General features: G+C 66.9%; 50 protein-coding genes and 2 tRNA genes (2 of these 52 only partly in view). 21 read left to right on the top strand and 31 right to left on the bottom strand.

Annotation, left to right across the window (positions count from 1 at the left end; translation table 11 throughout):
• Positions 1–88, top strand: partial view of a mycofactocin-coupled SDR family oxidoreductase gene (locus A5744_RS10025; protein ID WP_076060531.1) — the end only. Its footprint begins 725 nt before the window's first position; only the last 88 of its 813 coding nucleotides appear in the window; its start codon lies off the left edge, out of view; the stop codon is at positions 86–88.
• Between the two features lie 45 nt (positions 89–133).
• On the opposite strand, the gene A5744_RS10020 is transcribed toward A5744_RS10025, so the two are convergent.
• The 3 genes from A5744_RS10020 to A5744_RS10010 are packed head-to-tail and all read right to left on the bottom strand — an operon-like array spanning position 134 to position 3,523.
• Complete coding sequence (locus A5744_RS10020) at positions 134–1,198, bottom strand: spirocyclase AveC family protein (protein WP_076060529.1); 1,065 nt, start codon at positions 1,196–1,198, stop codon at positions 134–136.
• An 8-nt stretch (positions 1,199–1,206) separates the two neighbouring features.
• The gene (locus A5744_RS10015) at positions 1,207–2,271 is read right to left on the bottom strand and encodes a dihydrodipicolinate reductase (RefSeq protein ID WP_076060528.1); all 1,065 of its coding nucleotides are present in this window, start codon (positions 2,269–2,271) and stop codon (positions 1,207–1,209) included.
• 13 nt (positions 2,272–2,284) lie between these two features.
• Complete coding sequence (locus A5744_RS10010; RefSeq protein ID WP_076060526.1) at positions 2,285–3,523, bottom strand: cytochrome P450; 1,239 nt, start codon at positions 3,521–3,523, stop codon at positions 2,285–2,287.
• A 116-nt stretch (positions 3,524–3,639) separates the two neighbouring features.
• Here A5744_RS10010 and A5744_RS10005 point away from each other — a divergent pair, with 116 nt between their 5' ends.
• Positions 3,640–4,713, top strand: a complete 1,074-nt coding sequence (locus tag A5744_RS10005) for a dihydrodipicolinate synthase (RefSeq protein WP_076060524.1) — start codon at positions 3,640–3,642, stop codon at positions 4,711–4,713.
• On the opposite strand, the gene A5744_RS10000 is transcribed toward A5744_RS10005, so the two are convergent.
• Positions 4,705–5,850, bottom strand: coding sequence for an ABC transporter substrate-binding protein (locus tag A5744_RS10000; RefSeq protein WP_076060523.1), 1,146 nt, complete (start codon positions 5,848–5,850; stop codon positions 4,705–4,707). The genes A5744_RS10005 and A5744_RS10000 overlap by 9 nt on opposite strands.
• Before the next feature lie 117 nt (positions 5,851–5,967).
• On the opposite strand from A5744_RS10000, the gene A5744_RS09995 reads away from it, so the two are divergent.
• The 3 genes from A5744_RS09995 to A5744_RS09985 all read left to right on the top strand — a co-directional run bounded on the left by A5744_RS09995 (position 5,968) and on the right by A5744_RS09985 (position 8,948).
• Positions 5,968–6,600, top strand: coding sequence for a TetR/AcrR family transcriptional regulator (locus A5744_RS09995; RefSeq protein ID WP_076060521.1), 633 nt, complete (start codon positions 5,968–5,970; stop codon positions 6,598–6,600).
• Positions 6,601–6,821: 221 nt separating this feature from the next.
• Complete coding sequence (locus tag A5744_RS09990) at positions 6,822–7,616, top strand: SDR family oxidoreductase (protein ID WP_076060519.1); 795 nt, start codon at positions 6,822–6,824, stop codon at positions 7,614–7,616.
• Positions 7,617–7,784: 168 nt separating this feature from the next.
• Positions 7,785–8,948 carry an NDMA-dependent alcohol dehydrogenase gene (locus A5744_RS09985; protein WP_076060518.1) on the top strand — a complete coding sequence of 388 codons (1,164 nt, stop codon included), beginning with the start codon at positions 7,785–7,787 and terminating at the stop codon, positions 8,946–8,948.
• Positions 8,949–9,005: 57 nt separating this feature from the next.
• Here A5744_RS09985 and A5744_RS09980 read toward each other — a convergent pair whose 3' ends face one another.
• The 8 genes from A5744_RS09980 to A5744_RS09945 all read right to left on the bottom strand — a co-directional run bounded on the left by A5744_RS09980 (position 9,006) and on the right by A5744_RS09945 (position 18,156).
• On the bottom strand, positions 9,006–9,821 hold the full coding sequence (locus A5744_RS09980; protein WP_076060516.1) for a CoA ester lyase: 816 nt from the start codon (positions 9,819–9,821) through the stop codon (positions 9,006–9,008).
• Positions 9,818–10,309, bottom strand: coding sequence for a MaoC family dehydratase (locus A5744_RS09975; protein WP_076060514.1), 492 nt, complete (start codon positions 10,307–10,309; stop codon positions 9,818–9,820). The genes A5744_RS09980 and A5744_RS09975 overlap by 4 nt, the downstream gene beginning before the upstream one ends.
• The gene (locus tag A5744_RS09970; RefSeq protein ID WP_076060512.1) at positions 10,306–11,469 is read right to left on the bottom strand and encodes an acyl-CoA dehydrogenase family protein; all 1,164 of its coding nucleotides are present in this window, start codon (positions 11,467–11,469) and stop codon (positions 10,306–10,308) included. The genes A5744_RS09975 and A5744_RS09970 overlap by 4 nt, the downstream gene beginning before the upstream one ends.
• A complete protein-coding gene (locus A5744_RS09965) occupies positions 11,466–13,454 on the bottom strand; it encodes an acetyl/propionyl/methylcrotonyl-CoA carboxylase subunit alpha (RefSeq protein ID WP_076060511.1) in 1,989 nt (662 codons plus the stop codon). Before A5744_RS09965 ends, A5744_RS09970 begins: the two co-directional genes overlap by 4 nt.
• A 2-nt stretch (positions 13,455–13,456) precedes the next feature.
• Complete coding sequence (locus tag A5744_RS09960; RefSeq protein WP_076060509.1) at positions 13,457–15,040, bottom strand: carboxyl transferase domain-containing protein; 1,584 nt, start codon at positions 15,038–15,040, stop codon at positions 13,457–13,459.
• On the bottom strand, positions 15,037–15,681 hold the full coding sequence (locus A5744_RS09955) for a CoA transferase subunit B (protein WP_076060507.1): 645 nt from the start codon (positions 15,679–15,681) through the stop codon (positions 15,037–15,039). Before A5744_RS09955 ends, A5744_RS09960 begins: the two co-directional genes overlap by 4 nt.
• Complete coding sequence (locus A5744_RS09950) at positions 15,678–16,424, bottom strand: CoA transferase subunit A (RefSeq protein WP_076060505.1); 747 nt, start codon at positions 16,422–16,424, stop codon at positions 15,678–15,680. The genes A5744_RS09955 and A5744_RS09950 overlap by 4 nt, the downstream gene beginning before the upstream one ends.
• Before the next feature lie 94 nt (positions 16,425–16,518).
• Positions 16,519–18,156 carry an AMP-binding protein gene (locus A5744_RS09945; RefSeq protein ID WP_076060503.1) on the bottom strand — a complete coding sequence of 546 codons (1,638 nt, stop codon included), beginning with the start codon at positions 18,154–18,156 and terminating at the stop codon, positions 16,519–16,521.
• 130 nt (positions 18,157–18,286) lie between these two features.
• Here A5744_RS09945 and A5744_RS09940 point away from each other — a divergent pair, with 130 nt between their 5' ends.
• The 4 genes from A5744_RS09940 to A5744_RS09930 all read left to right on the top strand — a co-directional run bounded on the left by A5744_RS09940 (position 18,287) and on the right by A5744_RS09930 (position 20,666).
• Positions 18,287–18,943 (top strand): TetR/AcrR family transcriptional regulator, encoded by a 657-nt coding sequence (locus tag A5744_RS09940; protein WP_076060501.1) that lies wholly within the window; start codon positions 18,287–18,289, stop codon positions 18,941–18,943.
• 36 nt (positions 18,944–18,979) lie between these two features.
• Positions 18,980–19,771, top strand: a complete 792-nt coding sequence (locus A5744_RS09935; RefSeq protein ID WP_076060499.1) for an MmpS family transport accessory protein — start codon at positions 18,980–18,982, stop codon at positions 19,769–19,771.
• A gap of 213 nt (positions 19,772–19,984) precedes the next feature.
• Complete coding sequence (locus tag A5744_RS24635; RefSeq protein ID WP_170874457.1) at positions 19,985–20,143, top strand: hypothetical protein; 159 nt, start codon at positions 19,985–19,987, stop codon at positions 20,141–20,143.
• Between the two features lie 22 nt (positions 20,144–20,165).
• Entirely contained in the window at positions 20,166–20,666 is a 501-nt protein-coding gene (locus A5744_RS09930; RefSeq protein ID WP_076060497.1) for a universal stress protein, read from the top strand.
• Between the two features lie 3 nt (positions 20,667–20,669).
• On the opposite strand, the gene A5744_RS09925 is transcribed toward A5744_RS09930, so the two are convergent.
• Positions 20,670–22,013 carry an MFS transporter gene (locus tag A5744_RS09925; RefSeq protein WP_076060496.1) on the bottom strand — a complete coding sequence of 448 codons (1,344 nt, stop codon included), beginning with the start codon at positions 22,011–22,013 and terminating at the stop codon, positions 20,670–20,672.
• A 42-nt stretch (positions 22,014–22,055) separates the two neighbouring features.
• On the opposite strand from A5744_RS09925, the gene cmrA reads away from it, so the two are divergent.
• Positions 22,056–22,862 carry a mycolate reductase gene (gene cmrA / locus A5744_RS09920; protein ID WP_076060494.1) on the top strand — a complete coding sequence of 269 codons (807 nt, stop codon included), beginning with the start codon at positions 22,056–22,058 and terminating at the stop codon, positions 22,860–22,862.
• A gap of 3 nt (positions 22,863–22,865) precedes the next feature.
• Here cmrA and A5744_RS09915 read toward each other — a convergent pair whose 3' ends face one another.
• Positions 22,866–24,425 carry a helicase HerA-like domain-containing protein gene (locus A5744_RS09915; protein WP_076060492.1) on the bottom strand — a complete coding sequence of 520 codons (1,560 nt, stop codon included), beginning with the start codon at positions 24,423–24,425 and terminating at the stop codon, positions 22,866–22,868.
• A 105-nt stretch (positions 24,426–24,530) separates the two neighbouring features.
• Here A5744_RS09915 and orn point away from each other — a divergent pair, with 105 nt between their 5' ends.
• Together orn and A5744_RS09905 are read left to right on the top strand one after the other, a co-directional pair.
• Positions 24,531–25,178 (top strand): oligoribonuclease, encoded by a 648-nt coding sequence (gene orn / locus A5744_RS09910; RefSeq protein ID WP_076060490.1) that lies wholly within the window; start codon positions 24,531–24,533, stop codon positions 25,176–25,178.
• A 35-nt stretch (positions 25,179–25,213) separates the two neighbouring features.
• Positions 25,214–25,289: transfer RNA gene (locus tag A5744_RS09905), tRNA-His, on the top strand.
• A gap of 28 nt (positions 25,290–25,317) precedes the next feature.
• Here the strand turns inward: A5744_RS09905 and A5744_RS09900 are convergent.
• Both A5744_RS09900 and A5744_RS09895 read right to left on the bottom strand, forming a co-directional pair.
• Positions 25,318–26,517 (bottom strand): Ig-like domain-containing protein, encoded by a 1,200-nt coding sequence (locus A5744_RS09900; protein ID WP_076060677.1) that lies wholly within the window; start codon positions 26,515–26,517, stop codon positions 25,318–25,320.
• A 113-nt stretch (positions 26,518–26,630) separates the two neighbouring features.
• Positions 26,631–27,521: a DMT family transporter gene (locus tag A5744_RS09895; RefSeq protein WP_076060675.1), complete on the bottom strand. Its 891-nt coding sequence runs from the start codon at positions 27,519–27,521 to the stop codon at positions 26,631–26,633.
• Between the two features lie 126 nt (positions 27,522–27,647).
• Here A5744_RS09895 and A5744_RS09890 point away from each other — a divergent pair, with 126 nt between their 5' ends.
• Both A5744_RS09890 and A5744_RS09885 read left to right on the top strand, forming a co-directional pair.
• The gene (locus tag A5744_RS09890) at positions 27,648–28,886 is read left to right on the top strand and encodes a GNAT family N-acetyltransferase (protein ID WP_076060489.1); all 1,239 of its coding nucleotides are present in this window, start codon (positions 27,648–27,650) and stop codon (positions 28,884–28,886) included.
• A gap of 90 nt (positions 28,887–28,976) precedes the next feature.
• Positions 28,977–29,049 (top strand) — tRNA-Lys (locus tag A5744_RS09885).
• Between the two features lie 35 nt (positions 29,050–29,084).
• Here A5744_RS09885 and A5744_RS09880 read toward each other — a convergent pair.
• The gene (locus A5744_RS09880) at positions 29,085–29,312 is read right to left on the bottom strand and encodes a DUF3618 domain-containing protein (RefSeq protein WP_076060487.1); all 228 of its coding nucleotides are present in this window, start codon (positions 29,310–29,312) and stop codon (positions 29,085–29,087) included.
• A 93-nt stretch (positions 29,313–29,405) separates the two neighbouring features.
• Between A5744_RS09880 and bcp the strand changes: the two genes are divergently transcribed.
• On the top strand, positions 29,406–29,879 hold the full coding sequence (bcp, locus tag A5744_RS09875; RefSeq protein WP_076060485.1) for a thioredoxin-dependent thiol peroxidase: 474 nt from the start codon (positions 29,406–29,408) through the stop codon (positions 29,877–29,879).
• Between the two features lie 124 nt (positions 29,880–30,003).
• Positions 30,004–30,525: a DUF3060 domain-containing protein gene (locus tag A5744_RS09870; protein ID WP_083679252.1), complete on the top strand. Its 522-nt coding sequence runs from the start codon at positions 30,004–30,006 to the stop codon at positions 30,523–30,525.
• Between the two features lie 18 nt (positions 30,526–30,543).
• Here A5744_RS09870 and A5744_RS09865 read toward each other — a convergent pair whose 3' ends face one another.
• The 5 genes from A5744_RS09865 to A5744_RS09845 form a co-directional block, all read right to left on the bottom strand.
• On the bottom strand, positions 30,544–31,869 hold the full coding sequence (locus tag A5744_RS09865; RefSeq protein ID WP_076060482.1) for a dipeptidase: 1,326 nt from the start codon (positions 31,867–31,869) through the stop codon (positions 30,544–30,546).
• An 18-nt stretch (positions 31,870–31,887) separates the two neighbouring features.
• The gene (locus tag A5744_RS09860) at positions 31,888–32,280 is read right to left on the bottom strand and encodes a holo-ACP synthase (RefSeq protein ID WP_076060480.1); all 393 of its coding nucleotides are present in this window, start codon (positions 32,278–32,280) and stop codon (positions 31,888–31,890) included.
• Between the two features lie 28 nt (positions 32,281–32,308).
• Positions 32,309–41,554, bottom strand: a complete 9,246-nt coding sequence (locus A5744_RS09855) for a type I polyketide synthase (RefSeq protein ID WP_076060478.1) — start codon at positions 41,552–41,554, stop codon at positions 32,309–32,311.
• Between the two features lie 571 nt (positions 41,555–42,125).
• Positions 42,126–42,857 carry a glycoside hydrolase domain-containing protein gene (locus tag A5744_RS09850; RefSeq protein WP_076060476.1) on the bottom strand — a complete coding sequence of 244 codons (732 nt, stop codon included), beginning with the start codon at positions 42,855–42,857 and terminating at the stop codon, positions 42,126–42,128.
• A 60-nt stretch (positions 42,858–42,917) separates the two neighbouring features.
• On the bottom strand, positions 42,918–43,817 hold the full coding sequence (locus A5744_RS09845) for a MerR family transcriptional regulator (RefSeq protein WP_076060474.1): 900 nt from the start codon (positions 43,815–43,817) through the stop codon (positions 42,918–42,920).
• Between the two features lie 40 nt (positions 43,818–43,857).
• On the opposite strand from A5744_RS09845, the gene A5744_RS09840 reads away from it, so the two are divergent.
• Positions 43,858–45,012, top strand: coding sequence for an SRPBCC family protein (locus A5744_RS09840; RefSeq protein WP_076060472.1), 1,155 nt, complete (start codon positions 43,858–43,860; stop codon positions 45,010–45,012).
• A gap of 55 nt (positions 45,013–45,067) precedes the next feature.
• On the opposite strand, the gene A5744_RS09835 is transcribed toward A5744_RS09840, so the two are convergent.
• Positions 45,068–46,408, bottom strand: coding sequence for a lipocalin-like domain-containing protein (locus A5744_RS09835; RefSeq protein WP_076060673.1), 1,341 nt, complete (start codon positions 46,406–46,408; stop codon positions 45,068–45,070).
• Between the two features lie 100 nt (positions 46,409–46,508).
• Here A5744_RS09835 and A5744_RS09830 point away from each other — a divergent pair, with 100 nt between their 5' ends.
• On the top strand, positions 46,509–47,975 hold the full coding sequence (locus tag A5744_RS09830; RefSeq protein WP_076060470.1) for an aldehyde dehydrogenase: 1,467 nt from the start codon (positions 46,509–46,511) through the stop codon (positions 47,973–47,975).
• Here A5744_RS09830 and A5744_RS09825 read toward each other — a convergent pair.
• From A5744_RS09825 to A5744_RS09800, 6 genes are all read right to left on the bottom strand, one after another.
• Positions 47,970–48,497, bottom strand: coding sequence for a maleylpyruvate isomerase family mycothiol-dependent enzyme (locus tag A5744_RS09825; RefSeq protein ID WP_076060468.1), 528 nt, complete (start codon positions 48,495–48,497; stop codon positions 47,970–47,972). The two genes, A5744_RS09830 and A5744_RS09825, sit on opposite strands and share 6 nt — an antisense overlap.
• The gene (locus A5744_RS09820) at positions 48,490–48,927 is read right to left on the bottom strand and encodes a MaoC family dehydratase (protein WP_083679251.1); all 438 of its coding nucleotides are present in this window, start codon (positions 48,925–48,927) and stop codon (positions 48,490–48,492) included. Before A5744_RS09820 ends, A5744_RS09825 begins: the two co-directional genes overlap by 8 nt.
• Positions 48,924–49,397 (bottom strand): MaoC family dehydratase N-terminal domain-containing protein, encoded by a 474-nt coding sequence (locus A5744_RS09815; protein ID WP_139331304.1) that lies wholly within the window; start codon positions 49,395–49,397, stop codon positions 48,924–48,926. The genes A5744_RS09820 and A5744_RS09815 overlap by 4 nt, the downstream gene beginning before the upstream one ends.
• 70 nt (positions 49,398–49,467) lie before the next feature.
• Positions 49,468–49,893 carry a nuclear transport factor 2 family protein gene (locus A5744_RS09810; RefSeq protein WP_076060464.1) on the bottom strand — a complete coding sequence of 142 codons (426 nt, stop codon included), beginning with the start codon at positions 49,891–49,893 and terminating at the stop codon, positions 49,468–49,470.
• A gap of 64 nt (positions 49,894–49,957) precedes the next feature.
• A complete protein-coding gene (locus tag A5744_RS09805; protein ID WP_076060462.1) occupies positions 49,958–51,532 on the bottom strand; it encodes an AMP-binding protein in 1,575 nt (524 codons plus the stop codon).
• A 3-nt stretch (positions 51,533–51,535) separates the two neighbouring features.
• The gene (locus A5744_RS09800; RefSeq protein ID WP_076060461.1) at positions 51,536–52,654 is read right to left on the bottom strand and encodes a Rieske 2Fe-2S domain-containing protein; all 1,119 of its coding nucleotides are present in this window, start codon (positions 52,652–52,654) and stop codon (positions 51,536–51,538) included.
• Between the two features lie 141 nt (positions 52,655–52,795).
• On the opposite strand from A5744_RS09800, the gene A5744_RS09795 reads away from it, so the two are divergent.
• Positions 52,796–54,031, top strand: coding sequence for a cytochrome P450 (locus A5744_RS09795; RefSeq protein WP_076060459.1), 1,236 nt, complete (start codon positions 52,796–52,798; stop codon positions 54,029–54,031).
• 1 nt (position 54,032) lies between these two features.
• Here the strand turns inward: A5744_RS09795 and A5744_RS09790 are convergent, their stop codons facing one another.
• Together A5744_RS09790 and A5744_RS09785 are read right to left on the bottom strand one after the other, a co-directional pair.
• Positions 54,033–54,224: a ferredoxin gene (locus A5744_RS09790; protein ID WP_076060457.1), complete on the bottom strand. Its 192-nt coding sequence runs from the start codon at positions 54,222–54,224 to the stop codon at positions 54,033–54,035.
• A gap of 17 nt (positions 54,225–54,241) precedes the next feature.
• On the bottom strand, positions 54,242–56,647 hold the full coding sequence (locus tag A5744_RS09785; RefSeq protein ID WP_139331298.1) for a CoA transferase: 2,406 nt from the start codon (positions 56,645–56,647) through the stop codon (positions 54,242–54,244).
• A 52-nt stretch (positions 56,648–56,699) separates the two neighbouring features.
• On the opposite strand from A5744_RS09785, the gene A5744_RS09780 reads away from it, so the two are divergent.
• Complete coding sequence (locus A5744_RS09780; protein ID WP_076060454.1) at positions 56,700–57,521, top strand: FCD domain-containing protein; 822 nt, start codon at positions 56,700–56,702, stop codon at positions 57,519–57,521.
• Positions 57,522–57,551: 30 nt separating this feature from the next.
• On the top strand, positions 57,552–57,671 hold the start of the coding sequence (locus tag A5744_RS09775) for an SDR family oxidoreductase (protein ID WP_076060452.1). It continues 600 nt past the right edge of the window; only the first 120 of its 720 coding nucleotides appear in the window; its start codon is at positions 57,552–57,554; its stop codon lies beyond the right edge, outside the window.

Raw genomic sequence — 57,671 nt, 5'->3', positions numbered from 1 at the left:
GAACGCGGTCGCGTGGCTGGCCTCGGATGAATCAAAATTCGTTACGGCGGCGGCTATTTCCGTTGACGTCGGGGTCACCCAGGCATAGCGAGTCGAGCCACGATTCCAGGACCGGCCAGCGGCAATTCGTGGCTCACTTGTAGAAGGGGCCCGGCTTGCCCGATTCCCGAAGATGCCCGTACGGGTCGTACACCTTGATATTCGGATACGGGTTCTGCTCGTAAGCGGGTTCGGACAGTCCCGCGGCCCGCAGCCCGGACAGCACCGCCAGCGGCGTCGCGAACGACACGAGACCTATTGCGACCGAGACGAGGAGCTGTCGCGTCAGCGTGACCCTGCTGCGGTCCCGACGCGCCGGAAGCCAGCGAGCGATCCGATTGATCAGCACCAGCTCGCCGCCTTCCCCGCGCACGCACATGACGGCGACCATGCCGAAGATCAGTGAGTCGTACACCGCCATGATTAGCGGGAAATGGATGTGTCCGATCTGCAGCGTCGGCCCGACCGCCTCCGTGTAATAGAAGATGCCGAACCTCATCCAGGCGAACTGGACAACACCGTTGATCGGTATGGCGATGACGAACGTTCCGAGGAAGACGGCGGCGAGCCGATGGCGCGCAAGCCAATTGGTGCGCCGAGTTACCGGATCCAAGAATCGGTCGTACAGTTGCAGCATCCCCAGCCCGGTAAGCAAGTAATACGCCGCATAACCGCCAAGGAACGACAGCGCGGGCTCCAGGTTCGGCGCAATGTTCACGTAGGGCCACGACAGCGGGAAGTGCAGCATGCGCGGGTCGAAGACCGCGAACGTCGCCCAGTTCGCCAGCGGATCCAGTGCACCCGTGATCAAGCCCGCGAACGCGACCACGACCGCCCAGTGCACCTTGCGCTGTCGCACCGAGAGCCACACGAGCATTCCGGTCAGGCCGATCGCCATCGGAATGGAGCTGAAGGAGACCGCCAACGGCCAGTTATCGAAGCCGAGAAACGGCGGATACGGCGCCGGGCTCGGGTTCGGGTTGGTGGTACGAGGATCCCCGTGCGTGCCGGATTGGACGGTCGCGACGGTCACGACAGCAAAGGCCAGGTAGGCCACGATGGCGAACCCCCAACCCAGCTTGGACGGCGACAGCGAACGGCCCGCGCTGATCGGCTCGAGGGCGCCCGAACCAGCCTCGGGATCAACAGTATTCGTCATGCGGACAGCTACCTCGTGGGCACGGCGCCGCGTTCGGTCCAGTGCGCGACGAACGGGGCGATCGTCGAGAGGTCGTAAAGCCCTGGCTCAGCCGCAATCACGGCCGGGATGGCGTTGATGGCATGCATGGCGGTTGCCAGGCAACCCTGCTCAGCGTGATCCTCGTCGTGGGAGCCGATCACGAGATGGAAACTCATGTTGGGCCTGCCCTCGAAGGTCACCGCATAACCGATGTCCGTCGGCCAGTCGGGGGCCAGGTCGTCGGCCAACCTGGTGAGATGCTCGACGGCGAGTGTCGTCTCGCCGCAGTCAACCTCCACACCAAACCGCATGGCCGCCACGGTTCCCGCGGGAATCTCCCCGGCTGCCACCGTCAGCGCCCTCGGCGTCGTCGCGACCTCGCGGAACCCCTCGACCGACCGAATCTCGAGCCCGAGCGCTTGCGCCAGGACCGTCGCGCTGCCGATCCAGGCGCTCGCGGCGTAGTCGGTGTTGGTCAGTAAGGGCGTGGTGTCCTCCGGCGCATGACCAAAACCCATCGCGTTGAAAATCAGGTCGTGGCTGGCGTAGGTCGAGTAGTTCAGCACCTCCCGGACACTAATGCGGCTGGTGCGCTCGGTGAGCCGCGACAGAATCGGCGCCAGTGACTCACCGACGAAGCCCGGGTATAGGCCGAGCCCGAGGAACGAGGAACGGCCTGCGCGGCAAGCCTTTTCGATGCCGTCGGCCAGCGATTCGTGCAGCGACCGGGGATGGATGAACCGGCTGCCGGTGGCCACCACGTTCTTGCCCGTAGCCAGCAAGTCGCAGACATCAGCAAAGCAGCCGGGCGTGTCGGTTTCCACCTTTCCCATGTACAGCACGACGTCGGCGTCGGCGGCGATCACGGCGTCGCGGTCGGCGGAGGTCAGCACGCCGGCATCGGGAGCCCCGCACAGGGTGCCCGCGTCAAGCCCGGCTTTCGCCGGGTCGTACACCCGCACGGCGACCAATTCCAGGTCCGGACGGCCCAACACGTGGCGCAACGACATCATGCCGGTCACCCCGGTCGCCCATTGGATCACGCGAGTCATGTTCAGGCGAACCTCAATCCCATACCACGTCCAGCCGCGGCGGCGAACGGAACATCGTGCCGCTCACATAGGGCGGCGGGGCGTCGGGATCGAGCCGCAGGCCCGGAAGTTGGTCGAGGAGAGCGTTGAAGAACTTGGTGCTCTCCAACCGTGCCAAGTGCATTCCCAGGCATAGGTGCGCTCCGTGACCGAACCCGATGTGCGGCTTGCGTTCCCGGAAGATATTGAAGGACTCGGCGTCCGCCCAGCGCGTCTCGTCATGGTTGGCACTGCCGAGGTTCACCATCATGGTCGATCCTTTGGGGATGTCCAGCCCGAAGAATTCGGTGTCGGTGCTGACCTCCCGGATGAAGTTCAGCAGCGGCGTCTCCCACCGGATGCCCTCCTCGATCGCCTGCGGCAACAGACCGCGGTCGGCGCGCACCGCGTCGAGTTGGTCGGTGTGGGTCAACAGGGCCAGCGCCAGGCTCGCTGTCGATCGCGACGTGGTCTCCGCTCCCGCGGGCAGAAGATTGCGCATGAATCCGTAGATTTGCTCGTCGGACATTTTGACGCCGTCGATCTCGGCCTGCGACAGGATGGTCACCATGTCGTCCTTCGGCGACTTGCGTCGGTCGGCGAGCACACCGACGAAGTACTCCTTCATCTCCGCCGACGCTTTCATGGCGGTCTCCATGTCGGCACGAAAGCCGAGCAGGTCGATCGCCAGCCGGTGAAACTCTCCGATATCTGATTCCGGCAGTCCGAGAAGCGCCGCGATGACCCGCACCGGGATCGGCATGAACACCGCGTCGACCAAGTCGGCACGCTTGTCGTCACGGAACTTCGCGATCGTGCGATCCACCAGTGGTCCCACCAGTTCGGAGTCCCAACGTTTCATCGAGGACTTGGCGAAGGCGAACTCGTGCAACCGGCGATAAGTGGCGTGCTCCGGCTCCTGCATCTCCAGGATGGTCGGTCCCTGTAGCGGGCGCACCATGTCTTCGTATATTCGCGTGCTGAAGGTGAGATTGTCGGTGAAGACGGCTTTGACGGCGTCGAACGAGTACGCCGTGAAGGTCTTCTTGCCCCCGGGCCCGTCCTCAGGGACGCCCATTTCCGGCCAGCCTGGGTGGACGGGCGCCTTGCTGCGCAGTTCGCGCAGCAGCGGATAGGGCGTCGCGTCGCCGTCGGCACCCATTCCGGCGTTGAACTTCTCCTGCGCCTCGCGGATGCGCTGCTCGACGTCCTCAGTAACCACCGGCTCGACCAACTGCCACCTCGCGTACGCTCGATCAACCTACATGCTGTCGGTTGCAAACGTACATCATGTAGGTTGAATGAACCAGAAGACCTGTAAACCGCGAAAGCACAACCTGGAGAATTCGATTGGCTATTCGAGTCGCTCAATGGGCGACGGGCGCGGTTGGTCGCGCGGCGCTGCAGGAGCTCATCGAGAATCCTCATTATCAACTGGTCGGCGTGCTGGTCTACGACCCGGAGAAGGCTGGCCTCGACGCCGGTGCTCTGTGCGGGCTGCCGCCGACGACCGGGGTGATCGCCACGTCGGACAAGGACGAGATCATCGGCCTGGGCGCCGATGTCGTCGTGCACGCGGCCAGCAAGGCCCACGCGATCGAAACGAACGCCGAGGACATCTGCCGCCTGCTCGAGGCGGGCAGCACCGTCATCACCACGACGTCGTACAACCATTTGCCCACCTACGGCGCGGAAACCGAGTCGGCGTTCCTCGCCGCCTGCCGACGGGGCGGGTCACGGTTTCACGCCGCGGGCGAGAACCCCGGTTTCATGTTCGAGCGCCTGGTCGCCACAGTCACGGGGCTGAGCAAGACCATCGACCGGATCGACCTCTATGAAGCCACCGACGTTTCTGCCGTCGACAGCCGGCCGATGCTCGTCGACCTCATGGGCATGGGCAGGCCACCCGAAGACGTCACCGTCGATTCCCCGATCATCAAGAAGCTCGACATGGCCTACCGCCAGGCGCTCAACGCCACAGCCGACGTCCTGGGGATCACCCTGTCGCACATCGACGTGACGGTCGACGCGACCACGCTGCCCCACGACATCGAGGTCCTCGCGGGCACGATCGAGGCGGGAACGGTTGTCGGGCAGCGATTCTCGTGGACCGGCCACTGGTCGGGGCGCCCGCTGCTGGCCATCCACGAGGAGTGGGTGCTCACCCGCGACCTTCCCCAGTGGAATATGGCACCGCTGGCGCCCGGCGAGAAGGCGCCGCTCATCCGCGCGGTCATCAAAGGCCAGCCGAACTTCGAATTGCAGCTCGACGTCGGATCCGATGCTTCGGCGCCGGCGGGCCAGCACGCCATCCCGGGTCACCTGATGATCGCGATGAGCGCGGTTCGCGCCATCCCCTACGTGCTTGCCCAACCGCCCGGCATCGTGACCGCGCCGGTGTTCGGTGCGATCCAACTAGCGTGAGCCGAGTGCGACCGCGCGTGCGATATGGTCGCTGGGCGCCGCATGGAACACGTGTGCAGTGCCGTCAGCCAGCACCCGTCGGGCCACGAGATAGTCCGAACCCATCCAGCCCTGCCGGATGAACCGGCCGAACCGCAAGAACGTCCCCGGGGCGCCGCTGGCCGACGGGACGAGCTTCACCTGCTCCATCCCGTTCTTCACACCCTCTCCGGTGAGCGGGCGCGCCGCGGCGATAGCGCGCACGATCACGGTGGCCGCGTCGTGCGACAAGCCCGGCATCGAATGTCGGGGCCGGCGTCCATATCGGGCCTCGAACCGGTCGAGGAACGCCTGCCCGACGGTATTGCGCTCGTCGTAGCTGTCCAGACCGATCCAGCCGGACAGGTGCCGCATCCACTCCGCGTTGATGTGGGCCATTTCGAAGGCCGTCGTCGTGTACCGCGGCGGATCCCAGCCCCTAGCCAGAAGCGCATCCGTAAAGCCCCACAGACCGTGCCCGAACCCGACGTGCACCAGCGCGTCGGGATCCGACGCGCGCAGCGCTGCCACCGCTTCAGTCTTGTCGGCCTCCACCTGCGGAATCGCCACGGTCGCAACGACATTCAAACCGGCTGCGTCGTAGGCTTTCTGAGCGAAGGCGAGGTACTCCTTGCCGATCAGCGATGACTCGTAGGCAATCGCGATCCGCGACCGGCCGTCGCCGATCATCACCGCGGCCAGCATCACCGGCTCCTCGGCCATCGACCCGTTGTTCAGCGCGAAGCACCACTCGCCGAGCGCACCCTCCGAACCTGAGAGGGTGAGGATCGGAACCCGCGCGGTGGCCTCGACGTGCGAACGCAGGGGCACCACGTTGTCCGACACCCACGGCCCGTAGATCGCGAGACACCCCTCCGCCACGAGCTCGTCGAAGGCCCGCTCGACCGCGAGGTAGGTTCCGTTGGGCAGGCCGACCACGTTGCGGGTGACGAGTTCGATCGGCCGGTCGATGAGCCCGGAGGATACGGCTTCATCCATCACCAGCCGTAGCGCATCGATGCTGTCGTTGTCGGTGTCGCCAGTGGTCGGATAATCGTTGAGCAAGCCAACTTTCAACGGAGCGACCGAACCGTATGCGCGAACCTCGTCGTCTGCCATAGCGGCAACATACCGGATGAAGGTTGTCCCACCGACCACGGATCTCGCCGTGCTCTGAGGAAAAGAACCAGCCTGGCCCACTCAACATTCAATCTGAATGTTGATACGATCGCCGGCATGGCGAAGCGCGGTGGGGCGGACGACGAGCGGAGGGCCCGAGGGGAGCGGACTCGTCTGGACCTCATCGACGCGGGTCGCGAACTCTTCGTGGAATACGGATTCTTCAACACGAGCATCAGCGACATCGTGACCAAGTCGGGCGTCGGGACTCGGGGCGCGTTCTACCACCACTTCAAGGACAAGGCCGAGCTGTTCAGGGCCGTGTTCGAAGACGTCGAGAACGACCTCACGCTTCGGTCCATCGCTGCTCCCCCGCCGGGGGCAGACCCCTGGGAGCGGCTCACGAGGGGTCTGCACGGATTCCTCGAAGCGGCACAGGAGCCCGCAGTGCAGCGGGTGATACTAATCGACGGACCGGTGGTACTGGGCTGGCAAACCCTGCGCAAAATCCAGGAGGGCAACAGCATCGCCCTCATCAACGACGTGGTCCGCGAGGCGATTGCTGAAGGAATCATCGACGACCAGCCCGTCGGGGAGCTCACGCATATGATCGTCGCCGCGCTCGAGGAGGCCTCGCTTCTGGTGGCGCATGCCGCAAACCCCAGCAGGGCGCGCCGGCGGGCCGCCAAAATCCTCGACCGTCTCCTGCTCTCATTTGCCGTCGAGCCCCAAAAAGTCCTGCGGCGGTGATCCTGGTGCAGTGCTTAACGACCATCATCACCGTTTCTGGAAATAATGATTTCCGTACAGCGGAATAGGTGCTCTAACTTTCTGATAACCTCACTCTCAACTCAGTGCGAGGAGACCCATGCAGCCTGAAGACATGATCCTGGTGAGCGTCGACGACCAGTTGGTGGATCCTCCCAAACGCACCGCCGGCGCGACCCTCGGCTCCGTCGGCGCCAAACTCGATGTCTGACAAGGTAGAAAGGCAATTGCGCGTCGCGGTCGTCGGCGCCTCGTCTGGCCTCGGCCGATGCCTCGGCGCCGGGCTTGCCCAGCGGGGTGCGCACGTCGCCCTGCTGGCGCGTCGATACGACAGGTTGGTCGACGCCGCCAAGGAAGCCGGCAACGGTGCGGTGGCCGTCGCCTGCGACGTCACCGTAACCGGCAATTGCCAGCAGGCGATCTCCGAGGTGGTTGGCGCGCTCGGTGGCCTCGACGCCCTGGTGTACACGACCGGCATGGGCGTGCTCGCACCATTGCGTGAAGTGACCCCAGAACAATGGGCGCAGTTGTTCGCCACCAACGTCACCGGCGCGTCGCTCATCACCGCTGCCGCCGCGCCACACCTGGCCGCGGCGGCCGGCTCGGCCGTGTACCTCTCGTCGCTGAGCGCGTCCTACACGACTCCGTGGCCGCTGCTCGGAGCATACGCGGTTACCAAGGGCGCGCTGGACAAACTCGTCGAGGCCTGGCGTATCGAACATCCGGAGATCGGCTTCACCCGTCTGGCCGTGGGCGACAGCCTCGGCGGCACCGGCGACGCGCAGACCGAGTTCAACAAGAGCTGGGATCCCGACGTTCTCGAGTCAGCCATCAAGTTCTGGATGGAGAACAAATACATGCAGGGCGGTCTAGTTGACGCCGAGCATCTGACCGAAGTCGTCAACGCCGTCATCCGGTGCGGCAATAGCAGTTTCATTCCCTCCCTGACCCTGGCCCCGCGTGCCTCCGACGCGGTGAAGGAACTCCGGCAATGGTGAATGACGAATCGCGAATCCGTCATCGGGTCCCCAAGCATCTTTCCGGGGGCCATGAGAAGCGGTCCGGTGGCGGCCGGTAGTGCGGCATGACGGGCCTCGAAATCTTCACCGACACACAGACCGTCGGCCGGCAGGCCTCCTGACCCGGCCCCGAGCGAAAGGGACACGATGAAGTCCAAAGCAGCGGTGTTGCACGGTGTCGGTATGGACTGGGAAGTCACCGAAGTGGAACTCGATCCCCCGCACGCAGGCGAAGTTCTGGTCAAGATGGCCTACGCAGGAATCTGTCATTCCGACGAGCACTTCTACACCGGCGACAGCGTGCCGACCGCAGAGATGGAAGAGATGATGCGCGCGGCCGGTCGTCCGGTGCCCGAATGGTTCCCCATGCTTGGCGGCCACGAGGGTTCCGGCGTCGTCGAAGCGGTCGGACCCGATGTGAAGACGCTCAAACCCGGCGACCACGTGGCCGTCTCGTTCCTGCCCGCGTGCGGCAACTGCAGATGGTGCGCTACTGGCCATAGCTACTTGTGCGATGTGGGCGCCGACATCTACAGCAAGGCGATGACCACCGACGGCACAACGCGTCGCCACCTCGGAGACGAGGACCTCATGGCGATGATGCAGGTCGGCACTTTCTCCGAGTACGTGGTGGCGTCCGAGCGCTCATTGGTCAAAGTCCATGACTGGATCCCCCTGGAGGCCGCCTCCCTAGTGTCATGCGGTGTGACAACGGGATTCGGTTCCGGCTCGGTCGCAGCAGGCACCGAACCGGGCGACACCGTCGTGGTCGTCGGTGTCGGCGGAATCGGTATGAATGCCGTGCAGGGTGCGAAGGTCGCAGGTGCAAAGCACATTATCGCGGTGGACCCAAGCGAATTCAAACGTGACGCCGCACCGACGTTCGGCGCCACGCACACCGCGGTTGACACCGCCGCCGCACTGGAACTGGTCAAGGAGATCACGTGGGGTGTCATGGCCGACCGGGTCGTTCTCACTCCCGGCGTCGTACCCGTGGACATGGTGTTGATGGCGATGATGTTGTTGCGCAAGGGCGGAACCTGTGTGCTGACCGGAATGGCGAAAGTCACCGACATGATGGTGCCGATGATCCTCGGCGATATGGTCAATTCCTGCAAGACCTTCAAAGGCGTGCTCTACGGCGAGATGAATCCGCGGGAGGCCGTGCCGAAGCTGCTGTCTATGTACGAGGCAGGGCTTATCAAACTCGATGAGCTGGTCACTCAGAAGTACAAGCTCGACGACATCAACGAAGCCATGAAAGACCTTCGCGCGGGCAAAAACATCCGCGGTGTCATCGCATTCGAGTGATCGGATGGGCTGCGCTGCGGCTAGGGCGAATCGGCGAAGTTAGGTGCGTGTGAATTCTCAGGCGAGCTCGCCGGCTCGCCGCAGCATCATTTCCGCGTGCTTGAGCACCGGCGAGTCGACCATCTGGCCTTCGAACGCGAACACCCCGCGCTCGGTTCGCGCGGCCGCCAAAACCCTTCGCGCCCAGTCCAGCTTCTCCTCGCTGGGGCGATACGCCTCCCGCACCACCGGGATCTGGGTCGGATGGATGCAGACGGTTCCTCCGAAGCCCACCGCGACGGCATCGTCCGCCTCGGCCCGCAGGCCTTCGATGTCGCCGATGTCCAAATGCACGGCGTCGAGCGCGATCCGGCCGAACGCGGACGCCGCGAGCAGGATCGTCGACCGAACCTGGCGGGCGACGTCCCGATAGGTGCCGTCGGGCCGACGGCTGGAGCTGCCGCCCAGCGTGGCGACGAGGTCCTCGGCCCCCCACATCATCGCCACGGTGCCCTCGGCCGCGGCGATTTCGGCGGCGAACACCGCGCCTCGCGGAGTTTCCACGAGAGCGACGACCTCACGCGGCGCGAGCGCGGTCACCTGCGCGGCCGATTCGGTCTTGGACAGCATCACGGCCGTGTAAGCGGTCCCGGCCAGGGCATCGAGATCGCGGGCATGCTCGTCGGTGCCCGCGGCGTTGATGCGCACCACGGTGCGCTCGGGGTCCAGCGGGGTCTCGCGCAGGGCCTTGCGGGCCGCGGGCTTGTCGCCCTCGGCGACGCCGTCCTCGAGGTCGAGGATCACCACGTCGGCGGCGGCCGCGGCCTTCGCGAAACGCTCGGGCCGGTCGGCCGGGCAGAACAGCCACGCCGGGCCGGCGGCGCGCAGGTTCATTGCATCTCCTCGGCGGGCCGTTTCTGTACGAGCGTGGTGCGCACCGCTCGCGCGACGACATCGCCGTCCTGGTTGCGCCCGGTGTGCTCGAGGGTGACGATGCCTTCGCGGGGCCGGCTCTTCGATTCGCGCTTGCCGGTGCACACGGTCTCGGCGTAGAGGGTGTCGCCGTGGAAGACGGGCTTAGGGAACGACACCTCGGAGAAGCCGAGGTTGGCCACGATGGTGCCCAGCGTCAGCTGCGCAACCGACAGCCCGACCAGCGTCGAGAGGGTGAACATCGAGTTCACCAGGCGCTCACCGCGAAAGCCGGGCTGCTCGGCCGCCCAGGCCGCGTCGAGATGCAGGGATTGGGTGTTCATGGTCAGCGTGGTGAACAACACGTTGTCGGCCTCGGTGACGGTGCGGCCGGGCCGATGCAGGTATGTCGTGCCGATCTCGAATTCCTCGAACCACAAGCCCCGCTGGACAATCGACTTTTCCGTCATGAAAGCCCCAGGGATCGCGCGATGAGCATCAGCTGCACCTCGGTGGTGCCCTCCCCGATTTCGAGCACCTTGCTGTCGCGGTAGTGACGCGCCACCGGATACTCGTTCATGAAACCGTAGCCGCCGTGAATCTGGGTGGCGTCGCGCGCGTTGTCCATGGCCGCCTCCGAGGAGATCATCTTCGCGATCGCGGCCTCCTTCTTGAATGGCTTGCCCGCCAACATCTTTGCAGCCGCCTCGTAGTATGCTGTGCGCGCGACATGTGCCCGGGCTTCCATCCGCGCAATCTTGAAGCTGATCGCCTGGTAGGAGCCGATCGGTTGGCCGAACGACTGGCGTTCCTTGGCGTACTTGACGCTCTCGTCCACGCAGCCCTGCGCGGCCCCGGTGGCCAGCGCGGCGATCGCGATCCGCCCCTCGTCCAGGATGGACAGGAAGTTGGCGTAGCCGGTCCCGCGGGCGCCCAGCAGGTTCTCCTCCGGGACGCGCGCGTCGGCGAACGTCAGCCCATGGGTGTCCGACGCGTTCCAGCCGACCTTGTTGTAGACCGGCTCGACGGTGAATCCCGGTGTGCCGTTGGGCACGATGATCGTCGAAATTTCTTTTTTGTTCTCGGCGATGGTTCCGGTGACGGCGGTGACGGTGACCAGCGAGGTGATGTCGGTGCCCGAGTTGGTGATGAATTGCTTGCTGCCGTTGATCACCCACTCCCCGTTCTCGAGCCGGGCTGTGGTGCGCGTGCCGCCGGCGTCGCTCCCCGCGCCCGGCTCGGTGAGCCCGAAAGCGGCTAGCGCCCGCCCGGCCGTCAGGTCCGGCAGCCATTTTTGCTTCTGCTCCTCGGTGCCGAACCGGTAGATCGGCATCGCGCCGAGACCTACCCCGGCTTCCAGCGTGATCGCCACGGATTGGTCGACCTTGCCGAGCTCCTCGAGGGCCAGTGCCAGGGCGAAGTAGTCGCCGCCCATGCCGCCGTATTCCTCCGGGAACGGCAGCCCGAACAACCCCATTTCGCCCATCTTCGCGACGACCTCGTACGGGAAGCTGTGTTCCTCATCGTGTTTGGCCGACACCGGCGCAACGACGGTGCGCGCGAAGTCGGCAACGGTGTCGCGGAGATCCTCGTATTCCTTGGGCAAAGTCCCCGCGGTGATTGTGGTCATGCCTCGTCCTTACTCTCTTCGTCCGGAATCAGCCGGGCCAAAATCTGGTCCACTGACACCTGGTCGCCCACCGAAACCAGCACCTCGGCTCGTCCCGAAACCGGCGCGCTCAGCGAATGCTCCATCTTCATCGCCTCGACGACCACGACGACGTCGCCTTCGGAGACCTCGGCACCGGAATCCACCTGAACGGCGATCACATTGCCCGGCATCGGGCTGACAATCTCCGCCTGTAGCGCGCCGGCCGCACGATGGATCTTTTGCTCCTCGGCCTCCCGCAGGTGCCACGTTCCGCGCTCGTCGGCGATCCACAGGTGCCGGTCGGCCTCGGCCCACCGGTAATCGCGGCGCAGGCCATCCAGCGTCACGCTCAGCCGCGATCGCTCGACTTGCACACTCGCGGACGACTTCTCACCGTCACCGACCTGGACCGTCGCGGCCTCGGGCGGCCCCCAAACCGATACCGTCTCGGTGCGCAGCGGGGTGCGCATCGCGGTGCGCACCGGCGCGGCATTGCCGCCGACGCGCCATCCCGTCGGCGCCGCCCACAGGTCGCCGTTGGCGCGACGGGCCAACGCCCACTGCCGGAACAGGCCGCCCGCGGCGAGCACGTCGTCGGGGGCGGGCAGCGGCGCGAAGTCGACGAGCCGCTCGTCTAGCAGCGCGGTGTCCAGGTCGCCGGCGCGCACCCGCTCGCCGGCGAGCAGAAAGCGAAGGAACTCGACGTTGGTTTGCACGCCCAGGACGGCGGTCTGCGCCAGCGCCCGGTCGAGCCGTGCCAGGGCCTCGTCGCGGTCGGCGCCGAAGGCGATCACCTTGCTCAGCATCGGGTCGTAATCGCTGCCCACCATCGTCCCCGCCAACAACGACGAGTCCACCCGCACCCCCGCGCCCGCGGGTTCGAAGACCTGCAACACCCGCCCGCCGGTGGGCAGAAATCCGCGTCCCGGATCTTCCGCGTACACCCGGGCCTCGATCGCGTGTCCGCGCAGCTCGATGTCGTCCTGCGCGAACGCCAGCTTCTCGCCGGCCGCGACCCGCAACTGCCATTCGACCAGATCCAGCCCGGTGACCTCCTCGGTGACCGGATGTTCAACCTGCAGACGGGTATTCATCTCCATGAAGAAGAATTCGTCCGGCCGGTCCGCGGACACGATGAACTCCACCGTGCCCGCGCCGACGTAATCCACGCTGCGCGCGGTGTTGCAGGCCGCCGCGCCGATCCGCGCCCGGGTCTCGGGATCAAGCAAGGGCGAGGGCGCTTCCTCGATGACCTTCTGGTGACGCCGCTGCAGGCTGCACTCGCGCTCGCCGAGGTGGATCACGTTGCCGTGCGCATCGGCGAGCACCTGCACCTCGATGTGCCTGGGCCGCAACACGAATCGTTCCAGGAACAACGTGTCGTCGCCGAACGAGGAGGCGGCCTCCCGGCGCGCGCTCTGCAGCGCCTCGCGCAGCCGGGCCGGGTCGTCGACCAATCTCATGCCCTTGCCGCCGCCGCCGGCCGACGGCTTGATCAACACCGGATAGCCGACCTCGTCGGCCGCCGCGATGAGTTCGTCGTCGGTCAGGCCCGGCCGGGCCACCCCGGGCACCACGGGAACGTCGAAGGCCGCGACCGCATTCTTGGCGGTGATCTTGTCGCCCATCACCTGGATCGCACGCGCCGGCGGACCCAGGAACACCACCCCGGCGCGTTCGCACGCCGCCGCGAAATCGGCGTTCTCGGAAAGGAACCCGTAGCCCGGGTGGATCGCCTGCGATCCGGTGCGCGCCGCCGCGTCCAGCACACGGGAGATGTCGAGGTAGCTCTCGCGCGCGGCGGCGGGCCCCAGCCGCACCGCCTCGTCGGCCTCCAGCACGTGCCGTGCGGCGGCGTCGGGATCGCTGTAGACGGCGACCGACCGGATGCCGAGCCGGCGCAGGGTGCGGATCACCCGCACCGCGATCTCGCCACGGTTGGCCACCAACACGGTCTCGAACATCGTCACATCCGGAAGACGCCGTAGGAGACCGGTTCCAGCGGCGCATGCGCGCACACCGAAAGGGCAAGCCCGACAAATGTTCTGGTGTCGGCCGGATCGATGATCCCGTCGTCCCAGAGGCGAGCGGTGGAGTAGTACGGGTTGCCCTGGTCCTCGTACTGCTCGCGGATCGGTGCCTTGAATCCTTCCTCGTCGTCGGGTGACCACGGTTTGCCCGCCGCGGCGAGTTGTTCGCCGCGCACGGTGGCCAGCACGGACGCGGCCTGCTCGCCGCCCATCACCGAGATCCGCGCGTTGGGCCACATCCACAGGAAGCGCGGTGAGTAGGCGCGGCCGCACATCGAATAGTTGCCCGCGCCATAGGATCCGCCGATCACAACGGTCAGCTTGGGCACCCGTGCGCACGCCACAGCGGTGACCATTTTGGCGCCGTGCTTGGCGATGCCCCCGGCCTCGTAGTCGCGGCCGACCATGAACCCGGCGATGTTCTGCAGGAACAGCAGCGGAATCTTGCGCTTGTCGCACAGTTCGATGAAATGCGCGCCCTTCAAAGCGGATTCGCTGAATAGCACGCCGTTGTTGGCGACGATGCCGACGGGATGGCCGTGGATGCGCGCGAAGGCGGTCACCAGGGTCTTGCCGTAGTTGGCCTTGAATTCGCTGAATTCGCTGCCGTCGACCAGCCGCACGATGACCTCGTGCACGTCGTAGGGCACCCGCGGATCCGGCGGCACGACGTCGTAGAGCTCGGACTGGGGATGCGTGGGCTCGACGGAGGGTTGCACCTCCCATTGGCTGGGCTGACGCGGCGCGAAGGTGGCCGCGATCGCGCGGACGATCCGCAGCGCGTGTTCGTCGTCGTCCGCGAGGTGGTCGGTGACCCCGGATACCCGTGAATGCAGGTCACCGCCGCCGAGCTCTTCGGCCGAGACGATCTCGCCGGTGGCCGCCTTGACCAGGGGTGGGCCGCCGAGAAAGATCGTGCCCTGTTCGCGGACGATGACGGCCTCGTCGCTCATCGCCGGCACGTAGGCGCCGCCCGCCGTGCACGAGCCGAGTACCGCGGCCACCTGCGGAATCTCCTTGGCGCTCATGGTGGCCTGGTTGTAGAAGATCCTTCCGAAATGCTCCCGGTCGGGAAACACCTCGTCCTGGCGCGGCAGGAAGGCGCCGCCGGAGTCGACCAGATACATGCAGGGTAGCCGGTTCTGCAGCGCGACTTCCTGTGCGCGCAGGTGCTTTTTGACCGTGATCGGGTAATAGGTGCCGCCCTTGACCGTGGCGTCGTTGGCCACGATCACGCACTCGCGACCCGACACCCGGCCGATCCCGGTGATGATCCCGGCGCCGGGCGACTCGTCGTCGTACATGCCGCCCGCCGCCAGCGGGGACAACTCCAAAAACGGGCTGCCCGGGTCGAGCAGTCGGTCCACCCGTTCGCGGGGCAGCAGCTTGCCGCGGCTGACGTGACGCTCCCGCGCACGTTCGTTGCCCCCGAGGGCCGCGGCGGCAAGCTTCGAATTCAGCTCCGCGACCAGCCTGCGGTGCTCATCGGCGAAAGACGGCGCAGCAGTCAGGGAGGTCACTGTGCGGCCGCTCGAATCGTAAGGGGCGGTTGGGTCTTGGCGATGACTTCCTCGACCGAGACGTCGGGGGCGGTCTCGATCAGGTGCAGTCCGTCGTCGCAGATGTCGATGACCGCGAGCTCGGTGACGATGCGATTCACGCAGGCGACCCCGGTCAGCGGCAGCGTGCAGCGCTCGAGGATCTTGGGGCTGCCGTCCTTGGCGGCGTGCTCCATCATCACGATCACCTTGCGGGCGCCGTGCACCAGGTCCATCGCGCCGCCCATGCCCTTGATCATCTTTCCCGGGATCGTCCAGTTGGCCAGATCCCCGGTGGCCGAGACCTGCATGGCGCCCAGCACCGCGACGTCGAGGTGCCCGCCGCGGATGATCCCGAATGACGTTGAGGAGCAGAAGAACGCCGCGCCGGGAAGCGTGGTGACCGTTTCCTTGCCGGCGTTGATCAGGTCGGGGTCGAGCTGCTCGCGCTTGGGGTATGGCCCGACGCCCAGGATCCCGTTCTCCGAGTGCAGGATCACGTGCACGCCCTCGGGAATGTGGTTGGGGATCAAGGTGGGCATCCCGATGCCCAGGTTGACGTATTGGCCGTCTTCGAACTCCGCGGCGATGCGGGCGGCCATGTCGTCTCTGCTCCACGTCATTCGCGCACCGTCTCTTTCTCGATCAGCTTGGTGGGATTGGGTACGTGCACCACCCGCTGCACGAACACCCCCGGGGTATGGACCGTGGCGGGGTCGATCTCTCCGGGCTCGACGAGGTGTTCGACCTGGGCGATGGTGATCCGTCCGGCCGCCGCGCAGTCGGCGTTGAAGTTGGCCGCCGCTTCGCGGTAGACCAGGTTGCCGTGGCGATCCCCCTTCCAGGCGTGCACCAGGGCGAAATCGGTGCGGATCGAGCGCTCGAGAACGTAGGTGACGCCGTCGAACTCGCGGGTCTCCTTGGCCGGCGACACCACTGCCACCTCCCCGGAGGCGTCGTAGCGCCAGGGCAACCCGCCGTCGGCTATTTGAGTGCCGACCCCGGCCGGCGTGTAGAACGCCGGAATTCCCATGCCGCCCGCGCGCAGCCGCTCGGCGAGCGTGCCCTGGGGGTTGAGTTCCACTTCGAGCTCGCCGGAGAGGAATTGGCGGGCGAACTCCTTGTTTTCGCCCACATAGGACCCGGTGGTCCGGCGAATCCGCTTGTGCTGCAACAGCAACCCGAGCCCGGCGCCGTCGATGCCGCAATTGTTCGACACCGTCTCGAGATCGGTGACACCGCTGTCGACCAGCGCAACGATCAGCGCTTCGGGGATGCCGCAGACCCCGAATCCTCCCACCGCCAACGACGACCCGTCGGCGATGTCCGCCACTGCCTCGGCAGCGGTCGCGAACACTTTGTCCATTGCCGCATTGCCTCCTCGCCGCGCCAGCCGATTTCAGTTAATTTTCATTAACTGGGTGAGAATACCATTACCGGCACCGTCGCGTCCAGGGAGGTCAGGCCTGGTCGCGGAGGTGCTCGACGGCTCGCTGCCGCAGCTCGATTTTGCGGACCTTGCCGGTGACCGTCATCGGGAACTCGTCGACGATCCACAGATACCGCGGGATCTTGAACCCGGCGATTCGGCCGGTGCAGAACTCCCGCAGGCACGCGACGGTGAGCCGCGGCGCGCCGTCGCGCAGCATGACCACGGCCATGAGCTCCTCCCCGTACTTTTCATCCGGCACCCCGATGACGTGGCAGTCGACGATGTCGGGATGGGTGTGCAGGAATTCCTCGATCTCGTGCGGCGAGATGTTCTCCCCACCGCGAACGACGATGTCCTTGATCCGGCCCGTGATCCGGACGTAGCCGTCCGCGTCCATGGCGGCCAGATCGCCGGTGTGCATCCAGCCGTCGGCGTCGATGACCTCCGCGGTCCGCTCGGGGTCGCGCCAATAGCCGGCCATCACCGAGTAGCCCCGGGTGCAGAACTCGCCGGCGACGCCGCGGGGCACGGTCGCACCGTTGGCGGGGTCCACCACCTTGACTTCCAGATGCGGGCCCACCCGGCCGACGGTGCCGACGCGCCGTTCCAGCGAATCGCCGGTGCGCGTCTGGCAAGAGACGGGCGATGTTTCGGTCATGCCGTAGCAGATCGAGATGCCCGGCATGTGCATGTGCTCGATCACCTCGCGCATCACCTCGACCGGGCAGGGCGAGCCCGCCATGATCCCGGTGCGCAGGCTGCGCAGCTCGTAGTCGGCGAATTCCGGCAAGCCGAGCTCGGCGATGAACATCGTCGGCACGCCGTAGAGGCTGGTGCACCGCTCCGCTTGTACCGCCCACAAGGTGGCGGCCGGTTCAAAGCCGGGCCCTGGAATCACCATGCACGCACCATGACTGGTTGCCGCCAGATTGCCCATGACCATGCCGAAGCAGTGATAGAGGGGCGTCGGGATGCAGATACGATCCGCGGCGGTGTACTCGAGCAGCTCACCCACCAGGTAGCCGTTGTTGAGGATGTTGCGGTGGGTCAGTGTGGCGGCCTTCGGGTATCCCGTTGTGCCGGAAGTGTATTGGATGTTGATCGGATCGTTTCGGTCCAGCCCCGCCGCGATCTCGTTCAGCGTGTCCGTGTCGGCGTCGGTCTCGGCGAGTTCGTTCCAGCGGTCGCTGTCCAGCAACACCACGTCGCTAAGGCGGGGGCAACGCGGCGCCACGTCGGCCAGCATCGCGGCGTAGTCGCCGGTCTTGAAGCCCCTAGCGGCGATCACCATCGCGATCTCGGATTGCCTTAGCGCATACTCCAATTCGCTGGCGCGGTAGGCGGGATTGATGGTCACCAGTATCGCGCCGATCTCGGCGGTCGCGTACTGGACGAGCACCCACTCCCACCGGTTCGGCGCCCAGATGCCGACGCGATCGCCCACACCGATCCCCGCCCGCACCAACCCCGTGGCCAAACGCCGCACGGACACCAGGAATTCGGCGTAAGTCCAGCGACGTTCGGCCCGGACGTCGACGAGTGCGTCAGTGTGGGCGTGCCGAGCGGCCGTGGCGGCGAGGTTGGCGCCGATGGTCGTCTCGAGCAGCGGAGGCTCGCTCGGACCGCGCTCGTAGGACAGCAGGTCTGCGGCTCCGGTTGCTGCCACGGTTCCTCCGGCTCGGTCGTGCTATCAACCTAGACCGTCGCCCACACCGACGACCATGCCGCAATCTGAGTTAATAACCGATAACTCGTGCTATGTTAGCCGCAATTAACCGAGTGGACGGAGGCCCGTCATGACGACGTCCGTTCCGAACGGCCGGCCCAGTACCGCTGACGCGCGAAATCGCCGCAGCCAGTTGAAATCAGATCGGCGCCTGCAACTGCTGGCCGCCGCCGAACGGCTGTTCGCCGAGCGCGGTTTCCTCGCGGTGCGCCTGGAGGACATCGGCGCGGCCGCCGGCGTCAGCGGCCCGGCCATCTATCGGCACTTCCCCAACAAGGAATCTCTGCTCGTCGAGTTGCTGGTCGGGATCAGCGCCCGGCTGCTCGCCGGCGCCCGAGATGTGAAGGCCCGCAGCCCCGACGCCGCCTCGGCGCTGGACGGCCTGATCGACTTTCATCTCGACTTCGCGCTGGGCGAACCGGATCTGATCCGCATCCAGGACCGCGACCTGGCCCACCTGCCCGAGGCCGCCGAGAAGCAAGTGCGCAAAGCCCAGCGCCAGTATGTAGAGGTGTGGGTGAGCGTGCTGCGCGAGCTGAACCCCGGGCGGGCCGAAGCCGATGCCCGGCTGACGGCGCACGCCGTCTTCGGCTTGTTGAACTCGACGCCGCACAGCATGAAGGCTGGCGAAAGTTCGCGCACCCGAGGGACGGGGGTGGCGCGGTCACGTGCGGTGATGCGGGCGATGACGGTCGCCGCGTTGCTGGCCAGTGAGCGGAGCCCGTAGCGTCGCGCCAGGTACCCTGCATGCCATGAGGCGGACATGAACGATCCACGCCCGACGGAGCGGTTCAGTCCCCCTCTTCCGGGATACGAACCGCCCGGGCCGCAGGGCCCGCCGAATCCGCCGCCCGTCGATCCGGCGTACGCCGGGCAAGCGCCCTACGCGCCCACCTACGGCGGTGGGTATGGCCCGCAATGGACGCAGAGCCTGAACGAGACCAACCCGACCGATCAGTTGCCTGCGTACTGGCAGCACGGCCAGCCTCCGCCGGGCGAGCTGCCCCCCGAGGGCACCGGTCCCCCGCCGCCGGAAGGCCCGAAGTCGCCGCGGTGGCTGTTGATCGCCGCCGGTGTGGCGGTGCTGTTGGTCGTCGCACTGGTAATCGCCCTGGTGCTCGCCAACGGCGCGGTCAAAACGCAGACCGCCGTGCCGCCGCTGCCCGCCATGCCGGGGTCGAGCCCGGAAACCACCACCCCGACCACGCGGACCTCGCCGCGGTCGCGATACCCGCTGCCGCCGCCCTCCGTCTCCACCACGCCGACCGACACGACCGGACCCGCCGGGATGCAAAGCGTCGTCTACGACGTCAACGGCGACGGGCGGGCGATCAGCATCACCTACTGGGACACCGGCGACGTCATACAGACGGAGTTCAATGTGGCGCTGCCGTGGACCAAGCAGGTCAGCCTGTCACGGTCGCCGGCTCATCCGGCCAGCGTGACGATCATCAACATCGGCCACAATGTCACCTGCACGCTCACGGTGGACGGGGCCCAGGTGACCCAACGTGTCGGAGTGGGCATCACCATCTGCGACGCCGCGCAGCACTAGGACCGTTCTAACCCCGCGTGGCGCACAGCATGTTGCGCCCGCGCGGGTTACTCACATCGGGAATCGTGAAAATCGGGTTTGCCGTCCCCGGCAGATCGGGTATGCGGCGCACGTAAGCGCATCCGGCGACGGTCTGATCGGGAGGAACCCCAAGGGGCGCTTCATTTGCCGGGGAATTTCCAATTACACATTCCACACGCGGGAAGTCGTCTTATGAATGATGCGTCTCTAAAGCGGGATCTGTGCGAATTCGCCACCGAGCTGCGCCAGCTGGCCTACACCATGCCTAGCGGGCACGAAGACCCACTCGTCCGCCTGAGCGAGCGGATGATCCATTACGCCAAGGAAGAGGGCGCTACAGACACCACGTAAACGCGCATGACTGGGAGAGAATATGGGCGCCTATCAGACCCTGGTCGTCGGCACTGATGGCTCGTACACATCGTTTCATGCGGTGGACCACGCAGCCGCGTTCGCCGCGGCAAACAATGCGAAATTGATCATCGCGATGGCCCACTTGTCTTATCTGACCAAGGGAGACAAGGGCGGCTGGGGAAGACCAGCCCGGCCGGATCGGGTGATTGATGGCCGCGCCGAAGTCGCCCTCGGGAGCGAGGGGGACTACAAGGTGCACGGAATGGCCGCCATCTATGCGATCCTGCGGGAGGCCGAGGACCGAGCCAGGGCGGCTGGCGCGAAGGACATCGAGGCGCGACCGATTCGGGGTGATCCCGTACACGCGCTGTTCCGCCTCGCCGCGGAGGTCAAGGCCGATCTGTTGGTGGTTGGCAACGTGGGACTAGCCACGCGCAGCGACAAATGGCTTGGCTCTGTGCCCGGAAACGTCTTGCGCAGGGCGAAGACCGACGTGCTACTCGTCCACACCACCGACTGAGACTTACCTGGCCTTACTCACCGTTGTGTGTTGCCGCGGCGGGACTCGAACCAGCGCCATGCCCAGCAGCCCGGCGATCAGTACCAGCGCGATGCCGCCGAGGCCGGCGCGGACGGCGCCGAACGCGTCGACGAACACCGAGAACAGCCACGGCGCCAGGAATGCGACGGCCCGTCCCGTCATCGTGTAGAGGCCGAACGCCACGCCTTCTCTGCCGTGGTGAGCCATCTGGAGCAGTAGGGCGCGCGCCGACGACTGCGACGGCCCGATGAACATGCACAGCAGTAGTCCGCATATCCAGAAGGGCACGGGCCCGGACAGCACCATCAACGTGAGCGCCATGGCGACGATCGCCACCAGCGACCCGAGGATCACCGGTTTGGATCCGATGCGGTGGTCGACGAACCCACCTAGGACGGCGCCCACCGCGGCCACCACGCTGGCCGCGACGCCGAAGATCAGCACGTTGGCCTGCGAGATGCCATACACGTTGACCCCCAGCACCGCGCCGAAGGCGAAGATCGCCGCCAGTCCGTCCCGGAACAGGGCGCTGGCCCCGAGGAAGTAGACGAGGTTGCGGTCGCGCCGCCATTCCGCGGAAACCTCCCGCCACAGCTTGCGGTAGCCACCGAGCAGACCGGCGGGCGGGGGCGCCTGCGTCGAATCGGGCAGCCGGTGCGCGGCGAGCAGCAACGGCAGCGCCAGCACCGCCAGCCACGCCGCGGCCGCCAGCATCGCCACCCGGACGTAGAGCCCGTCGGCGACGGGAAGCCGTAGCAGCCCACGCACCGCGCCCGGGCCGGAGCCAGATCCGGCGATGAATCCCGTATAGATCACCGCCAGCAGCACGACGCTGCCGAGATAGCCTGCCGCCCAACCGAGTCCGGAGATGCGGCCCGCCGTCGCCGGCGTCGAGAGCTGACGCAGCATCGCGTTGTACGGAACGCTGGCCAGGTCACCGCACGCCGCCGTCGCCCCCAACAGCACCAGCCCGGCAAACAGGTAGCCCGGGCTGTCGCGGATGAAGAACATCGAACAGGTCAGCGTCACCGCCAGGGCCGTCAACACGCTCAGGACCACGCGCCGGCGGTGCGGGGCTTCCACCCACACGCCGACGACGGGCGCCAGCACCGCGACGGTCAGCCCGGCGACGGCCCCAGCGCGACCCAACCAACTCGCCGGCGTCGTCGGGCCCGGCAAGCCGACCCCCACGCTGCTGGTCAGATAGACGGAGAACACGAAGGTCGTCACGATCGCGTTCAGCCCGGTGGATCCGGTATCCCACAGCGCCCACGCCACGATTCGGGATCGCGCAACGGTGCCCGAACCCGAATCCGGCTGACTCATGCCCGGCACTCTATGTGTTGGGGGGCTGTCTACGATTGGCGCATGCCAATACCCGCGCCCAGCCCTGACGCGCGCGCCGTTGTCACCGGAGCTTCGCAAAACATCGGCGAAGCGCTGGCCACCGAGCTCGCCGCGCGCGGCCACAGTTTGATCGTCACGGCCCGGCGCGAGGACATCCTGACCGAGCTGGCCGCGCGGCTGGCCGACAAGTATCGCGTCACCGTGGAAGTGCGACCGGCCGACCTTGCCGACCCGGCGGATCGCGCGAAGCTGTGCGACGAACTGGCCGCCCGCCCGATCTCGATCCTGTGCGCCAACGCCGGCACCGCGACGTTCGGCCCGCTCTCGGCCCTCGACCCGGCCGGCGAGAAGGCGCAGCTGCAGCTCAATGTCCTTGGGGTGCACGACCTTACGCTGGCGGTGCTGCCCGGCATGATCGAGCGTAAGGCCGGCGGCATCTTGATTTCCGGTTCGGCGGCGGGCAATTCGCCGATCCCCTACAACGCGACCTACGCGGCCACCAAGGCGTTCGTGAATACCTTCAGCGAATCGATACGCGGCGAACTCCGCGGTTCCGGTGTGCATGTCACCCTGCTGGCCCCGGGCCCGGTGCGCACCGACCTTCCCGATGACGCCGAGGCCACGCTGGTCGAGCGGCTGGTGCCGGACTTTTTGTGGATCTCCACCGAGCACACCGCCCAGGTATCGTTGGATGCGTTGGCGCGCAACAAGATGCGCGTCGTACCGGGATTGACGTCGAAGGCAATGTCGGTGGCGAGCGGGTATGGCCCCCGCGCCATTGTCGCGCCGATCGTGGGCAGCTTCTACAAGAAGCTCGGCGGCGGGTAGTCGTTACTTCCGACGCCGTCCGCTGCCGAAAAGATTGCGGATGATCTCGCGTATGCCGGTGTTGACATAGCCTTTCACCGTCGGGTTTTTCAGGATTTCCTCCCACATCGCGGGGCCCTTGGGCTCGAACGGCGCTGGCATCGGCGGCACGTCGAGCTGCTCCGGTAACGGCAGCTGATCGTACTGGCCACGCGGAGCCGACTGGGGTGACGGAGCCTGCGGGGGCGGCGGGGGCTGCTCCGGCTGTTGAACCGTCTGGCCGTATTTGGCCTGCAGCGGACTGGATTTGGCCGCGGCGGCGACCGCGTCGGCGCCGATGGCGGCCATCAGCGACCGCGGCACTCGCATGCGGGTCCACGCGACCGGCGTGGGTGCGCCCTTCTCGGAGAGCACGGTCACGACGGCCTCGCCGATTCCCAACGACGTCAACGCCGACTCCAGGTCGTACACATCGGTTTTCGGATAGGTGCGCACGGTCTTGGACAGCGCCTTCTGGTCGTCCGGCGTGAACGCCCGCAAGGCGTGCTGGACGCGGGCGCCCAGCTGGGAGAGAACGTCGTTGGGCAGGTCGGTGGGCAGCTGCGTGCAAAAGAACACCCCGACGCCCTTGGAACGAATCAGCTTGACGGTCTGCTCGACCTGCTCGAGAAACGCCTTGGACGCATCGGTGAAAAGCAGGTGCGCCTCGTCGAAAAAGAACACCAGCTTCGGCTTGTCCACGTCACCGACCTCGGGCAGCACGGTGAACAAGTCGGCCAGTAACCACATCAGGAAGGTGGAGAAGATGACCGGCCGCAAAGTCTGACCGCTGAACTCCAGTAACGAGATGATGCCGCGGCCCTGGTCGTCGACGCGCAAAAGGTCCTGCGGCTCGAGCTTCGGCTCGCCGAAGAACGTGTCGCCACCCTCACCGGCGAGATTCACCAGGGCGCGCAGGATGACACCCGCCGTCGTCGACGACACGCCACCGAGATCTTTTAGATCGGCCTTGCCCTCGTCGCTCGCTAGGTGGCTGATGACTCCTCGCAGATCGCCCAGGGTGACCAGCGGGCGTCTGTCCTTCGCCCAGTGAAAGATCAACCCGAGCGTCGACTCTTGAGTAGCATTGAGCCCCAACACTTTTGACAACAAAACCGGACCGAAGCTAGCGACCGTCGCGCGCACCGGCACGCCCACTCCGCCGGTGCCGAGCGACAGAAACTCCACCGGATATCCCGTCGCCGCCCAGTCGTCGCCGGTGTCTTTGGCGCGTGCCGCGGTCCTGTCGTTTGCCTCCCCCGGCCGGGCCAGGCCCGATAGGTCGCCCTTCACGTCGGCCATCAGCACGGGTACGCCGGCGGCGCTGAGCTGCTCGGCGATCAGTTGCAGCGTCTTGGTTTTGCCGGTCCCGGTCGCCCCGGCCACCAGGCCGTGCCTGTTGACGGTGGCCAGCGGGATGCGAATCTGAGCGGTCGGGTCGGCCGTGCCGTCGACGACGACCGTGCCCAATTCCAGCGCTTGGCCTTTGACGGCGTAACCGCTCGCGATCCGCTGCGCGGGTGTCGCCGCCGACTCGGTGCTCATCGTGTCGCGCCCCTCGGTCGTTGGTTAAGCACCGCCCACCCTACTGCCCGTCGGCAAGCGGGGGCAGGGCCCGACGGGGTCCGACGTGCGCCTACGCTGAGCGCTGTGCGCGACGAATTGGTGTGGATCGACTGCGAGATGACCGGGCTGAACCTGGGTTCGGACAAGTTGATCGAGATCGCGGCCCTGGTCACCGACGCCGACCTGAACATTCTTGGCGACGGCGTCGACGTGGTGATCCACGCCGACGACTCCGCGCTGACTTCGATGATCGACGTGGTCGCCGAAATGCACTCGCGCTCGGGACTTATCGACGAAGTGAGGGCGTCGACCATTGACCTCGCGAGCGCCGAGGCAATGGTTATGGACTACATCGGCAACCACGTCAAGCAGCCCAAGACCGCGCCGCTTGCAGGCAACTCGATCGCCACCGACCGGTCGTTCATCGCGCGCGACATGCCCGCGCTGGACTCGTTTCTGCACTATCGGATGATCGACGTCAGCTCGATCAAGGAACTGTGCCGGCGCTGGTACCCCCGCATTTACTACGGCCAGCCGGTCAAGGGGCTGTCCCACCGCGCGCTGGCCGACATCCACGAATCCATCCGGGAATTGAAGTTCTACCGGCAGACCGCATTCGTGCCGCAGCCGGGCCCGTCTACCAGCGAAATCGAGGCGGTGGTCGCCGATCTCGGCGGCGGAGGGCAAGCGGCCGGGCCAATCGATTCGGCCGCCGAGCCACCGACCGGCTAGTATCGACAGTCGCTGCGCGTCTAGGCGCGGCCATGGTGGCTGTAGTTCAGCTGGTAGAGCACCAGGTTGTGATCCTGGGTGTCGCGGGTTCGAGTCCCGTCAGCCACCCCACTGTCGGAGCGCCCGCGCCCCGACATACTCAGGTGTTGGCGTTGCCGGCCTTCCACACCGGCCACGGAACGTTCCAGTCACCCAGCCCCTCGGTCCCCGGCAGCGTTGGCCCCACGGTGTTGACGATCTCGACGATGTCGCCGCTCTTGCTGTGGTCGTAGAACCACTCGGCGTTGCTCGGGCTCACGTTCAGGCACCCGTGGCTCGTGTTGGTGTGGCCCTGGGCGCCGACCGACCACGGCGCGGAGTGTACGAAGACGCCGCTGTAGGAAATCTGCGTGGCCCAATCGACGTCTGTGCGATACCCGTTGGGCGAGTTGACCGGAACCCCATAGGTCGAGGAATCCATGATGATGTGTTTGAACCGCCCACCGACGATGTAGACGCCGTTGGCCGTCGGGGTGCTGTTCTTACCCATCGACGTCGGCATTGTCTTGACGACTTCACCGTTGACCCGCACGGTCACCATCTTGGTGTTGTCGTCCGCGGTCGAGATCACCTCGTCGCCGATGGTGAAGTGCGTCTTGACGTTGTCTTCACCGAACATCCCGTCACCCAGGTCGACACCGTAGGTGTTCACCGCCACATCAACGGTGGTTCCCGGTTTCCAGTAATGCTCTGGGCGCCAACGCACTTCGCGGTTGTTCAACCAGTAGAACGCGCCCTCGACGGGCGGGTTGGTCGTGATCGTGACGGCCTTCTGGGCGGCGGCGCGATTCGCGATGTTCTCGTCGAAGCGGATTGCCACCGGCTCGCCGATGCCCACCACCTCGCCGTCGGCGGGAGCGGCGTAGGGCATGGTCAGGTGCGCGGGCGAACTGGTCGCGAAGCTCATCTGGCGATTCGCCGCCGCACCACCGAGCCCGAGCGCCTTCGCAGTCAGCGTGTAGCGGCGGTTGTAGCCGAGCGGCTCGGTGGTCGACCAGCGCAGGCCGTCGGGGCTGAGTTGCCCGTTTATCGTCTTGCCGTTCTCGTTGACCATGCTGACCGACGCGAGCACCCCGTCGGCAACGCTGACCGTCACCGGCGCGTCCACGGTGACGCCGACGGCGCCGTCGGACACCGACGACGTGAGCTTGGGCACCAGCAGATCGGCGAACGGCGTGCCCTTGTCGAAGATGACCTTCGTGGGCGCGGCCGTGTGGCTGCTGCTGCAGGCGACACCGATGACAGCAAACATGATCATGGCCACAAGCAGCCACGATCGGCGTCTGCGCAAAGGCGTCATCGAGCTGCCTTCCAATGAGATCGGCTGAGTTTGGTCACCGCTGACCGGAATCGGTGCATGCATTCTAATGGGTTCTGGCCGCTCCCCATGCCGACATTGACCGGCGACGGGCGTCACAATCGCGACAAGTTCTCCATTTGGGCCCCGTCGCGGGTCGAGACGGCTTCGACGCGCGCGAGTTTGACGATGGCCGCCGTCATGACCAGCGCCGCCGCCGCCAAGGCGACCGTCCCTGCGCCACCCGCTTTCAGCGTCTCGTCTAGCACCACGACGCCCAGCACCGCCGCCACGACCGGCTGCGACATCTGCAGGGTCGGCATCGAGGCGGTCAAGGGCCCGGCCCGGAAAGCCGCCTGGCTCCACACCACACCCCCGGCCGCCGCCAGCAGGAGGGCGTAGAGCTCGGGCGTTTGGGTTACCGCCCACCCGCGATCGCCGAGCCGAGCGACGACTTCCCTCGCGAGCACCGCAAACACCCCCCACAACGAACCCGAGACAAGGGCGAACAGCACCGCGGCCACGGAGCCACCCCAGACGCGGCCGGCCACGACGCACGCGACCAGCAGCGGCCCGAGGACCACGGCCACGACCGCCCAGGTGTGCAGCGGGGCGCTCGACCGACCGGCCTGCGGATTGCCGACGACCACGATCACGATCACCGCGGCAGTGAGCAAGCCCGCCCAGATCCACTCGCCCCCACTCACCGTGCGCTGATACAGCCTGGCATTGATCGGCAGCGCGAACAGCAGCGAAAGCACGAGCAGCGCCTGCACCAGTAGCACCGATCCCTGACCCAGCGCGGCCGCCTGCAGCACGACGCTTGCCGCGAGCAGCAATGTGCCCCACCACCATCGTCGGCTGCGCAACAGGTTGGCGAACAACTCGATGTGGCCGACCGCCCCGTCGGTGACGCAGTGTGCCGCTCGTTGCTGCAGCACGTCGCCGATCGCGATGCACAGCGCGGAGCCCAGCGCAAGCAAAACGGCGATATCGAGCCGAGTGATTCCTTGCAGCATTGCCGTATCCCATACCCAAACGTGGCAGTTCTGACCCGTCGGAAGTGCGGCCAGGTTTGAGTCCCGGCCACTCGGGTATCGGTTTGGCTGGGGTAGAAGCGGATTGGATATGCGATGAACACGGCGGACGAGTCGATCAGGATCAGGCATCCAACCGAAGACGACTGGCAGGTGGTCTACGAGAACCAGGCTCGCGCTTTCGGGGATCCGGTGGGCGCGCGGGACGTCGAAGCCTGGAAACGTCGCGTCGAATTGGAGGACATTCTCCTCGCCGAGGATTTCTCCGATCCGCAGCGGCCATTCCTGGTAGGGACGTCGATCATCTACCGCTCGCGGCTCACCGTGCCCGGTGGCGCCCGCCTGCGAGCCGCGTGGCTGTCGATGATCGCCGTCGCGTCAACGCATCAGGGCAAGGGAATATGGGCGCAGCTCAGCGCAGAGGGGCTGGGCAAACTTTTGGAGCGCGGCTATCCGATCGTGTGCGGGGTGCCGACCCAAACCGCGATGTACGACAACTTCGGCGCCGGCGTGGCCACCTACAGCCGCACTTACTCGATCGACCGGCGCTCGGCGAAGTTGCGGGACGCGCCCACTGGTAACCGGGGCCGCGAGGTCAACGCCGCCGAAGCGCGACGACATCTGCCCGAAATCTACGAACGGTGGTGCGCCGCAACCGATGGGGCCGTCGAGCGCAACGAGGCGTGGTGGACCGACTATCTGGAAGACCGATCAACGCAGCGCGGCAACCGATCCGCGCTGAATTGCACGATTCATCCGGACGGCTTCCTCACGTATCGCGTCATCACCGAGACGCAGCACGGGTTTCGGCCGCCGCTGGGAACCGTTGTCGTGCAAGACTTCTGCCCCATCACCGACGAAGCCCATACCGAGCTGTTGCAGACGTTGTTGGTTTTGGAGATGTTCGACGACATCGAGATCGACGTGCCGGTCGATGACCCGCTGCCGCTCAAACTGCGTGACCAGCGTTCCGCTCGAACCATGGGCGTCAACGACTTTCTCTGGGTACGCATCAACGATGTGCCCGAAGCGCTCGGTGTCCGCGGGTACTTCGCCGACGCCGAGGTCGCGCTGGAAGTGGTGGATCCGCTCAAACTGGCCGGGGGCCGATTCCTCCTGCAGACCCGCGATGGTGCGGGCAAGTGCGTGCCGCACGAAGGGCCTGCGGACGTGGAACTCAGCCTGGGTGACTTGGGGACGCTCTACATGGGCGCACACCGCGCCTCCGAGCTTGTCCGGGCGAACCGCATCACCGAGGTGCGCCGGGGTGCCCTACGCGAGCTGGATGCCGCGTTCAGTACCGAACGAGCACCGTATTGCGGGACGCTTTTCTGATGTGCTGTCTCAGCTACCCTGGAAGGGTCGAGATTTCGCTCCGCGGCAGGACGCCTGTTATTGTCGCCTACGCGGTCTTGGCCGTCCAAGGCGCCGTTAGCTCAGTTGGTAGAGCAGCTGACTCTTAATCAGCGGGTCCGGGGTTCGAAACCCTGACGGCGCACCCAATCAAACCCCTCGGGTTCCGAGGGCGTCGCGTCAGCGGTTCCGGATCCTGCGGACCACCACGACGACCACCACCGAGCCGATTCCCACCAGCGAGACGGCCACCGCGGGCTTCGTCACGAACCCGATCACCTTGGCCTTGAGGTCGTCGGCCAGGCGACGAGGATTCGCGCGCTCGGCGAGGGAGTCGACGGTGGACGCCAGCTGGTCGCGGGCGACGTCGATGTCCCGCTTGATGGTCTCGGGGTCCCGATCCGCCACGTCTCTTCCTCCAACTCGCCTTGTGCACCTGACGCACTACCCTAGATCAGCTGGCGATAACCCCTACGATCCGGTGAACCGAAAGGACCCACGTTGACCGAGACCACGCGGCTTGCCCCGGGCGACAAAGCGCCGACCTTGAGCCTGCCCGACGCCGACGGCAAGAAGGTGTCCCTGGCCGACTACCGGGGGCGCCGCGTCGTCGTGTACTTCTATCCGGCGGCTTCGACGCCCGGGTGCACCAAGCAGGCCTGCGATTTTCGGGACAACCTGCGCGACCTCAACGACGCCGGCCTCGACGTCATCGGCATCTCCCCGGACAAGCCGGAAAAGCTCGCCAAGTTCCGCGACGCCGAGAAGCTGACGTTCCCGCTGCTGTCCGATCCGGATCGCAAGGTGCTGACGGCGTGGGGCGCCTATGGCGAGAAGCAGATGTACGGCCGGACGGTGCAGGGCGTGATTCGCTCCACCTTCGTGGTCGACGAAAAAGGCAAGATCGCCGTCGCGCAGTACAACGTCAAGGCCACCGGCCACGTCGCCAAGCTGCGCCGCGACCTGTCGGTCTAGGTCTGATAAGGCGAATACAACAATCCCGCAAGCGATCTGCGGCACAATAACGGCGCGCTCCCGATGAGGAGCGAAAGGAGCCGGCCGTGGACGTCCTTGTCAGTCTCCAACGGGTCTTTCGGCGATGAAGCCAGAGGACCCGGAGGAGTACATCCGCCGTCTGGAACACGGGGGCGGCCAGCCGGGGGCGCAGCCCGGTCGACCGTTTGGCGCCCCTGGCGAGAAGCCTGCGCCCGGGGGGACCTCACGGCGGCTCGAAGGTCTCGCGCGGCTTGCGAAATCGACTCCCGGGCGGCTGCTGTTGGGGTGTGGGGCCGCGGCCGCGATCGCGATCGGGGTGATCGTGGCGAATCACTCCGGGACCACGGTGCAGGGAAACCTGATCATGATCAACAGCGGCGCCAAAGACACGATCAACTGCAACGAGGGAGACCTGAAGCTGGACGGGGACAACAACACGTACACCGTCACCGGCCACTGCCGCAGGCTGGAAATCTCCGGTAGCGCAAACAAAGTCAGCGTTGACAGCGCCGACACCATCGGTGTCATAGGCGACGACAACGTCGTCACCTACCACTCTGGCGCACCGACAATCAATAAGACCGGAAACAACGACATCGTTACCCAACGCCCGAGCGGCCGTTGAAACCTTTCCCGCAGCAACCTAACCCAGGTTGGCCAGCAACAGCGCTTCGGCGATCGCCGCGCGTTCCAGCACACCCAGGTGCAGGCTCTCGTTGACGCTGTGTGCCTGGGTCGCGGGATCCTCGACACCCGTGACGAGAATCTTGGCCTGCGGGAACGCGGCGGCGAACTCGGCGATGAACGGGATCGAGCCGCCCATGCCCATGTCGACCGGGTCGACGCCCCACGCTTGCCGAAATGCGGCCCGCGCGGCGTCGTAGACCGCTCCGCTGGCATCGATGGCGTACGGCTCGCCGATGTCGCCGGGCGTGACGGTCACCCGGGCGCCCCACGGCACATGTTCCTGTAGATGCGCGGTCAACGCATCCAGGTGGGCCGCCGCGTCGCCGCCGGGCGCTACCCGCATGCTGATCTTGGCCCGGGCCCGCGGGATCAGCGTATTCGACGCGGCCGCAACCGATGTGGTGTCGATACCGACCACGGTGATCGCCGGCTTGGCCCACAGCCGCTGCGGCACCGAACCCGAGCCGATCTCGGACACACCGTCCAGAAGACCGGAATCGGCGCGCACCCGCTCGGTCGGGTAATCGACTGGCGCGGCGCTACTTTCGTGCAAACCGGCGACCGCCACGTTGCCGTCGTCGTCGTGCAGGCTGGCCAGCAGCCGCACCAGCACGCTCAGCGCATCGGGAACCACACCGCCCCACAACCCCGAGTGCAGCCCGTGGTCGAGCGTGGCGACCTCGACCACGCAGTCGGCCAAGCCGCGCAGCGACACCGTCAACGCCGGGGTGTCGACGCTCCAGTTGTCCGAGTCCGCGATCACGATCACGTCGGCGGCCAGCGCATCGCGATGGGCGGCCAGCAACCGGCCCAGTGATGGCGACCCGGATTCTTCTTCGCCCTCGACGAAGACCGTCACACCCACCGGGGGCCGCCCGCCGTGTGCCCGAAACGCCGCTAAATGCGTTGCGATGCCGGCCTTGTCGTCGGCGCTGCCGCGACCGTAGAGACGCCCGTCGCGCTCAGTGGGCTCAAAGGGCGGCGACGTCCATTGGCCGCGGTCGCCTTCGGGCTGCACGTCGTGGTGGGCGTACAACAGCACAGTGGGCGCGCCCGCCGGCGCCGGATGATGCGCGATGACCGCGGGCGCACCGCCCTCGCTGACGATGCGTACATCGCCAAAACCCGCCTGCGACAACAGGTCCGCCACCGCCTGGGCGCTGCGGTGCACCTCGGCGCGGCGACCGGGGTCGGCCCACACCGATTCGATGCGGACCAAGTCCTCGAGGTCGCGGCGCACCGACGGCAATACCTCGCGGACCCGCTCAACGAGATCGCTCATGGCCTCGAGACTAGGCCGTCAGGAGGTCTCCAAGATGGCCACCGCGGCGGCGGTATCCCCCTCGTGGGTGAGTGACACGTGGATCGTCACGTCGGCCAGGTGCTTGGCGATATCACCGGTCAGCCGCACCCGCGGTCGTCCCCACATGTCGGTGACCACTTCGATGTCGCGGTGGATGTCCTCCGGCAGCACGGGGCGCTGGGCGAACCGCGACCCGGACCAGGCCTTGATCACGGCTTCCTTGGCGGCCCAGCGCGCCGCCAGGTGACGCGCAGCCGACGAACTCTTATCCGAGGCGTCGCGACGCTCACCCGGCGTAAACGTCTCGGAGAAGACGGTTCCCGGCTGGTCGACCTGCTCCGCGAAATCGGGGATGGAGACGAGGTCGATCCCCACTCCGACGATGCCCATGGCTGGCCAGGTTAACGGATGACCGACGTCATTCGGCGGGGACCTCGTAGGCCTCGCCGTCACCCAGCCGGGCGGCCGGATTCAGCAGCATCGCCGCCTCCTGCCGCTTCTCCGGGGCGCCGTGGTCGAAGCGGCGGTCCGCCGGCCGCTCGTACATCGGCGCACCGCCAGCGATGGCCGAGGCCAGTCGGCGCTGACCGGCCAGCAGGCGTGCCTCGGCGCGCTGCTGGTAGGTCTCACGCTGCTCCGGGTCCAGCGAGGCGATGAACGCCTGCGGGTGGACCAGCGCGACGAGCCCGGACACATGGCCAAACCCGAGGCTGGTCAGCATCCCCGCCTTGAGCGGGAACTTCCCGCCGAGCCGCAGCGTGTCACGCACCCAGACGAAGTGCGCGGAGCCGGCCAGTTCGTCGTCGACACAATCCAGGCTGCGGTTGGGCGGGATCACTCCGTCGCGCAGCATCTGGCACAGGCCCATCGTCTGGAACACCGCCGCGCCGCCCTTGGCGTGCCCGGTCAGGCTCTTCTGCGACACGACGAACAGCGGGGCGCCCTCGGAGCGGCCCAGCGAGTCGGCGAGCCGCTCGTGCAGCTCGGTCTCGTTGGGATCGTTGGCCAGCGTCGAGGTGTCGTGCTTGGAGATCACCGCGACGTCGTCGGCGCCCACACCGAGCTTGGCCAGCGCGCGCGCCAGCGGCGAATCCGTGCCGCCGCGCCCCGCGCCCAGCGCACCCAGGCCCGGGGCCGGGATCGAGGTGTGCACGCCGTCGCCGAACGACTGTGCGTAAGCCACCACCGCAAGCACCGGCAGGCCCATCTTGAGCGCCAGGTCGCCGCGCGCCAGCAGAATGGTGCCGCCACCCTGGGCCTCGACGAAGCCCAGCCGGCGCCTGTCGTTGGGCCGGGAGAACTTCGAGTCGTCAATGCCCCGGCCGCGCATCATCGCGGTGTCGGCGGTGGCCGCCATGTCACCGAAGCCGATGATGGCCTCCAGCGTCAGGTCGTCCAGGCCGCCGGTCACAACCAGTTCGGCCTTGCCCAGCCGGATCTTGTCGACGCCCTCCTCGAGCGACACCGCGGCCGTCGCGCAGGCCGCGACCGGGTGGATCATCGAGCCATAGCTGCCGACATAGGACTGAACCACATGCGCGGCAACAACATTCGGCAGCACTTCCTGCAGGATGTCGTTCGGCTTGTTCCGGCCCAACAGGTTGCCGTGATACATGGTCTGCATCGACGTCATGCCGCCCATGCCGGTGCCCTGCGTGCTGGCCACCAGGCTCGGGTGCACGTAGCGCATCACTTCGGCCGGGCTGAACCCGGCGGACAGGAATGCATCGACGGTCGCGACGATGTTCCACAACGCCACCCGGTCGATCGAGGTGGCCATGTCTTGGCTGATGCCCCACACCGTCGGGTCGAACCCGGTCGGAATCTGGGCGCCGACGACGCGCGACAACTTGGTCTTGCGCGGAACCCGGATCTCGGTGCCCGCCTTGCGTATTACCTGCCAGTCGGTCGAGTCGGGCACCGGCCGGATGACGGTGTGTTCGGGGTCGAATTCGACGAAGCCGCGGGCGTCGGCCTCCGACGACACCACGAAGCTGAAGTCCTTGTCCAAGAAGACCGACACCAGCAACGGTGAGGCGTGGTCGGGATCGATCGCGCCGTCGTCGACGAACTCACGGATGCCCGTGCGCTCGAGCACTGCGTCGTGGTAGCGCTCGACCAGCTCGGCTTCGTCGACCAGGTCGCCGGATTGCGTGTCGTACCAACCCGGTTGGGGGTCGTCCTCCCAGCGGATCATTCCGGTCGTCCAGGCGAGTTCGAGGACGCCGGCCGCCGAGAGTTCGTTCTCGACCTCCATCTCGAACCGGGTGCGCGACGAGCCGTACGGTCCGATCTCGGCGCCTCCGACGATCACCACCAGATCGGCCGGGTCGACGTCGAGGTCGTCCCATTCCGGTGGCGGGGCGGGGGTGTACCCGCGCGGCGGCGACGGCAGTGCGGCAATGGTGCCCTCGGTCTCATCCTCGTCGTCGGCCGCCTCGGTCGACATCTCCTCGCGCGCCTTGGCGGCGAGTTCGGCCATGTCGAGGTCGGCTTCGCCGAGCCCGCCGGTCAGGTCCGCCTTGATCGGCTTTCCGGCGGCGGCCACCTTGGATTCCACGTCGCACAGGGCGAGCAGCATGCCGGCCATCTCGTCGGTGGAATAGGTTGTGACGCCGGCCTCCTCGACCGCGTCGACGATGGCGTCGTTGTGGCCCATCAACCCGGTGCCACGGGTCCAGCCAATCAGCGCGTGCGCCAGGCTGACTCGCGCCGCCCATGACGACTCGGCGTGCCAGCGGCTAACCAGGGCGTCCAGCGCCGACTTGGCTTCGCCGTAGGCGCCGTCACCGCCGAACATGCCGCGGTTGGGCGAACCGGGCAGCACCACGTGCAGCCGCGACGCGATGTCGCGCTCCGCGCCGATCTTCGACAGCCCGCCGATCAGCCGCTGCACGGCCCACAGCAGCACCTTCATCTCCATCTCGGAGCGCGATCCGGCCTCCGACAGATCCCCGACGACGCGCGGCGCCGCGAACGGGAAGAGCAGCGTCGGGGTCTGCGCGTCCTTGATGTGAATCGACTGTGGCCCAAGGCTTTCGGACTGTTCGGTACCGACCCATTCGACCAGGGCGTCGATATCGGAGTAGGACGCCATGTTGGCCGCGACCACCCACAGGGCGGCCCCGTAGCGGGCGTGGTCGCGGTAGAGCGAACGGTAGAACGCCAGGCGCTCGCCGTCGAGCTTCGACGTCGTTGCGATGACGGTGGCGCCGCCGTCGAGCAGCCGCGCGACGACCGACGCCGCGATCGAGCCCTTCGAAGCGCCAGTTACCACCGCGACTTCGCTGCTGTAGGGCCCCGGATTCGGGTTCTCGGCGCCGGCGGCGATGCGGCCGTACAGCGACGCGTGGACCTGGCGGCCCGCGGCCAACGCCTTGCCCTGCCACCAAGTGGCCTGGGTGGCGACGACGTGTCCGGCGCCCTCGAACCGTTCGGACAAGCGCAACCAGTCGGCGTCGATGTCGCCGTCGTCGGCCAGCCACAGCTTGACCAGGTCCTCGCGGGCGCTGGCCCAGCGGTCGTCGAACACGACCGCCTTCTTGGCGTCGAACACCGGAGCCACCAGGCGTGGCCAGTCGGCGCCCAGTTCGAGAGTGACCAGGTCGATGAGCTCGGCATCGGTGGCCGCCGGTGACACGCTGACCGGGTCGTCGTGGCCCAGCTGCCCGAGGATCAGTCGGGCCGCCGAGGCGAGCACGCCGTCGCGACCGGTGATCTGATCGGTGAATTCGCTCAGCGCGGCCGCGTCGATGGTCGCGCCCCCGCCGGCGCCTCCGGCGGACGGCAGCGCCACCGAAACCCCGCGGCGCGCGGCGACCGAAGCGACCGCGGCGTCGATAACCTTGTCGACCGATGCAGCGTCGGCCAGTGCGCCTTCGTGCAGGTGGCCCATCGCGCCGCCGCGAACGCTGGTGCCCTCGCGGGTGCCCAGCGCGACCTCGACCGTGACGTGCTTGGCCCAACCGTCACCGAGCTCCCAGGTCTTCTTGACCCGCTCGGCAATGGCCGCCGGCCGCTTGCCCGAGGGCCCGAGAACTGTCCGCAGCTGATCATTGATCGCATCGGAAAGCACTGGGCCGTAAGGCTTGTACGTGCGGGCCAGCTTGGTCACCTGCGACCGCAGCCCGGCCAGGTCCGCCTCCGCGGCACCGTCGATGGCGCCCAGGTTCAACTCCGAGCCCAGGTCCACCAGCAGCTGGTTGCGTCGCGACGACGCGCCGTCGGTGATGGACTCGATTGAGTCGAGTTCCTCGATCTGGTCGATGCGCATCTTGGCCGACAATGCGATCAGCGCCAAGGTTGCGTCGGCGGCGTCGAACCCGATGTCGTCGGGCCGCGGAGCCCCCGACGGAGCTACGGCGGGAGCCGGGGCCGCCGGTGCGGCCTCCACGGCGGCGCCTTCCGGTGCGGCCTCGGCGACCGGTGCCTCGTCTTCGGGCTCCGGTTCGGGGTCGGTGTCCGTGGCGAACAGCACCGCGGCATCGCGCTCGGCGTTGAGCACTTCGACTGTGCTGTGGGCATATTCGGGCAGTTTGAGGGTGTTGGTGGCCAGCCCGGCGACAGTCGGCGCCGACTTCACGCCGATTTCGACGAAGCGCTCCACGCCCAGACCGCCGGCGGCCTCCTCGGTGAAGAGCAGGTCCTGGGTTTCGATCCAGCGCACCGGGCTGGCGAACTGCCACGCCAGCAGCTCGATCAGCACTTTGCGGGCCAGCTCGCGCGGCTTGTCGTTACGCCACGTGTCGTAGTCGGCGAGGATCTCGTCGAGCGGCTCGGCGGGCACCAGGTCCCGGATTTCCTGAACGAAGTCGCGGTCCAGCGTGAACGGCCGCGGCACCAGGTTGGGGATGTAGCGCCCGATGATGATGTCGGGGTCTTTGTCGCGCGGCATGACCCGCTCCAGCGAGCGACGGAATTCGGCCACCCCGATTCGCAACACCCGCGAGTGGAACGGCACGTCGATGCCGGGCACCAGGATGAACGACCGCCGGCCGCCGCTGAGCTCGCGGCGACGCTCGACTTCCTCTTCCAGCGCTTCCAGACCGCGCACCGTGCCGGCGATCGCGTACTGCGAACCGCGCAGGTTGAAGTTCACGATCTCCAGGAATTCACCGGTGCTCTCGGCGATTCCGGCGACGAACGCGGGCACCTCGTCGTCGGGCAGGTCGATCTGCGAGGGCCGGATCGCCGCCAAGCGGTAGTTGGAGCGGCCCAGCTCGTCGCGCGGCACGATGTCGTGCATCTTGGAGCCGCGGTGAAACACCATCTCCAGCAAGGCTTCCAGCTCGTAGATGCCCGTCACGCAGGCCAGGGCGGTGTATTCGCCGACGGAGTGCCCGCACGCGATGGCACCTTCGACGAAGGCGCCCTGCTCGCGCATCTCGGCGACCTGGGCCGCCGCCACCGTCGCCATCGCGACCTGAGTGAACTGCGTCAGGTAGAGCACGCCCTCGGGGTGGTTGTAGTGCACGCCGCTGGCGATGATGCTGGTCGGGTTGTCGCGGACCACGTGCAGCACCGAGAAGCCCAGCGTGTCCCGGGTGAACTTGTCGGCGGTGTCCCACACCTTGCGGGCCGCCTTGGACCGGGCCCGCACCTCCATACCCATGCCCTTGTGCTGGATGCCCTGGCCGGGGAACGCGTATACGGTCTTGGGCGCGGCCAGCCGGGCGGTGGCCGACATCACCAGATCCGATCCGATGCGCGCGGCCACTTCCAAAACCTCTGCGCCCCGGTCGATTCCGACGCGGTCGACACGGAAGTCCACTTCGTCACCGGGACGCACCATGCCCAGGAACCGCGCGGTCCAGCCGATCAGCCGGGCCGGTGGGCGGGCTTGGCCGTCGGTGGCCGTCACCGCGTGCTGCGCGGCGGCCGAGAGCCACATGCCGTGCACGATGGGCGATTCCAGGCCGGCCAGCAGCGCGGCCGCCCGGTCGGTGTGAATCGGGTTGTGGTCGCCGGACACCACCGCGAACGGACGCATGTCGACGGGCGCGGTCAGGGTGACATCGCGGCGGCGACGGCGCGGAGTGTCGGTCGCGTTCTCGGAGACCGCGCCGCCGGCCCGCACCGGATCGGCCAGCTCGGCCGCACCGGTGCGACCGAGGATCGCGAAACGCTCGGCGAGGGTGGCAATCACGGCCCCGTCGGCGTCGGCGATGGTCACCGAGACCGGAACGACGCGGCCCATGTCCGTGTCGGTGGCCGACGAAGCCGTTGCGCTGACGGTCAATTGGGCCGGGACGCTCGGCAGGTCGCCGACGACGTGGGCGGCGTGGTCGAGATGCACCAGGCTCAGCAGCCCCTCGACCACCGGGACGCCGGCGTCGGTGGCCGCGGAGCCGATGGCCGCGAAAACCGCGGGCCAGCAGAGTCCCACGAGCGCGTCGGGCACGGTGGTGAGGCTGGGCGCCAGCGGCTCACCGAAGGTGGCCGTGACGCCGGTGTGGTCGGCGACGCGCTCGGGATCCCAGTCGACGCTCACGGTGGCCGTCCCGTCGGCGACCCGCGGCAAGAACTCCGGCCCGTCGACGCCTGCGGCGATCGCCAGCACCGCGCGCATGGCGGTGGCGGCGGCCTCGGTGGAGACCACCGGAATACCGCCGTCAAGGGTGTTGGGGTGCAAGGTAAACGGAATATCCACCCATACGCCGGACACCGGCACGCTGAGCACGACCTGCTCGGTGCCGGCCCCATCGTCGGATTTGACCTGAAGCCGCGCGCCGGTGGATGAGTGTGTGGCACGGAGGCTTTCGGGTCCGTCGTGCACCAGCCAGTCGGCGGGATCGGCGATGCGGTGAACCGGGTTCGTGGCCGTGCGGCCCGCCCACAACACATCGGCGGCGTCGAGCACGACGGCCAGCGGTCCGGTGACGTCGGGGCGGCCCAGCCGGCGCGAGCGGACGGCTTGCGGCTCGGCTCCGCTCTCCAGCACCTCGTCGATGGCGGCCTGCTCGAAGCGGTCGAGCAATTCACCCACGGGTTCGTCCATCCGCGTGATGCCGGCGACCGACGCGGTGCCCGGGATGATGCACACCTGGTCGGCTTCGTAGCGGGCGTCGTGCGCCTGCCACAGCGAGTCACTGCGCCACCAACGCCGGACGTCCTTGTCGATGACCGGCACGAAGTTGACCGGCTTGCCCAGCGTCTTGCACAGCGTGACGAAGAACGGCACGTCGGCCGGATGCAGTTGCACCTTTTCGGCGTCCGGGTAGTGCTCGAGCAGGGTAGCGATGGCCTCGTCGGGGTTCTCCAGCAGCGCCTGATCGCCGAACAGCGTCTCGATCGGGCCGAAATCCTTTGGGTGCAAACGAGCTTCGGCGCGCTGCAGCATCTGCTCAAAGCGGTCGCGCCAGGTGTCGGCCAGCCAGGGGCTGCCCGGCGAAGCGGTGTCGGCGGTCGAGTTGCCCTCGCCGATGGTCAGCTCGACGTAGCGTCGCAACCACTGCAGGTAGGTCATCTCCGCGACGTCGCCGAAGTACGGCTTGGCCGTGTTGGCCATCGCCGCGATGATCTCGTCGCGGCGCTCCGCGACGGCCTCGGCGTCGCCGGCGACCTCGTCGAGCAGCCGGCCGCACCGCGAGGCGGTGTTGTCGATCTCGTGGATGTCCGCGCCGAGCTGGCTGCGACTGGAAGCCATGCCGCCCTGGGCTTTTCCGGCGCTGATCCACTGGTCTGTGCCCTGCGTCTCGACCAGCATGCGCTTGACCGACGGCGACGTGGTGGACTCGAGCGTCGCCATCGCCGCGGTGCCGACCAGGATCCCGTCGATCGGCATCAAGGGGAAGCCGTAGGACTGCGCCCAGCGTCCGGACAGGTATTCGGCCGCCCGCTCGGGAGTGCCGATGCCACCGCCCACGCAGACGGTGATGTTGGGGCGCGACCGCAGCTCGGAATACGTCGCCACCAGCAGGTCGTCGAGGTCTTCCCAGGAATGGTGGCCGCCCGCGCGCCCGCCCTCGACGTGCATGATCACCGGCTTGGTGGGCACCTCGGTGGCGATGCGGATGACCGAGCGGATCTGCTCGATGGTGCCCGGCTTGAACACGACGTGGCTGATGCCGACGTCGTTGAGTTCCTCGATCAGCTCGACGGCTTCCTCGAGATCCGGAATGCCGGCGCTGATCACCAGGCCGTCGATCGCCGCGCCGGACTGGCGGGCCTTCTGCACCAGACGCTTGCCGCCGACCTGGAGCTTCCACAGGTACGGGTCGAGGAACAGCGCGTTGAACTGGTAGGTGCGGCCGTCCTCGAGCAGCCCGGACATCTCCTCGATCCGGTCGGCGAAGATTTCCTCGGTGACCTGCCCGCCACCGGCCAGCTCGGCCCAGTGGCCCGCGTTGGCCGCGGCGGCGACGATCTTGGCGTCCACGGTGGTCGGGGTCATGCCTGCCAGCAGGATCGGCGACCGCCCGGTCAGCCGGGTGAACTTCGTCGACAGCTTGACCCGGCCGTCGGGAAGACGCACCACCGTCGGCGCGTAGCTCGACCACGCCCGGGCCACCTCGGGTGTGGCCCCGACGGTGAACAGGTTGCGCTGACCGCCGCGGGTCGCCGCCGGCACGATGCCGATGCCGAGACCCCGGATCACGGGCGCGGTCAGCCGGGTGAGGATGTCGCCGGGGCCCAGGTCGAGAATCCAGCGCGCACCGGCGTTGTGAACCTGCGTGACCTCGTCCACCCAGTCGACGCCGCGCACCAGGATGGCCTCGGTCAGCTCCCGCGCAAGCGCCACATCGAGGCCGACCTTCTCGGCCCAGGTTCCGACGATGTCGATGCCGTCGGCCAGCCGCGGCGTGTGGAAGCCGACCTCCACCTGCACCGGATCGAAGACGGGCGCGAAGACGTCGCCGCCGCGGATCTTGTTCTTGCGGTCGGCCTCTTCTTTGTCGGAGATCTGCCGGCAGTAGAGCTCGAATCGGGACAACTGCTCCGGGGTCCCGGTGATCACGACCGAGCGCCGGCCGTTGCGGATCGACAGCACCGGCGGCAGCACGGTGCGAACATCTTGTGCGAACTCGTCGAGCAGGCGGCGGATGCGCTCGGGGTCGGCGTTGGTGACCGACACCATCGGCGGACGGTCGCCGAGCACGGAAATGCCTCGCCGGCGGGCCACCAGGGTGCCCGCCGCGCCGATGAGCTGGGCTATCGCGAGCAGCTCCACGTCTCGCGCGCCAGCCGCCTTGAACGCCTCGACGGCCAGGACGCCTTGCGAATGCCCGGCGACGGCCACCGGGGGTGTCGCGGTCCAGTCCATGCCCTGTCGCGCCAGGGCACGCCCGGCCGCGATCTGGGTGAGCAGCACGCCGGGTATCGACACCGCGGCCGACGTCAGGTGCTTCTCGGACGGAATCGGATCTTCGGCCGCCAGCGCACGCACCCACTGCAGCGGCTCGAAACCGATCGGACGCACCACGACCAGTTCCTTTGCCACGGGTTCGAGCAGCAGCTCCACCTCACCGACCAGCGTCGCCAAGTCGGTTTCTATCCCGGCCGACGACACCAGTTCTTCCAGGGTCTCCAACCAGGCGCTGCCCTGGCCGCCGAAGGCGACGGCGTACGGCTCGCCAGCCGTCAGTCGGTCGACCAGAGCATGCGTGGCCTGGGGGCTGTTCCCGTCGCGGTCAGCGGACACCCGGTCGGGCTCGTGGATCGTCACCTTCTATTTCTCCCTGTATGCGTCTTTACGTCTCGGTTCGCTGGCCGGTTCTGCACCGGCGCGCGTGGCCTGTCGCTTCCAGGCGATTCCGCGTCGAATCGCAAGCCAAGAAATGGCTGACCGGTGTCTTGTCGGCGGGCCGCCCCCTTGAACCGAGATGGATCCGAGCGGCGCGACGGACTGCATCGGCTGTACTAAGAGTGTCATAAGAATCAAGCCCCTTTTCGCATGCTGAGCAGTTACTGGTGAGTTCTACGCGCGGGTAACCGTGTCATGGGTAACACCCGGCGCAACCGCGGCCGCGAACGCCGCAATCAAACGTCCTGCATGCAGGTGGTTACGGTCGAGTAGCTATAACTGCGCTGGTTAACGCAGTATTGTTATCAAATCGTTATATTAAAATTTGGCACTCGCGGCGGGCATCCGACGGCGTGCGCGGCGGGCCACGGCGCGAGGCGGGGCGGGCGTGGCACCGAACGAACGGCGAACGAGTGTTTGCTGGATCGCATCGCGTCGGTGCCCGCTGGGGGCGATGGTCGGGCCGAGAAGCCTTTGGGGTGACGCGCGAGGGCTAGGCCCACTGCCCGAATTGAGGCTTGAGGATTTCGTTGATGTCCACCCCTACCCCGCCGACGCTGCGCTTATCGATCTCCACCTGGTGCAAATTCGCGGCCGGATGGGTGAATCCCTTCGGCGACCCCCAGTTGTGCTGCCAGAAGTACGAGCCCAGGCCGTCGTGCAGGGCCCAGTCGATCGTCTTCGAGTTGGCGTAAACGCCCGTCCGCTGATGCCCGACCACCGACTCCCAGGACCGGAGGTAGGGGACGACCTGGTTCTTGTACTGGTCATAGGACGGATCGTCGTCGATCGACGCGTAGATCGGGGCGCTGGCGGGCCCGCCGGCCGCGGCATGCAACTGCATCCCGCGCTGCGCGTGCTGCTGCCCGGCGGCGGCACCGCCCAGCCAGTCGGCGGTGTTGCCCTTGCCGTACTGGTAGCACGACACGATCTTCAGCCCGTTGCTGTTGAGGTCGTGCGCTTCGGCGACTTGGATCGGCTTTCCGAGCATCCAGTTGCCGCCGGGACGCCGGTCGGACACGTACCTGATGGACCCGACGGCGCCGGCAGCCCTGATCTGGCTCGCCGGGATCACACCGGCCGCGTAGTCCAGCAGGGTTCCGAGTGATGCCGGAGAAGCCTGGGCCGGGGCGGCGCGCAACGACGACGCCGCGACGCCCAGGCTGACTAAGGCTGGGGTTGCGGCCGCGAATTTGAGCAGGTCACGTCGCGAAACCGATGACACAAGCCACAGGGTACGGCAGAAACACCACCAGACACATTGACCACACCAGTCACATCTGTATCACATTGCAGCAACGTCGGTGCCGGGGCTGGTCGAATCCGAGGCCGGCAGGACGATGACACTGACCGCCTCCAACCCGCGCCGCACGGTCTGGATGGCGATTTCATCGATGAAGTGGGCGGCCGCCGGGTTTATCGAAGCCGCCCACGCGCGGAAGCCCTGCACGATCACCGGGTCGTGCTCCAGCAGCGGTCGCACGCCGCGCAGCGCGCCGGCCACGTCGTCGGGCAGCGGGTCGGCCACCTGCTGATCGATCCAGGCGTGCGCGAGTTCTTTTGCGGCCGTGAGGTTTTCGCCCAACGCAACGACGTCGCCGGCGAGGTTGCGCAGTCGGTCGAACAGCACCCGGCGTCCCGGCGTCGCGGCGAGCCCTTCCAACAGGGTGCTGGCCGCGGGCGGCAGCACCATCTGACCGAACAGGGCCGGTACGGGCAATTGCCATTCGTCGAACAGGTCGGCATACATCGCGGCGACGGGAGCCGACAACGGCGCGCTGAGCCGCCCGATGACGCCGATGCTGTCCCGGTGCGTGGTGGCCAGCCGGCGGAGAATCTGTTCGTTGACGGCCGCGGCGCCAGGCCCGGTGGCTTCGTCGATGGCCGCGATCAGCTGATCAAGCCGATCCCGCTGCCGCACCAACAACGCGCGGTGCTCGTCGAGCAGGCCGGCCAGTGTGGTCTGCCCACCGTCGACCAGCCGCTGAATGTCGTTGATGCTGATGCCGAGGCTCCGCATCAGGTCGATGCGCAAGAGGTCTAGGACCTGCTCGACGTCGAAGACCCGGTAGCCGTTGGAGAGGTGCTCCGCGCGCAGCAGCCCGATCTTCTCGTAGTGGCGGATGCGACCCGAGGCGATACCCGTCAAGGCCGCGACGTCGCCGATCAGCAACTGCTCAGCCACCCCTTGACCTTACAACCGTCGCAAGGTCTGTACTGGGACGATGGATCGCGACCAGCTCATCGACCTGACCCGGCGGGCCCTGAAACTGGCCCGCGACAAGACCACCGACCTCGCGCCCGGCGAGCACACGGTCGACGCGACCGACTACACGTCGCTCGAGCGACACCACCGCGACCGGGCCCTGCTGCTGGCCACTCCGCAATTGGTCGGCTACGCCTCGGAGCTTCCCGCTCCCGGCGCGTACTGCACCAAGACGGTGATGGGGCGATCGGTCCTGCTGACCAGAACATCCGACGGCACGGTCAAGGCGTTCGACAATGTCTGCCTGCACCGCCAGTCGCAGGTGGTGACGGGATGCGGCAGCGCGAAGCGGTTCACCTGCCCGTACCACGCCTGGACCTACGACAACAGCGGCAAGCTGGTCGGGCTGCCGGGCCGCGAGGGCTTCCCGGGGGTAACCGCCAAGTCCGACGGCCTGACGGAGCTTTCGGCCGACGAATTCGCCGGATTCCTTTGGGTGGCACTGGATTCCGGCGCCACCCTGGACGTGGCCGGGCACCTGGGTCCGCTGGCGGACGAACTCGACTCGTGGGGCATCGGACGGTGGTCTCCGCTGGGCGAGAAGGTCCTCGACTGCCCGATCAACTGGAAGCTGGCGGTCGACACGTTCGCGGAGAACTACCATTTCGCCACCGTCCATCAGCAGACCTTCGCCCGGATCGCGCGCAGCAATTGCACGGTGTTCGACTCGTACGGGCCGCATCACCGGTTGATCTTCCCGCTCAACACGATTCTCGAACTGGAGAACCTTCCCGAAGAGCAGTGGGACCCCTTCCACAACATGGTCGTCATCTACGCGCTGTTCCCCAACATCGTGCTGTCGGTGACGATCGCCAACGGCGAGCTGTTCCGGATCTACCCCGGCGACCGACCGGGCCGGTCGATCACCGTGCACCAGAACTCGACACCGCTGGACCTGTCCGAGGAATCCGTGGCCGCCGGCGCGCAGGCCGTGTTCGAGTACGCGCACGCCACCGTGCGCGACGAGGACTACAAGCTGGTCGAGGGGCTGCAGGCCAACCTCGAGTCGGGCGCGCGCGATCGGCTTCGGTTCGGGCGCAACGAACCTGGACTGCAGCATCGCCACATCGCCTGGGCGGATGCGCTGGCCCGCTCAGCCACGCCGAAACTGTAATTTTGCAGGGAAAGTGCGAGTAGAGGCCTGCAAAATTACAGGCTCGGCGCACAGGTTAGTCGGATAGCACCGCGACGAGGTCTTCGAAAAGGGTTGTCAGCGTATCGTTTTGGCCGGGACGCGCGCCGGCCAGGAGTTCCAGCGCCTCGCTGCGCTTTCCCGCGGCTATCAACGGCACCAGCTGATCCACGATCGCCTGCGCCTCGGGGATCGGCGGTTCGGCGTTCGCGACGGTGGTGGCCAGCACCTCGACCAGCTCCCAATCCCGGTACAGGGCCAGCGAACGCTCGTTGAACGCGAAGCCGGTCACCGATTCGCCCCGCAGGGTCCCCCTGTAGCGGTATGGGCCTTCCATGTATTCGATCGGCAGGCCGTGCGCGGGCGCCGCGACCAAAGGCTCCCCGACGAGATCCAATTTTAGTGTGGCGCAGGTGATCCGGTGCCGATCGGGCAGGTATCGGGCCCGCGCAAGGGGGCGCACCAGGGGCCGCACCGTTTCCGGCCATCGCACGTAGCTGCTGACGGTGACCTCGACGTCCTCGGCGCACTCCGGCGGCATGGCCGGGTCGGGATAGCTCGTCGTCGCGCCGGTAAACGGTTGCAGCGCATTGCCGTTGGTGCGGTCGAACTGCCGCCAGATGCTCAGGTCAACACCGTTGTCGAGATTGATGGTGCGCCATTCGTGCGACCGGGCCCGCGGGTCTCCCCCGCTTCCGCCACCGCCGGCGTATTTCGGAAACCACTGCCGGTCGACATGCCCGCCGCTGCCGGACACCTCCTCGACAACGTCGCCCCAGCGCAGGGTCCCGGTCATCGCCATTCCGGTCTGGAAGTAGGAGTACGTATCGCTTTGGCCGAAGCAGACGATCTTGCCGTTGTACGTCGACGCGCCCACCGGCGTCGGTGCCCGCGTGGGGGTTACGGCCAAATCCAGTCGCATGGGCCGGCCGCGGTGGTCCTCGCCGACCAGGCTGACCCGGTAGGTGTAGGGCAGCAATTCGCCGTCGGCGTCGCGGCAGGCGGTCCACGACGCGGTGCCCGCGCTGCAGTGATAGCTGATGTCCAGATGGCCCACCGCCATCGCAAGCTTGCGCTGCGCTCCCGGTTCCATGTTGGCCGGTGGCATGTCGTAATCCGTATACGTGCCGTAGTCGCCGGAATCCAGATCGAACAGCGCCATCGTGTAGAAGTCCGCGACGATGGTCCCCCCGGGCCGGTTCTTGTTGAAGATGGTCAGGAAGGCGAACGAGCGGTCGCTGTCGGTGGCGTCGAGCTGCCCGGCGATGAACCAGGTGTCCGATTCCTGGTCGGGGTGTTCGCCTTCGGCGGCGGGAAACTCCAACTGGCTGTCGCCGGGCACCAACCGAAACGGATAATCGCGCCAGTCGTCGCTCACGGTGTGCGCTTCCTTGCCACGGCGCAATCCTGCTTTCTTCGCTATGTTAGCGTCAATAGCGAAGTTGCGGTCGCGGTCCCATCCCCGAGGAAGTGCCCCGATGACAGAGAAATCCGACCATCGTTCCTATGACGAACTGTTCATCGGAGGGCAGTGGCGCAAGCCCGCCAACCCGCAGCAGCTCGCCGTGATCTCGCCACACTCCGAGGAGCCGGTCGGCCATGTCCAGGTGGCCGGACCCGAGGACGTCGACGTCGCCGTCGCCGCGGCGCGGCACGCGTTCGACCACGGCCCGTGGCCACGGATGAGCCACGCGGACCGGATGGCCAAAGTCGAACAGCTCGCGGCGATCTACGCCGGCCACATGGACGAGATGGCCGACCTGATCACCGACGAGATGGGGTCGCCGCGCAGCTTCAGCCGGATGGGCCAGGGGGCGGCCGCGGCGACGCTGATCCACCTCGCGCTGGCCGCCGCACGCGACTTCCCATGGGTCGAACGCCGCCAGGGCGTCCTGGGCGAAGTGCACCTGCGCCGGGCCCCGGTCGGAGTGGTCGCGGCGATCGTGCCGTGGAACGTGCCGCAATTCCTGATCATGCCCAAACTGATCCCGGCGCTGATCGCGGGTTGCGCGGTCATCGTCAAGCCGGCACCCGAAACGCCTTTGGACGCTTTGTGGTTGGCGGAGATGATCGAGCAGATCGACCTGCCCGACGGCGTGGTGTCTGTACTCCCGGGCGGCACCGACGTCGGCGAGGCGCTGGTTCGCCATCCCGGTGTGGACAAGGTCGCGTTCACCGGGTCCAGCGCCGTCGGGCGCCGCATCGCCACCCTGTGCGGCGAGCAGCTGAAGCGCTACAGCCTGGAACTGGGCGGCAAGTCGGCGGCGATCATCCTCGACGACGCGGACATCGACAAGACGGTAGCGGGCCTGAAGACCGCCGGCCTGATGAACAACGGGCAGGCGTGCGTCGCCCAGACCCGCATCCTGGTCAGCGAGAAGCGCCATGACGAGGTTGTCGACGCGCTGGCCGGCATGATGTCGGGCCTGAACGTCGGCGACCCGGCCCAGGAGTCGACGGACATCGGACCGCTTGTGGCCCAACGGCAACAACGCCGCGTCCAGGACTACATCCGGGCCGGCCAAAGCGAGGGCGCCCGCCTGGTCCTCGGCGGCGAGGACAGCCCGGCCGATCGCGGTTGGTACGTGCGGCCCACGCTGTTCGCCGACGCCACCAACGACATGCGCATCGCCCGGGAGGAGATCTTCGGCCCGGTGTTGACCGTGCTGCGCTACCGCGACGAGGACGACGCGATCCGCATCGCCAACGAGAGCGACTACGGCCTGGCCGGTTCCGTGTGGACGGCCGACATCGCGCATGGTCTCGAGGTCGCCGCGGGCGTTCGCACCGGCACTTACGGCATCAACATGTACACCCTCGACATCGGTGCGCCGTTCGGCGGTTTCAAGCAATCGGGCATCGGTCGCGAGTTCGGTCCCGAGGGCCTGCACGAGTACGTCGAGCTGCAGACGTTGGTCTGCAAAGGGCAGTTGCCACCGCTATAGCAGATTCCACAAAGGATCGCGGCCAAGCCGCGCGAGAAGCCTTGCCTGCGCGTCGCTTTCGTCGGGCACCGCGACCGGTGCGCCGAACATTCCGGGTGGGCCCAAGGCCTTGAGATCCGCGGGCAAGTCGGCGTAGAACAGCTCACACCATCCGGAGTCGAGGCGGTCGTCGGCACCCACGGCACGCGCGAGGTCCCAGGTGTGCACCAAGACGTCGCGGGAAAGGCTCGGTATCAGCTTGTACGCGACGAGTTCCGCGATCCTGCCGGAGCCGAAGGCCTTCGTCAGCGAGTCGTAGGTGAGTTGCCATCGCGCCTGCGGATCTTCGCGTGGGCGGGCGGGTTTCAGCCCGAGGGGACGAAGGACGAGCACGTCGTGAAAACCGATCACGTGCTCCAGCACTCCCCTGGCATCCCACTGCTCGCACGGGGAGCGGTGGTCCCATTTGCCATCGGCCGACCGCACCGCCTCGCCGAACCGCCGGCACACCGCCAGATGCAATTCGGCCACGCCGTCAGCCATGGGGGAACTGCACCGTGAGCTCGACCGGACAGCACAGGGCGCCATGCTGATTGGTGACCTCGATCTTGATGTCCACCAGGCAGCGCGCTGGCTCCACCGAGGTGTCCCGGCGTTTGGCCACCGCTTGGCCGCGGCCGGTGATGGTGTCTCCGGCGTAGACCGGCCTGGCAAGTCGCAGTGAGCGGCGCACCACGCGACTGCTCGGGCCCGCCCAATCGGTTGCGACGCGGTCGGCGAATCCGGCGAGGTGCATGGTGTTGACGTAAATCGTTGGGTTGCCTTGATTTTGGGCATAGTTCGGATCGAAGTGGCCCGGGAAGTAATCCCACGTTGCTCCGGCGTTCTCGACGACCCGCTGGTAGCTGATGTGGTCTACCACCTCCGGCAGCTCCACGGGAACGCTGATGTCGTTCCAGTCCAGATCGGTCACGATGCGCCGCCCGGAGTGAACCGAAACAGGGTATTGCGACACATGGCGACGACGGTCCCGTCCTGACGGCGATAGGTCTCCAGCGTTTCGACAAAATGACCGACGCCGAGTCGAGTCCGCTTTTCCGGTGACACCGACACCAGCTCCTCGACGACGGTCAGCAGATCGCCCTCGATAATCGGCTCCAAAAACTCGACGTCGTTGGCCGCGTTGATGAATGTGGTTCCGGGCAACGGCACCCTCAGCACCATCGACGCCGCCGGCGGTCTGCCGCCCGGTTCCCACGGCGGAGGTATCAGCCAGCCCATCAACAGGGCCGGCGGGGCCAGCAGGCCGCCCCACTTCCGCCGGGCGAACTCGGCATCCCAGTACGAACGATTGCCGTCGTGCACCATCGCGGCGAACAATTGGATGCGCGCGCCGCTGACGGGGGTTCTCGCGGTTCGCGGTTCGCCCGCCGCGCCGACCATGCGCAGCGCATCCTCGTAGGTGCCGAAAGTCAGCTGATAGCTGAGGTCGGAGTCCACGTATCGGTGCCGCTTACATCACCAGCGGGTGCCGGCTGGGCACCGAATCCCAAGAGAGCTCCCGGGATTCGAAATACCAGCCGCCGCGTTCGTAGATCAGGTGGTCCCGGAACATCCCGGTCGCGCGCAGCGTGGTGTCGCCGTAGTGGGCGGCGTACAGCACGGCTACACAGCGCTGAGTGGCGTGGACCCCGTCGATGCGGATCTCGTGATCGACGCTCACCAGGCGCTGGCTGTCGCCGCCGTCGAAGGCCGCGAGCAGATCGGTGAACACCTCGCCATCGCGGGTGTAGCGGCCACCGGAATGACGGAACGTCGCGACCCAGCGCTCCCGGTCGCCGTCGGAGTAGGCCCGGTTGTGCCGGGCGGTCAGGTCGAGGATGGCTGCCCGGGCAATCGCGGCGTGGAGGAACTGCTCTTGCTGATACGTCAGGGTCATTTTGGCTCTCCAGCCTCTCCGGGAAATCGCGGGGCAAATTGCATGTATGTAACGCTAACTTAATTCAACGGGCAACGATATAACCGTGCCTTTCACGATCCCAGGCGTCGGGATTCAATCCCCGAGTTCGCAAAAGGTCTTTACGTATTCGTCCGATGACGTTCTTTGGAAGTTCATCCATCGTCTCGACAAACCTCGGCACGCAGAAGTACGGCATGCGGGCGGCGCAGAAGTCCAGCAACTCCGTGTAATCCAGTGTCGCGCCGGGGCGCAGCGTCACGATCAGCAGGATGTCGTCCTCGCCCAACTCGCTGGGCACCGCGATCGCGGCGGCTTCGGCCACCGCGGGATGACGCATGACGATGGCTTCCACTTCAACCGAGGAGATATTCTCGCCGCGCCGGCGCAGCGAATCCTTGATGCGGTCCACATAGGTCAGGTTGTCGTCGGCGTCGAGCCGGCCGAGGTCACCGGTTCGGAACCACTCCTGGTGGGGTTCAACCTTCAGGCCCTCGGTCACATAGCCCTCGCTCATCACGTGCGGGTACTTGGGCCGGCAGGTGATCTCCCCGACGGCACCGGCGGGCACCGGGCTGCCGTCCTCGTCGACGATGCGCACCTCGAAGTTGGGGTTGGGCCGGCCCGACGTCCCGGGAACCCCCTCGTCGGCCACGCTCTTGACGGCGATCGGGAAGGCTTCGGTCATCCCGTACATCGTGACGATGCGGCAGCCGTAACGCTTTTCGATGGCACGGTAGGCGTTTGCGTCGATCGGTGCGGCCGAGATGAACCGCAACGGCAGCTGGGCATCGCGCGAATCGGCCGGGAGATTCTGCAGCATCGAGACCATCGCGCCGGCGCCGGCGAAGCCGATGGCGCCGCGGGCGCGGATGTCGTCCCACACCTCGCCGGGATGAAAAGCCTGCGCCAGCACGGTCGTGCCGCCGACCAGCATCGGGGCCAGCACGCTGGGCGCGGCGCTGAGGTGGAACAGCGGCATCGCGGTCCACAGCACCTCCCCGGCGCCAAATTCCCAGGCCGCGGCTGCGGTTGCCGCCACCGAGAACAGGTAATGCCACGTCGTGGCAACAGCTTTCGACGGCCCGGTGGTACCCGAGGTGTAAAACAGCGATCCCAGCTCGGCGGCGCTTGTGGTCACGTCGGGCCCACTACCACGGCCGCCCGCCGGCGCGGCACTCAGCGCATCGGTGAGTGAATCGTCTTGCACCACAACGTGAGTCACCGTGTCCAACCCGTCGGCAACCTCGTCGACACGCGGGCGTCGCTCGGGGTCGGTGAGGATCACCTTCGCCTGAGCCAACCGCAGGGTGTGCAGCAGGAAGTCGCCCTTGTTCGCGGCGTTGACCGCGGCGCTGACCGCGCCGATGCGCGCCGCACCCAGCCAGAAGTAGACCCACTCGGGGCAGGTGGCGGTGAACAGCGCCACGCATTCCCCTGGGCCAAGGCCCATTTCGGTCAGCACATGAGCGGCAGCGCAGGATCGTTGGCGCATCTGCTCGAAGGTCACGTCGACGCCGGCGATCGACATCATCACCCGGCCGGGGTACTGCTCGGCCCGGCGATCCAGCACGGCCGGCACGGTGAAACGATCGACGCCGAAATCGGAAGGCTCGAGCAAGTCTCAGGCCTTGGCAGCCGCCGGGTCGGGCTCACCCGCGGCGGTGTACCCGAAGTCGTTCGGCGAGGGTTGCGCGCCCGGGTAGAAGCGGTGCGCCCAGCGGCGCAGGGCGGCGTAGTCGTGTGCCTCCTCGGGCGCCAGGTTCGGCTTTTCCAGATACTTCATGTTTTCCCAGGTGAAGAAGTCCTGCTTGATGACTTCTTGCTGCAGGGCCAGGAATTTGGCGGCACGGCCGGTGGGCACGTCGCCGGTGTCGCCCGGCTCGCGAACGGACGCCTGCGTGTAGAAGTAGTCGGTGTAGTCCTCGTCGACCGGCGTCTGCCCGGTGACCTGGATGGTGCCGACCAAGTCGCTGGGAAACCGTACGATGCCCAGTCCCAGCGAGTAGTTGTCGTAGATGATCTTTGCGTCGACCGGCCCGTTCGGGGTCAACCAGGTCGACGCCCGCCCGCCGCCGAAATGCGCGTTGACGGTGGCGTGCAGGTGATAGCCCGATACCTCGAATGAGGCCGTCGTCGCGGGATTGGCGGCCTTGTGCACGTATTGCACGTGGTACGGGTCGGCCGCGTTCTCGATGATCATCTGCGGGTGCACTTTGACGCGATTGAGCATCTGGGTGTGCGGGTGCAGTGGGTAGTACTCGTTGGTTTCGAGTTCGGGCAGCACCGGCGGCTGCCAGTACGGCGCCCGGCCATGACGTTCGTGCCACACGACGATGAAGCCGTACCACTCCTGACTCGGGTAGGTGCGGATGCGGACGTTGTTCTTGCAGCCGATCTTGCTGTACGGGATCAGCGCGTTGGTGCCGTCGCCGCGCCAGCGCCAGCCATGCCAGGGGCAGACGATGTTCTCGCCCTCGACGGTGCCGCCGACGCCCAGGTTGGCGCCGAGATGCTGGCAATAGGCGTCCATCACATGGACCTCGCCGGACTCGGTGCGGAACAGCACCAGCTCCTCGCCGAAGTAGTGCAGCCGCTTGACTTGGCCGGCCTGCAGATCGGAGGCGAAGGCGACGATGAACCAGCCCGTCGGGAACCGGTAGGTCGACAGCGCGATGCCACCCTGTCCGAACTCCCGTTCCGACGGATCGGACTCGGTTGGGTCTGAAATCGTATGCGTCACGAGTACTCCGTATCCTGCCTGGCCAGCAGGAGCCGAGCGCTACTGGGCCGACCGCGGTTCGACGTCTGGATCTATTTTTACTATCTTAAGCATTGAACGTCAACGCGGCGCGAGGCAGGTCCGGACAGAGCGAGGTTGCAAATGACGGCTGCGGCGGTGGATCTATCCGATCTCGCCTTGTGGCGCAACGGCTTTCCGGACGAGCTGTTTACCGAGCTGCGGCGCACCAGGCCGCTTTTCCGCCACGAGCTGACGCCGGGCGTCGTCAAGACGGTTCAGCGCGATTTCTGGGTGGCCACCAAGCATCGCCACACGGTTCGCCTGCACCGGGACACCGATTCGTTCACCGCGGTCGACGGCCCGCTGATCCAGCCGGTCGGCATGTTTTCGTCGTATCCGACGATCATCAACATGGACCCGCCGGGGCTGAACAAGCGCCGCAAGCTGATCTCGCACGCGTTCAACCCGCGCGCGATCGCCAAACTCGAGGACGGCATCCGGGCGCGTGCGGCGCGGATGATCGACCACCTGCTCGCAGAGGGGGGCGGGGACTGGATCTCCGACGTCGCCGACGCGCTGCCGATGACGGTCATCGGCGACATCATCGGCATACCGGAAGAAGACCGGCCGCGGATCTTCGATTCACTGGACCGCATCCTGAAGGCCAACTCGCCAGGGGCGCGACAGAGCCGGCAGGACTATACGGATCTCTACGCCACCATCTTCGGGTATGCGATGGAGCTCACCGCGGAAAAGCGGCGCAATCCCGCCGACGACATCTGGAGCACGCTGGCTTCCGCGGTGATCACCGGCGACGACGGCGAGGAGTTCAGCTTGCCCGCCAACGAACTCGAGTTCTTCTTCTTCGTGTTGACCTTCGCCGGCAGCGACACCACCAAGAACGCTCTGGCCATCGGGCTGCAGGCGTTCGTCGCCAACCCGGAACAGGCGCAGCGGTATCGCGAGCACGAGCAACTGCGGCCCACCGCCGTCGAGGAGGTGCTGCGCTGGGCATCGCCGGTGGCGTACTGGACGCGCACCGCCAAGGTCGACGTGGAGATGGACGGTCAGCACATCCCGCGGGGCGACCGGGTGGTATCGATGCTGCGTTCGGCCAACCGCGACGAGGAGGTCTTCGCCTCGCCGTTCACCTTCGACATCGGCCGTCAGCCCAACCCGCACGTGGCTTTCGGCGGCGGCGGGGCGCACCACTGCCTCGGCGCGATGCTGGCGCGCGCGGAACTTCGCGCGGTGTTCGACGAACTGCTGCTGCGCTGCGACGACATCGAAATCGGCCCGGCCACAGTGACTTATCCGAATCTGACCACCAACATGTCGATCTATGACGAGATGGCGGTCTCGCTGACCGAGCGCTAGATCAGTCGAGCAGCCGCAGCGCGGCCTTCGGGCATTGATCGACGGCGGCGCGGACGTCGATCTCCCGCTCGGGCGGCACCGGGCCGTCCGCGATCTGCACGACGTCGGCGTCGCCCAGTTCGAATATGTCAGCCGCGATGGATTCGCAGAAGCCGTTGGCTTCACACAGGTTCTCGTCAACGGTGACGCGCATCAGATGTCCCCTTACTCCTAGAGGCCTTTGGGACGGGTCCCGATCACCCCGTCGGTGGCAAGTTTCTTTAGTTCGTCGTCGGTCAGCCCGCACCGATCGCGCAGTATCTCCCCATTGTGCTCGCCCAGCCGCGGCGGCGGACGCAGCAGCCACCTTTCCTGACCGGCCAGCGTCGCGAACGGTGGGCACGGATAGAGACCGGCCCCCGTGCTCGGATGGTCAAGTGCCTCGAAGAATCCCCGATGACGGAGTTGGAGGTTGTCGGTCACCAGCGACGGCGACACCACGGGTGCCGCCGGAATGCCGGCGCCGGCCAGCCGTTCCACCGCGGAGTCCAGGGGCTGGGCGGCGAACCACTCCGCCAGCCGTCGATCGATGTCGTCGGCTCGCTCGCGCCTGCCGGCGACGGTGCACAGGCCCTCGTCACACCACGCGGGCCGATCCATCAGCTCGACCAGGGCGCGCCACTGCCGGTCGTCTTGCACGGTGACCGCGATCCAATCGTCCGAGCCGGCGCAGCGGTAGAGGTTCTGGATCACGTCGCAGTGCCCGCGGTTGCCCCGGCGGCTCAGCGTCACCCCGAAGACCTCGGATTCGATCGCCTGTACCGCGGTGGCGTTCAACGCGGCTTCCAGCATCGGCAGCTCCACGAGCTGTCCCGTCCCGGTCCGCTCGGCGAAGTTCAGCGCGGCCAGCACGGCGAAGGCGGCATGCACGCCGGCCAGCGGGTCGCACGCTCCCCGCGGCGCCACCGGCGCAGCATCGGGGAGCCCGGTCACCCAGGCCAAGCCGGCAATCTGTTCCATGGTCGGCGCGAATCCGACCCGGTCGCGCCACGGACCGGACAGCCCGAACGCGGGCATCCGGGCGACGACGAGTTTGGGGTTGACCTCCAACAGCACCTCGGCGGTCAGCCCAAAGTGGTCCATCACGCGTGGCGAGAAGTTCTCGATCACGACATCGGCGCCGGCCGCCAGCTTCTTGAAGAGGCGGCGACCCTCATCTGAACCCAAATCCAGTGTGACCGAACGCTTATTGGTGTTCATCGCGTGGAATACCCACCCGTACTCCCACCAGTCATCCACGTCTTTGCGCATCCCGCCTGAGTAACGAATGCCGTCGGGCCGCTGTATCGACTCCACTTTGACGACGTCGGCGCCAAAGGCGGCCAGCAAATGGGTTGCGGCCGGCCCGGCCCAGAACGCGGTCAGGTCGACGATGCGAACGCCTTCGAGTGGCCGCGTCCTGGGCGCAGGCTCGGGATCGAATTCGCTTTTCCGCCAAGGTGACTCGTCGTTGTCCGCGCCGACGGCAGCGGTGGCGGCCGGTGGGGCGGGGGTGCACGCGGCCATCAGCCACGGCGCGCGGGGCTGATGGAAGCCCGCGGGGTTGCGGACGAACACCCCACGCTGCGTCACGTACTCCATGTCGCGGATGGTGGAGCCGTTGCCCAGCTCCGCGATCGGCAGCCGGAACAATTGCCCGAGTTCGACGATCTCCGCGACGGTCCGTTCGGCCAGCCACGGGTGAATCTGCTCGCGGATCAGGTCGCGGTATTCCCAACGTCCGATCTGAAAACGCAGCTGCTCGATCTCCTCGAGCCGGGGGCATTCGACCATCGCCAGGAAGTCGAGCCACTGCTGGCCGGTGACCATGGTGATCCCGACGTAGCCGTCCTTGGCCGGTTCGATCGACGGGACCTCGGTGGTGCGGCTGATGGGAGGGACCCGCAGCAGCTGCGAATGCAGCCACTCGCTGCTTTGCATCAGGGTCATCGCTTCGAGCATGGACAGGTCGAGATGCTCGCCGGGCCCGCCGCGCTCGACGCGGCGGCGCACCGCCAGCGCACCGAACGCGGCGAACACACCACCCATGTACTCGCCGAGGTCGCCGCCGATGGTGATCGGGGGCCCGGCGGGATCGCCGCGGAAGCCGGGCGAGCCGGCCCACGCTTGCAAGGTGAACTCGCTGGCGGCGCGGTCGGCGTACGGTCCGGTCCAGCCGAAGTCGGAGATGGTGACGATGACCGCCCGCGGCGAGTCGGCCAGGAGCACATCCGGATCGATCCCCAGCGCCGCGGCCCGCGCCCGGCCGGCGGTGACGATCACGACATCGGCGGCGGCCAGTTCGGCGCGATAGCGCGCCAAATCTTCGGCATCCTCGGCGATGGTCATGCTGCGTTTGCCCGCGTTGAGGTAGCTGAACAACGGCGACGTGGAGCCCTCTGGCACCCGCGAACAGGTCGCGGAATACCGGCGCAACGAATCCCCTTGCGGTGGTTCGAATTTCCGTACCTGCGCCCCGGCGTCGACCAACAACTTGCCGCAGTAGCTGCCGGCTATCCGGTCACTGATCTCGACGACACGCAGGTCGTGCAGCGGTGTCGGCCGGGCGTCGGATCCGCGACTCACCCAGCTATTTATACCATTACTGCTAAGATAGCTAAGCCAGCCAGTTGCTTGTATCGAGGATCGGATGACCGCCTTGGGAATTGGGACCGACGCAAGGCGCCGGTTGTCGGCGCCGCGGATCGCCGAAATCGTAGCCGACGAGTTGCGCCGTCAGATCATCGACGGCGAGCTCGCCGACGGCGATCTGCTGCCCCGCCAGGAGGTGCTCGTCGAACAGTTCAACGTCAGCCTGGTCTCCCTGCGCGAGGCCCTGCGCATCCTCGAGACCGAGGGACTCGTCTCGGTCCGGCGGGGCAACCGGGGCGGCGCCGTCGTGCACGCACCGGCGAAGACCAGCGCGGCCTACATGCTCGGCCTGCTCCTGCAGAGCGAGTCCGTTGCGGTCGCCGATCTGGGCATGGCGTTGCAGGAACTCGAGCCGGCCTGCGCCGCGCTGGCCGCCCAGCGGCCCGACCGGGCCGACACCTTGGTGCCGGAGCTCAAGCGAGTCAACGATTCGATGGCCGAGCACCTCGACGACGGTCGGCTTTTCACCGAAATCGGCCGGGAATTCCACGATCTCATGGTTCGCGGCTGCGGAAACCACACCATCATCGCGGTCGTCGGCAGCCTGGAGACGCTGTGGACCAGCCACGAACAGCAGTGGGCAGACGAGAGCGCCGCGCGCGGCACCTACCCGTCGCTGGCGCAGCGCCGCGCGGTTCTGGCCACCCACACCAAGCTGACGGAGACCATCGCGGAGGGTGACGTCGACCGCGCTCGCCGCATTGCGGGCCGCCACCTCGCCGACACGCAAACGTACGTGCTGTCCGGCCGGCCCGATCAACGGATCTATGCGCTTTCACCGCAGGCGTTGTCACGCCCGCGGGATATCCGGCACTCCTGAGAGGCAGCCTGCTGGGTGAGGGGCAAGTCCATGCGAACCGCAGTGGTCACCGGCGGCAGCGGCGGGATCGGCAAGGGATGCGGTCGCAAGCTGTGCGAGCTGGGTTACGACGTGGTGCTGGTGGCGCGGCGCGAGGGCCCCTTGCGCGCG

The sequence above is a fragment of the Mycobacterium sp. IS-1264 genome (assembly GCF_001954195.1).
Classification (GTDB): Bacteria; Actinomycetota; Actinomycetes; order Mycobacteriales; family Mycobacteriaceae; genus Mycobacterium.
The sequence above is the reverse complement of the archived record's forward strand: the minus strand, read 5'-3'. Positions and strand labels throughout refer to the sequence as shown.

Excerpts from the sequence above, each read along its gene's own strand:
- A5744_RS10020 (WP_076060529.1), bottom strand. The coding sequence starts at position 1,198 with ATGACGAATACTGTTGATCCCGAGGCTGGTTCGGGCGCCCTCGAGCCG.
- A5744_RS10015 (WP_076060528.1), bottom strand. The coding sequence starts at position 2,271 with ATGACTCGCGTGATCCAATGGGCGACCGGGGTGACCGGCATGATGTCG.
- A5744_RS10000 (WP_076060523.1), bottom strand. The coding sequence starts at position 5,850 with ATGGCAGACGACGAGGTTCGCGCATACGGTTCGGTCGCTCCGTTGAAA.
- A5744_RS09995 (WP_076060521.1), top strand. The coding sequence starts at position 5,968 with ATGGCGAAGCGCGGTGGGGCGGACGACGAGCGGAGGGCCCGAGGGGAG.
- A5744_RS09990 (WP_076060519.1), top strand. The coding sequence starts at position 6,822 with ATGTCTGACAAGGTAGAAAGGCAATTGCGCGTCGCGGTCGTCGGCGCC.
- A5744_RS09985 (WP_076060518.1), top strand. The coding sequence starts at position 7,785 with ATGAAGTCCAAAGCAGCGGTGTTGCACGGTGTCGGTATGGACTGGGAA.
- A5744_RS09980 (WP_076060516.1), bottom strand. The coding sequence starts at position 9,821 with ATGAACCTGCGCGCCGCCGGCCCGGCGTGGCTGTTCTGCCCGGCCGAC.
- A5744_RS09975 (WP_076060514.1), bottom strand. The coding sequence starts at position 10,309 with ATGACGGAAAAGTCGATTGTCCAGCGGGGCTTGTGGTTCGAGGAATTC.
- A5744_RS09970 (WP_076060512.1), bottom strand. The coding sequence starts at position 11,469 with ATGACCACAATCACCGCGGGGACTTTGCCCAAGGAATACGAGGATCTC.
- A5744_RS09965 (WP_076060511.1), bottom strand. The coding sequence starts at position 13,454 with ATGTTCGAGACCGTGTTGGTGGCCAACCGTGGCGAGATCGCGGTGCGG.
- A5744_RS09955 (WP_076060507.1), bottom strand. The coding sequence starts at position 15,681 with ATGACGTGGAGCAGAGACGACATGGCCGCCCGCATCGCCGCGGAGTTC.
- A5744_RS09950 (WP_076060505.1), bottom strand. The coding sequence starts at position 16,424 with ATGGACAAAGTGTTCGCGACCGCTGCCGAGGCAGTGGCGGACATCGCC.
- A5744_RS09940 (WP_076060501.1), top strand. The coding sequence starts at position 18,287 with ATGACGACGTCCGTTCCGAACGGCCGGCCCAGTACCGCTGACGCGCGA.
- A5744_RS09935 (WP_076060499.1), top strand. The coding sequence starts at position 18,980 with ATGAACGATCCACGCCCGACGGAGCGGTTCAGTCCCCCTCTTCCGGGA.
- A5744_RS24635 (WP_170874457.1), top strand. The coding sequence starts at position 19,985 with ATGAATGATGCGTCTCTAAAGCGGGATCTGTGCGAATTCGCCACCGAG.
- A5744_RS09930 (WP_076060497.1), top strand. The coding sequence starts at position 20,166 with ATGGGCGCCTATCAGACCCTGGTCGTCGGCACTGATGGCTCGTACACA.
- A5744_RS09925 (WP_076060496.1), bottom strand. The coding sequence starts at position 22,013 with ATGAGTCAGCCGGATTCGGGTTCGGGCACCGTTGCGCGATCCCGAATC.
- cmrA (WP_076060494.1), top strand. The coding sequence starts at position 22,056 with ATGCCAATACCCGCGCCCAGCCCTGACGCGCGCGCCGTTGTCACCGGA.
- A5744_RS09915 (WP_076060492.1), bottom strand. The coding sequence starts at position 24,425 with ATGAGCACCGAGTCGGCGGCGACACCCGCGCAGCGGATCGCGAGCGGT.
- A5744_RS09900 (WP_076060677.1), bottom strand. The coding sequence starts at position 26,517 with ATGACGCCTTTGCGCAGACGCCGATCGTGGCTGCTTGTGGCCATGATC.
- A5744_RS09890 (WP_076060489.1), top strand. The coding sequence starts at position 27,648 with ATGAACACGGCGGACGAGTCGATCAGGATCAGGCATCCAACCGAAGAC.
- A5744_RS09870 (WP_083679252.1), top strand. The coding sequence starts at position 30,004 with ATGAAGCCAGAGGACCCGGAGGAGTACATCCGCCGTCTGGAACACGGG.
- A5744_RS09865 (WP_076060482.1), bottom strand. The coding sequence starts at position 31,869 with ATGAGCGATCTCGTTGAGCGGGTCCGCGAGGTATTGCCGTCGGTGCGC.
- A5744_RS09860 (WP_076060480.1), bottom strand. The coding sequence starts at position 32,280 with ATGGGCATCGTCGGAGTGGGGATCGACCTCGTCTCCATCCCCGATTTC.
- A5744_RS09840 (WP_076060472.1), top strand. The coding sequence starts at position 43,858 with ATGGATCGCGACCAGCTCATCGACCTGACCCGGCGGGCCCTGAAACTG.
- A5744_RS09830 (WP_076060470.1), top strand. The coding sequence starts at position 46,509 with ATGACAGAGAAATCCGACCATCGTTCCTATGACGAACTGTTCATCGGA.
- A5744_RS09825 (WP_076060468.1), bottom strand. The coding sequence starts at position 48,497 with ATGGCTGACGGCGTGGCCGAATTGCATCTGGCGGTGTGCCGGCGGTTC.
- A5744_RS09815 (WP_139331304.1), bottom strand. The coding sequence starts at position 49,397 with ATGGTCGGCGCGGCGGGCGAACCGCGAACCGCGAGAACCCCCGTCAGC.
- A5744_RS09810 (WP_076060464.1), bottom strand. The coding sequence starts at position 49,893 with ATGACCCTGACGTATCAGCAAGAGCAGTTCCTCCACGCCGCGATTGCC.
- A5744_RS09795 (WP_076060459.1), top strand. The coding sequence starts at position 52,796 with ATGACGGCTGCGGCGGTGGATCTATCCGATCTCGCCTTGTGGCGCAAC.
- A5744_RS09790 (WP_076060457.1), bottom strand. The coding sequence starts at position 54,224 with ATGCGCGTCACCGTTGACGAGAACCTGTGTGAAGCCAACGGCTTCTGC.
- A5744_RS09780 (WP_076060454.1), top strand. The coding sequence starts at position 56,700 with ATGACCGCCTTGGGAATTGGGACCGACGCAAGGCGCCGGTTGTCGGCG.